The following is a 57671-nucleotide window of genomic DNA, read 5'->3' as shown; positions in this document are numbered from 1 at the left end:
TGGTGACCAATTTTTGGCTAAAAAAAATGAAGGATAAAATGAATAAAATCGCCACTTGGGTTTTGAGAATTTCTTTGATGAGATATTTAGTGATGACCACGCTTCTGCACCTGTGAAAATTTGTTTTTTACAAAGAAAGTCGTTAGTTTCTTTATAAATCTGCGTTTTTGTTTTAATTTACCCCCTATGGTAACGCTATTTAGAAACTAAAATGAGCTTTTTTTTCAAAAAAAGCACAGAAGCGAATGAATAAAATTTTAATCATTAAGGATAATATATGGAGTTCAAAGTCAACAGTGAATGTTCAGAAAAACAATCATCTGATTGTATCGTCATCGGCATTTTTGAATCCGGGGAGTTTTCTCCCTCTGCAGAAAAGGTGAATAAAATCAGCCATGGCTATCTTAAAGGTTTGCCACAAAATGCAGATTTACAGGGGAAAGCAGAACAAGCGTTATTATTGCATCATGTTCCTCATGTCGCAGCAGAGCGTGTTCTTTTAATCGGTTGTGGTAAAGAAGAAGAACTCGACGAACGCCGTTATAAAAAGTTGATAAAAAAAATGGTCAATACGTTAAAAGAGACAGGGGCTAAAAATGTGTTCTGTTATCTGCCAGAATTAAAAGTAAAAGGGAAAGACATTGATTGGAAAATTCGCTCTGCCATAGAAGTCATTCAAGATGCCCTTTACTGTTTCGATCATTATAAAAGTACAAAAACACTTCATGCGTTAAATCAAATCACATTCATTGTCACAGCCACTCAAACCAAAGCCGCTCAAACGGCCATTCAAGAAGGTATTGCGTTGGCCGTCGGTATCAACGAAGCCAAAAATCTGGCCAATACGCCGCCTAATATTTGCAATCCAGCCTATTTAAATGCTTCGGCGAGGAAATGGGCGGAAAAATTCAAAAACGTCCGTGTTTCTGTGGTGAATGAAGATGAAATGAAAAAGCTGGGGATGAATGCTTATCTTGCCGTGGGCCAAGGTTCAAAAAACGAGTCTTTGATGTCCATCATTGAATATAAAAGCGGCAAAATTCCTGCTGGCACGAAACCTATCGTGCTGGTGGGGAAAGGCATGACGTTTGATTCAGGCGGAATTTCAATCAAGCCCTCCCAGAACATGGATGAAATGAAATACGACATGTGTGGCGCAGCCACTGTGTTCGGGGTGATGAATGTCGTGGCTGAACTGAATTTGCCTCTTTATGTGATAGGTGTTTTGGCAGGGGCTGAAAACATGCCAGGGGGAAATGCCTATCGCCCAGGAGATATATTAACCACCCTGTCAGGCCAAACCGTTGAAGTGCTCAATACTGATGCAGAAGGCCGCCTGGTGTTGTGTGATGCCTTAACCTATGTGGAACGTTTTGATCCAGAACTGGTGATTGACATTGCGACCTTAACCGGAGCCTGTGTGGTGGCCTTAGGGCATCATATGAGCGGTTTGATGTCTAACCATGCGCCCTTGGCTGAGGATCTGCTGCACGCGTCTGAACAATCCGGCGATCTGGCGTGGCGCTTACCTTTAGGTGAAGAATATCAAGAGCAGCTCGATTCCAACTTTGCAGATATGGCTAATATCGGGGGTCGAACTGCCGGCGCCATTACTGCCGGTTGCTTCTTGTCTCGTTTTACTCATCAATACCATTGGGCCCATCTTGATATCGCAGGCACCGCCTGGCGTACAGGTAAAGAAAAGGGGGCAACGGGTCGCCCTGTGGCTTTATTGTCTCAATTTTTATTAAATAAAGCTTTGGCTCAAAAACAAGGAGCTTAAAACGGGCTTAAAGATGACGTCATTCACATGAAACGAGCCACTTTTTACCTGATGGAGCACGGTGATCCAATCCATGGATTGTCTCCAGAAGAAACCTTAACCTGTGAATTGTCTGCCCAACATTGGAGGGCAGGCAAAAAAATACAGATCCTCTGTGAAGAAAAAGCCCAAGCGGTACGATTAGATGACGCCTTGTGGCTTTATCCCCCTGATGCTTTTATTCCCCATCATCTTTCAGGAGAAGGCCCGAAGCAGGGCGCACCTGTGGAAATGATCTGGCCTGATTGCCTATCTCATCATTCCGCTGATCTGTTGATCAATCTGCTATCCGAATGTATCGATTTTGTGGGCCGCTTTACTGAAATCATTGATTTTGTACCCTATGAAACGACCTTAAAACAGTTGGCAAGAGCGCGATACGCTTATTATCGCCAACTCGGTTTTCATTTAATCACCACCAGCCCTCCATTGAGTAAATAAAAATATCATGAAAAATCGCACCCGCTCTCTTGATAAAACCTATGATCCTGAATCGATTGAACAGCCGCTTTACGAGTACTGGGAAAAACAAGGCTATTTTAAACCCAGCAATAGAACCGATCAGGAGCAATTCTGCATCATGATCCCCCCTCCCAATGTGACAGGCAGTCTGCATATGGGGCATGCTTTTCAACAAACCATCATGGATATTTTAATTCGTTATCAACGGATGCAGGGCAAAAATACCCTATGGCAGGTCGGCACAGATCACGCGGGCATCGCAACTCAAATGGTGGTGGAGCGTAAAATAGCCTCGGAAGAAGGGAAAACCCGTCACGATTATGGCAGAGAAGCTTTCATTCAAAAAATTTGGGATTGGAAAGCCGAATCAGGGGGCAAGATCACCCGTCAAATGCGCCGTTTAGGTAATTCTGTTGATTGGGAAAGAGAGCGTTTCACCATGGACGAAGATCTCTCGCTCGCAGTGAAAGAAGCCTTTGTACGTTTATATCAGGAAGATCTGATTTATCGGGGGAAACGCCTGGTGAATTGGGACCCAAAACTTCGCACGGCCATTTCTGATTTAGAGGTAGAAAACCGTGAATCTCAGGGATCTATGTGGTATTTGCGCTATCCCTTAGCGGATGGCATGACCACAAAAGAAGGGAAAAATTATCTGGTGGTGGCCACTACCCGTCCGGAAACCATGCTGGGGGATACAGGCGTTGCCGTTAACCCTGAAGATCCCCGTTACAAAGACCTGATTGGAAAAAAAGTGATGTTACCTCTAGTGGATCGCGCTGTTCCGATTGTCGGCGATGCCCATGCAGATCAAGAGAAAGGCACAGGCTGTGTCAAAATCACCCCGGCACATGATTTTAATGATTACAAGGTGGGTAAACGCCATGGATTACCCATGATCAACATTTTGACCTTTGAAGGCCATATTCGTCATCAACCTGACATTTTTGACAGTCAGGGGGAACCCATGGCTATGGATTCAGCCGTCATTCCTGAGTCTTTTCAAGGGCTAGAGCGTTTTGCCGCACGTAAAGCGGTGGTCGCTGATTTTAAAAAATCAGGGTTACTCGAAGACATCAAACCACATGATCTCACCGTGCCTTACGGAGATCGTAGTCAGGTGGTGATCGAGCCCATGCTGACCGATCAATGGTATGTGCGAGCGGCCCCTTTGGCCAGGAAGGCGATTGAAGCCGTCGAAAAAGGCGAGATTGAATTTGTACCAAAACAGTACGAAAACATGTATTACTCCTGGATGCGAGACATTCAGGATTGGTGTATTTCTCGTCAGCTTTGGTGGGGGCATCGTATCCCAGCCTGGTATGACGAACAGGGGCAACTGTACGTCGGGCGTGATGAAGCAGAAGTCAGGCGTGACTATCATTTGCCTGATGAGCTGCCGCTACGCCAGGATGAAGATGTGCTAGACACCTGGTTTTCTTCTGGATTATGGACTTTTTCAACCCTGGGTTGGCCAAACAATACGCAGGCACTTCACACTTTTCATCCAACCAGCGTCATCGTCAGTGGGTTTGATATTATTTTTTTCTGGATTGCGCGCATGATCATGCTGACGCTGCATTTTGTGAAAGATAAAAACCATCAGCCCCAAATGCCTTTCAAAACGGTTTATATGACGGGTCTCATCCGGGATGAAGAAGGGCAAAAAATGTCGAAGTCAAAAGGGAATGTGATCGATCCCTTGGATATGATCGACGGAATTTCTTTGACGGAACTGATAAAAAAACGAACAGATAACATGATGCAGCCCCAGCTTGCAGAAAAAATTCGTCAACGGACTGAAAAACAGTTTCCCAACGGGATCCCACCCCACGGAACAGATGCATTACGTTTTACCTTAACGGCTTTAGCCTCGACGGGTCGTGATATTAATTGGGATATGAAGCGTTTAACGGGTTATCGAAACTTTTGCAATAAACTCTGGAATGCCAGCCGTTTTGTCTTGATGAATACACAGGGTCAAGATAGTGGTCAAAATGGGGGCGCTCAGAGTCTGTCATTGCCTGACAGATGGATCCTGTCCACCTTTCAGAACAGCATTCAATCTTATCGTGATGCTTTAGATCAATATCGTTTTGATTTGGCCGCGCATATTTTGTATGAATTTACCTGGAACCAATTTTGCGATTGGTACCTGGAGCTCAGTAAACCGATTCTCAATCAAACGCCCGACAACCCAGAGAAAGAAGCGCAATCAAGGGGTACGCGCCACACTCTCATCACCGTGCTGGAAGCGTTGTTGCGCTTAGCGCATCCCATCATCCCCTATATCACTGAGACACTTTGGCAAGAAATTAAAATGGTTCAAACGCCATCTGAAGCGGATCAGGCTAAAACCATTATGCTTCAGCGCTTTCCGGAATATGACGACTCTCAAATCGATGAACACGCTTTCTCTGAGTTAGAGTGGATCAAAAAAATGACGATCGCAATCCGAAATGTGCGAGCAGAAATCAACCTGCCTTTGAATCAAAAAATCGATCTGGAGCTATTCACAACATCTGACACTGTTAGAAACACCCTGTTTGAAAACCTGGATCTGATTCAATCGATTGCTCGTCTTTCTTCAATCAGGGTTTTGGATAAATCAGAAAAAGCCCCTTCTTTTGTGATCACCAGGCTGATAGAAGACGCTGAGATCAGAATCACTCTTCCAGAATCGTTTGACAAAGCAGCAGAACAAATGCGTTTAAAAAATGACCTGATCAAAATTGAAAAACAAATTGATGCACTTCAAGAAAAACTGGCCAACGTTCATTTTACAGAGCGGGCGCCGCAATGGATTGTGAGTAAAGAAAGGGAAAAGTTGGCTCAATTAATGGCAGAAAGGCAAAAACTGTTGGAAAGGCCTCAGTTTGATGAGATTAAAACTGAGTCAAACTGACTTTTTAAGTATTTTTTAAACGATTAGAGTATATTCCTCCTACCAATTTATCTTTTATTTATCATCAGGAAATACCTATGTTGATTTTAATTCCCATTCTTATTGTTCTTGCGTTAGTGATTGTTTCCTCCTCGGTCAAAATTGTCCCCCAAGGCTTTCAATGGACGGTAGAACGTTTTGGGCGCTATACCCGCACGCTGATGCCTGGCTTGAATATCATCATTCCCTTTGTGGATCAAATAGGCCGAAAAATTAATATGATGGAGCAGGTGATTGATATCCCTTCGCAAGAAGTCATTTCAAGGGATAACGCGAATGTGGCGATCGATGCCGTGTGCTTTATTCAAGTGATGGATCCGGTCAAAGCCGCGTATGAAGTGAGCAACCTCGAACTGGCGATCGTGAATTTAACCATGACCAATTTTCGTACTGTCCTGGGCTCTATGGAGCTCGATGAAATTCTTTCTCAACGCGATAATATCAACAGCAGTTTATTGCACATCGTCGATGAGGCAACGAATCCTTGGGGTGTCAAGATCACGCGTATTGAAATTCGGGATGTGCGTCCTCCTGCTGAACTGGTCTCCGCGATGAATGCCCAGATGAAAGCAGAACGAACCAAGCGGGCGGATATTCTTGAAGCTGAAGGGGTAAGACAGGCCGCGATTTTACGTGCAGAGGGTGAAAAACAATCCCAAATTTTGAAAGCAGAAGGGGAGCGGCAATCGGCTTTTTTACAAGCAGAAGCGAGAGAAAGAGCGGCAGAAGCGGAAGCACAGGCCACTAAAATGGTGTCTGAAGCCATCGCTGCCGGAGACATCCAGGCGATTAATTATTTTGTCGCACAAAAGTATACGGATGCACTACAAAATATCGGCGCCGCCAATAACAGCAAGGTGATTATGATGCCTTTAGAAGCCAGTAATCTGATGGGCGCGATTGGGGGGATCAGCGAACTGATTGCCCAAAGCAAACAGGATAGGGAGAAAAAACCACAGTAATAGAAAAAATAGCAACGAATCCCCCCAAAGTTTTGGTGATCACTCGGTGGGCTTCTTTTAGTCGCCGAGAATAAAACGTGTTTTTTATCTCCCTTCTCTAAAATGAGCGTTTTTTGAAAGTTTTTTCTTTTTTAATTCTTTATATTCCTGCCATAACCTTTTAACTCATTATTGAATAAGTTTGATTGAAAGGTTGACAGTTGAGTTGTTTAAATCAAATTAAAGAAGAGAAGAGAAAAAATATCATGAGTATAATAAGCAATATACATAATAAATTTAAATCAGTCAGTACGACATATTTCCAAAAAAAAGCCGAAAAGTTTGAAAAAAAAATTGATGGGTTTTCAGCAAATCTAGACGAAAATAAAAAAAAACTAGTGGAGAGTTTTACAAATTTAAAAAATAATCATATAAAAAATCCAACAACAACAGACGTATTATATAAGTTAGCTGATTCACATAAACAATTGAAATTACAGTTTGAATCGGCATTAGCAGAAACATCTAAATTATCAACAGAACTAGAAAGTGAAACTTCTGCATTAAATGAAGCAAAAGATGATGTATCGCAGAAGAAGACTAAAATTAAAAAACGTACAGATGAAAAAGAATCACTCGATCTTAGAAAAGATGAAATAGAAAAGCAAATCTCTGAATTGGATCAGAAAATAAAAGACTTGGATTATTTTGATGCAGAAGATAATAACTTTGAAACTAACTCAGATACAATTCAAGATATAGAGGAAATGTTCAATTCTACAAGTTTATATGAACTAAAATCAGAAAAAAAATCATTGAAGAAATCTTTGAAAGAAATATCAAATTCTATACAAGAGATAGAAAAGGATATTAAATCTGAAAAATACGCTTTAGATGCAAAGCAAAAGTTCTTAAAGACAGCACAATCATCCTTCGATTCTGTAAATGAAAAACTCAATAGAGCAAAACAAAAGTCGTGTTCTTTAGAGCTTCAGCTTAAGGCAAAAGAAATTGAATTAAATACGACAAAAAAATTGAAAAATGAAAACGATTTAGGAATAGAGTTGCTTCACAAAGACATTGACACTGAACGTTGTAAAGCTCAAAAATCTTTTTTAAAGAAACAACTAAACAATGTAGAAACTGAAATTAAAAAGTTAAAAGATGTCATACGTAAATTAGAGTCTAAAGAAAAACGAATCTCTAAAAAAAGCGCTCACAAGTTAATCAAAAAATCAAAACAAAAAGAAGATGATGTAGTTAAACAAACGGATCTTAGTAAAAAGATTACAAAACGCGAAACAAACAAAAATTCTCTTAACACATTCAAAAAAGCTCTGGATAATTTCCAGAAATTTGAATCTTCTTTAAAAGAAGATTTGGTAAAAGTGCAAGATGCACTTGAACTAAATCAGAATTTTAAAAATTCAGATTCAGTTTCTAAAAACAATGATCAAGCAAATCCTGACATGAATCATGAAAAACCAGGCCGCAGACATAGTGTGCACTTCTAAGTCATCTGAAACACAGGATACGCCATCAAAGTTGCCAGAGCAATCTGGCTCCCGGTGGCTTATGGATCGGTTTTTAAAACAGGTTTAATGGGCTGATGGATAAGCCCTGCAAAATCAAACATCGCACTCAGACACACCCCATCATTCCTCCTGATGACTAAAATCATCGTCCACGAAAGTCAATCCACCTCAAAATAAATCTTAATGCCTTCTTCTTACCAGATGACAAACATACCGTTGAACACATGACCCGAAACACCATGAAACGAAGTCACTGAAATCGGGTTCATTGTAGTGAAAGGAAATAGACTTCATATCAAAACAGCGGCAAAAAAATCATCAAAAATGGCAGGATATCATTTTTTGACTATCATTATTTTTGATAAAACGCCGCCGTTACTTAAATTTTATTCATACATTTTTCAAAAAATCCGGCGAGAATCAAATAGCAGTCGCTGTTTATGTTTTTACATTTCACTATTCATTCATCACTAACGTATTGGGTATATTAATGAAAAAATTTAAAAAACTCTCTGAACTGCTTCTTGTTTCAACAAGCTCTTTTTTGTCTCAGACCGCATTTGCGGAGGGCATTTTTACCTCTATGGATGATCCTTCAACCGCAACAAAACCTTTTGAAGCGACCGCTTCAGCGGGTTTCCTGGCTCAAACGGGTAATTCCAAAAGTTCTTCTCTCTCAGTGGCAGCCAATATGACCTGGTTCAAACAGTCTATGGCATACAGCTTTTGGGGCAACGCGGCCAATAATTCTTCTCAGGATCAACGCTCCTCAGAAACTTATCTGCTGGGGGCACGTGCTCGTTACAATTTAACGCCTGAACATTATTTATTTAGTCAGGCGAGCTGGTTAAGTGATCGATTTAATGGGTATAAAGGTCGCTCAATTTTCACCTTGGGTTATGGTCATCAGATTTTGAGTGGCCCTATTCATACGTTGCGAGCAGAAGTCGGTCCTACGGTTCGTTATGATCAATATTCTGCAGGAGGGAATAAAAAGAATTTGATGCTCTATGGTGGTTTAGGCTATCAATGGCAAATGACACAAACGACTCAATTCATTCAAGCTCTGTCTATCCTGGCGGGTGAGAATACGACGATCACCTCCGAAACGGGTTTGCAATTGGCGATCAACGAACAATTATCATTAAAACTGGTTTACAACGTCAATTGGAATAAAACCCCCCCTGCCTCTGCTCCCAAAAAAATAGACACCAAAACCTCTATTTTGCTTTCGTATAGCCTATAGTCGCGCGCGGGGCTCCAGGGCGGTTAACTTCTCTTATCTGCTGGTTTAACTTTTATCGTGTCTACAGATGATGATCAAACGTAGTGTCATCGCAGCACTGTCTCTTCCCATTTTTTTAGAAGCCTGTGTATAATCATACTTTCACCTGTGAGGTTAAATAGACGAATTCTCACAGGTTTCATCAATATATTTTTTGCCCGGAGTGAGTACAAAAAGTGCTAGATTATGGCACCAGATTTTCAAATGTATGAAAAAAATGGCTTCTTTTTCTTTAACTACCCTTCTCAAAAATCTTGGAAAACACCATAAATTTTTAGTGGCTTTTAGTGGCGGACTCGATTCCACCGTCTTGTTGCATGGCCTGCTGAGTTTGCGTGATCAAAATCATCTTAAATTGAATATCAGAGCCATTCATACCCACGAAAAATTAATCCATCGCCCAGAAAACTGGTCTAAAGATGCCGATCAGCGATTAACTCATTGCCAGAGTCAATGCGAGCAATGGAAGGTGCCCCTGGAAGTAGTCAAAATGGAGGTGGAGCCGAGAGGAAAAGGGATTGAAGCCGCTGCCAGAACAGTACGTTATCAGATTTTTTCGAACGCATTAAAGAAAGATGAAGTCTTGTTGACCGGACATCATCAAAATGATCAGTGTGAGACTGTCCTGCTCGCCTTAAAACGAGGCAGCGGCCCCGCTGGTTTGTCTGGGATGCCCCTCGCCATGCCTTTGGGTCAAAGCCAGTTATTACGCCCCCAGCTTTCGTTTTCTCGACACAGTTTACAACTTTACGCCCTGGAAAAAGGCATTTTATGGATGGAAGACGAGGACAATCAAAATGATCGCTTTGATCGTAATTTTTTGCGTCGGCACATTTTGCCTTTATTAACCGCGCGTTGGCCTCATTTTCTTGAATCCACCTCCCGAAGCGCGGCCCTGTGTGCAGAGCAGGAAACATTACTCGACGAATTACTTTCTGAACAACTTTGCCAATTACAATCCCAGGAAGGAACGCTTTCCATCCAGGGATTAGCTGCCTGTTCTGAAGTGAAACGCAACGCTTTATTGCGCCGTTGGTTAGATAGTAAAAAGGTTCCTATGCCTTCACGAGATCAATTAGCGCGGCTCTGGAAAGAAGTGGCTTTGGCAAAATCGGATGCTCAGCCTTATTTGCAATGCGGGGAATATCAGATTCGACGATTCCGCGAGCATCTTTATCTATTCAAATCAAGCAAAAAATCTCAACCATGCCCCGCGCTTTTTTCGATAAAATGGCCTTTCACGCCTGAGAGCGAGAACAAACTCGTATTACCGGATCATTTAGGAGAACTAAAATGCACTCCTTACAGAAGCGAAGGTCAAGTGATACGAGCACCCCAAAAAAATGAAGTGATCAGCATTCGTTTTGGATTAACAGGAAACATCAAAATACTGGGTCGAGACAGATCACGACATAGCAAAAAATTATGGCAAGAACTTGGGATCCCACCATGGGAAAGAAAACGGATCCCTTTGCTGTACTTCAACGAAACACTGATCGCCGCCGCAGAAGTTTTTGTAACCCAAAAAGGAGAAGCAAAACAAGGAGAACCCCACTGTTATTTAGAATGGGTCAAATCATGAGGGCGCTTGACTATCTTTATTCTCATGCGCCCCGAATTTTATAAACCATGATCGTGCTATCCACTCAACACGAACGATTTTAAAGAGCCATCCAACTGATATGAGTAGATCACTTTCCATCGCTTTAGCACAACTGAATTTTTGCGTGGGCGACATCAAAGGCAACACGGAGCTCATATTAAATGTCTTGCAAGAACAAAAAAATCAAGCAGATTTAGTGCTATTTAGCGAGCTCGCCTTGTCAGGCTATCCCCCTGAAGATTGGTTATTCCGTGATGATTTTTACCATTCCTGTGAAACTCAATTATTACGTTTGCAAAAAGCATCACACGAGGTGTCATTTTTGTTAGGGCATCCTTTTCGAGAAAAAGATCGGCTGTATAATGCGTTGTCTGTTTTTTCCGAGGGGAAACTCCTGGCGCGCTATTATAAACAATGCCTTCCAAATCACGGTGTATTTGATGAAGCACGCTATTTCAGCTCAGGCAAAACCACTCAGATCCTGGCATTTAAAGGCTACCGTCTGGGCTTGCTGATTTGTGAAGATCTTTGGCATGAAGGCCCTGTGGATTCTGCTAAAGCGGCTGGGGCGGAAATATTGTTATCTATTAATGCCTCACCCTATGATCAAAAAAAATATCAAAGACGTCAAAATATGCTCTCACAACATTGTCTTCGCACTGATTTGCCATTGATCTATCTCAATCAGGTGGGGGGGCAAGACGAACTGATTTTTGATGGGCGTTCTCAAGTATTGAATAAAACAGGCGAAACAGTGCTTGAATTGCCCGCTTTTTCTGAAAAAACTCTTTTATGTGAATGGACAGAGACGCGGATCAAAACAAAATCGCTAAAGGTCAATCCGCCTGAGCCTTTTGCTGAAGAATATCAAGCATTGGTGATGGCGCTGCGCGATTATGTACAAAAAAATGGTTTTCAAGGTGTTTTGATGGGTTTATCTGGGGGCATAGACTCCGCACTGACATTGGCTATCGCTGTAGACGCCTTAGGGAAAAGCAAAGTACGGGCCTATATGATGCCGTCACGTTATACTCCAAGCGACAGCGTGATGTATGCCCAAACTCAAGCCAAACATTTAGGCGTCACATTTGAAATATTGTCTATCGAACCGATTTTTGAGGCGTTTTTATCAAGCCTCAAAGGACTCCTTAAAGAAGATCTCAAAGACATCACGAAAGAAAACTTACAGGCCCGTTGCAGGGGTATGTTGCTGATGGGTTTATCCAATCAGCTCGGCGACCTTGTGCTCACCACCAGCAATAAAAGTGAAACGGCAGTCGGTTATTCGACGCTTTATGGAGATATGGCAGGGGGCTTTAATGTGCTGAAAGACGTCCCGAAAACCTGGGTATTTTCTTTAGCAAAATACCGCAATACCCTGTCTGAGGTGATTCCGAAAAAAGTGATCTCAAGACCTCCTTCTGCGGAGCTTAAACCCAATCAGCTTGATACGGACAGCTTACCGCCTTATGCCATACTTGATGCGATTCTTGAAGGCTATGTTGAGCGCGATCGATCCGTCGTATCTCTGATAGAAGAAGGATTTGAAGAAGAGGTAGTTCGGCACGTGATTTCATTAGTGGATCGAAACGAATATAAAAGACGTCAATCTCCTGTGGGCCCACGAATCACCGCTCGAAATTTCTCCAAAGACAGGCGTTATCCTATTACCTCTGGTTTTTCACATAATAAATAAGCGCGTTCTTTAAAATCGACTCACTACTGGCTGTGAATACGAACACAGATCGTCACCTTCATGCTCATGCAGCACGAAGATGGCGAATATGCCGACTGGTAAAAACAGGCTTTTTAAAAAAACTTCATAGGCAAACAGGTTTCTCAACAGGTTTTATTGAGACACAAGAAGTCTTGTCATATTTGGTAAAACATTGATATTTGATTCAAGCCTTAATTCGCAGTCGATGCTTGCCAGCATTTCATTGAGGCGTTCATAAAAATCAATAAATGTAGTTTCAAGTTTTTGCTGAATATCAGCGGCCTTAATCTTTTTAACCATCCATTGTTCGTCTTGCGTATATAAACCAAATTGATAAGTATAAATAAAACATTTGTCTTCAGGACGAAGCTCCAACCACCATCCCCAAAATTGACGTTTTTCTGGGGCGAGTTTGATATCGACACAGATAGCGAGACAATCGAAAAAAAAATAATCTTTTTGACACTGACTCTCACGTAAATAAGGCCCTAAAGCCGCAAAACATTTCATTAATTTACATTTTGGATGAGCGTTAATTAAGGGCATTATTTAATCTCCTTATTGATTAAGCTCCCTTTTTAACAAATCATTATAATTTATCAACTCATTCATGAAATATATTTCATTGATGAAAGCTTTTTCAAAATACGATCTATTCACTGATAGGTGCTATCAAATTAAGTTTGATATCTATTAATGACAGCAATAATGCCTTTCCGTAATGCTTTAACTACTTTTAATCAAACATTTGGTTTTATAAAAAACAATACGTCGCCTTATGGAAGGCATACCTACGTATGTTGCTAGAGATTATCAAAAGGTGAAAACGCGATTCATTTTCTCAGTGATTTAAAAAACCATCTTGATGAAAAAAACTTTGACGTCATTCCAACTGTGATCAATAACGCTTACTGAAAATATTTTTAATACGCTTATCCGACGGTGTTTTTTTAAGTACCGTCGGATCTTTCAAAGATTCTCCTGTTTGAGTATGATCATCAAGATAGTGTCCCCCTCATTACAAGTTCTTTTCCAGAATTCAATACTGAAAATTATTTGGCCATACCCGACAAAAGCTCTGATGTAAAATGATCTTGGAAGTCCTGATGACGAGAGAAATTCATGCTTTACCCTATTAATGAAATATTTCAGACGTTACAAGGAGAAGGCCATTTTATGGGCACTCCCGCCATTTTTATTCGTTTGCAAGGTTGCCCTGTGGGTTGTAGCTGGTGCGACACTAAACACACTTGGGAGAAAAAAAACGAGCAGCAAGTGGATTTATTCTCCATATTACAAAAAAAAACAGCGAATGATTTTTGGAGTCATAGCGGCGAACAGAACCTATTGGCCGTCATTCGTGCACAAGGATATCAAGCTTCTCACGTTGTGATCACAGGGGGTGAACCCTGTCTCTATGATTTGACGCCTTTAACACAACTGTTAGAACAAGAAGGCTATTTTTGCCAAATTGAAACCAGTGGCACTCATCTCGTACACTGCACCCCTTCTTGCTGGGTGACGGTTTCCCCGAAAATCAATATGCGAGGAGGGTTCAAAATACAGCATCAGGCTTTGGAGAGAGCGGATGAATTAAAGCATGTGGTTGCTCGAAAGAGTGACATTGAGACGTTAGATGCTTTAATCGGCAATTTAAAAGATCGTAAAAAAAGAATCATCAGTTTACAGCCGGTCAGCCAAAAAAAATCAGCGACTCAACTTTGTATTGACACCTGTATTGAGCGTAATTGGCGCTTATCCGTACAAATGCATAAATATTTAGGTATTGAATAGACCTTTTCAATTTTATTGAGATCAAGTTGAGATGACCGATCCTCGTTTTATACATTTGAGTGTGCACAGCGATTACTCCATGATAGATGGATTAACCAAGATTAAGCCTTTGGTGCAAAAAGCAGCAGCGTTAGGTATGCCTGCACTCGCCCTCACCGATTTTAGTAATTTTTGTGGTTTGGTTAAATTTTATGGGGCTGCCCATAAAGTAGGCATTAAACCTATTATTGGTGCGGATTTTTATGTTCAAAACCCTGCCCTGGAGAATAATTTTGCTCGTCTCACCCTATTGGCTCGCAATCAAGAGGGTTATCACAATATCACGCTGTTAATATCTGCGGCCTATCAACGAGGATATGGCTCTCTCGGGCCGGTGATTGATCGCCATTGGCTTATCAAACACAAAGAAGGGCTCATTCTGCTTTCAGGAGCAAAAATGGGCGATCTCGGGCAATTCATTCTCAGAGAAAATCAAAGTCAGATAGATCAATGCCTCCATTTTTATCAAACACATTTCCCTGACAACTATTATATTGAGCTGACCCGTACCGGGCGCGCAGACGAAGAATCTTATCTTCATTCTGCGATCAACATTGCAGAAAAACATGGCATACCTGTTGTCGCTACGAATCATGTTCGTTTTATGGATCCCTCTGATTTCGATGCACATGAAATTCGAGTGGCTATTAATGCGGGTTTTACTTTAGCTGATCCCAAACGCCCGCAAAATTATAGCCCACAACAATTTATGCGTTCTGAACAAGACATGTGTGAACTGTTTTCAGATATCCCCGAAGCTTTAACAAACAGTGTTGAAATCGCAAAACGCTGTAATCTGAATCTTCGTTTAGGGGAATATTTTTTCCCAAAATACCCGACAGGAAAGATGAGCACAGAGGATTTTTTGATCGCGCGATCTCAAGAAGGGCTGGGAAAACGCCTGGAATTTCTTTTCTCTGATCCTGAAATACGCAAACAAAAACGCGAGGCCTACGATCAGCGTTTAGCGTTGGAACTTCAAGTGATCAATGAAATGGGCTTCCCTGGCTATTTTTTGATTGTGATGGAATTTATTCAATGGGCGAAAGACAATCACATTCCCGTTGGCCCAGGTCGAGGCTCTGGAGCTGGCTCTTTAGTGGCCTATGCGCTTCAAATCACAGATATTGATCCCCTTGAATTCGATTTGCTTTTTGAACGTTTTTTAAATCCTGAACGTATTTCTTTGCCTGATTTTGATGTGGATTTTTGCATGGAAAAACGGGATGCGGTGATAGAACATGTCGCGGACATGTACGGGCGAGAATCCGTTTCACAGATCATCACTTTCGGTACCATGGCTGCCAAAGCGGTAATACGTGATGTGGGGCGAGTGCTCGGCCATCCGTACAGTTTCGTTGACAGGATCGCAAAATTAATCCCCTTGGATCTCGGGATGACATTAGAAAAAGCGTTTGTGGCAGAGCCTGAATTAACGAAAGCCTATGAAGCCGATGAAGAAGTTCGAAGTTTGCTGGATATGGCGCGTAAGCTGGAAGGGGTCACTCGTAATGCGGGTAAACACGCAGGAGGCGTGGTGATCGCACCGACAAAAATGACTGATTTTGCCCCTTTATATTGCGATTCTCAAGGCCAAAACCCGGTGACGCAATTTGATAAAAATGACATCGAATATGTGGGATTGGTGAAGTTCGATTTTCTCGGTTTACGTACTTTGACCGTGATCCACAAAGCCGTTGAGATGATCAATCAACGCATCATCACTCAAGGCGCACAGCCTATTGATATCTCTTTGATTCCGCTCAACGATCCGAAAAGCTTTGAGGTGCTACAGCGATCTGAAACGACCGCCATCTTTCAGCTTGAATCCAAAGGCATGAAGGATTTAATCAAACGCTTAAAGCCTGACTGTTTTGAGGACATCATCGCGCTGGTCGCTTTATTTCGTCCGGGCCCATTACAATCGGGCATGGTGGATAATTTTATTGATCGCAAACAGGGGCGTGAAACCATTTCTTATCCTGATATTGAGTGGCAACATCCTTGCTTACAGCCCGTATTAGAACCCACGTACGGCATTATTTTATATCAAGAGCAAGTCATGCAAATTGCTCAGGTGCTTTCAGGTTATTCTCTAGGGGAAGCGGATATACTCAGGCGTGCCATGGGCAAAAAAGACCCTGTTGAGATGGCAAAACAGCGATCTATTTTTGAAAATGGGGCCAAAGAAAAAGGGATTGATGGTCAGTTGGCCATTAAAATTTTTGATTTGGTTGAAAAATTTGCCGGCTATGGGTTTAACAAATCACATTCTGCTGCTTATGCTTTATTGTCATATCAAACACTGTGGCTCAAAACACATTATCCGGCTGAATTTATGGCCGCCGTGATGACGGCAGATATGGATAACACCGATAAAATAGTAGGGCTGGTGGATGAATGCGCCCGCATGGGGCTTACAATGTTACCGCCAGACATCAACAGTGGATTTTATCACTTTCATGTGAACGCTCAGGGGAAAATTGTCTACGGGATGGGCGCCATTAAAGGGGTCGGAGAAGGGGCAATAGAAAGTATCTTAGAAGCACGTCGCCAAGGAGGGGAGTTTAAAGATTTGTTTGATTTCTGCGCGCGGACAGCCAAAAAAAAATTAAATCGCCGGATATTGGAAAAATTAATTTTCTCTGGGGCGCTGGATAGATTAGGCCCACATAGAGCGGCATTAATGCACGCCTTACAGAACGCAATCAAAGCCGCAGAACAACATGCTAAAGCCGAATTGACTGGGCAAGCAGACATGTTTGGTGTGCTTACCCAGGATCCAAAAAAAATAGAGCAATCCTACGCACAAGTGCCGCCATGGCAACAGCAAACGGTTCTGGATGGAGAACGTGAAACCTTAGGGCTCTACTTAACGGGGCATCCTATTACTCAGTATTTAAAAGAAATTCGTCACTATGTAGGGTCAAGCCGCTTACAGGATCTTTCCCCCACTCCAAGGGGTAAAAATGTCACTGTGGCAGGATTTGTGGTCTCAGCAAAGGTGATGACCACAAAACGAGGTGCGCGAATTGGTCTCTGTAAGCTTGATGATCGTTCTGCACATTTGGATATCATGTTGTTTAATGATGCATTCGAAAAATATCAGCATTTATTGCAAAAAGACCTTATTCTAATTGCCAGAGGCCAGATCAGTTTTGATGATTTTAACAATGGACTAAAAATGACCGCCCACGAACTGATGGACATCAGTGAAGCCCGTGAAAAACACGTCCGGGCGCTTGCGATTTCAGTCAGCCATACACAGGTAAATAAAGTATTTTTTGATAAACTTCGTGACATTTTAGAGCCCTGTCGTTCAGGAAGTGTCAAAATACATTTTTATTATCAAGGCAAAAATGCCTCTGCTAAATTACGTTTTGGTACTGATTGGCATATCACACCGACCAACCGCTTATTGATTGATTTACGTAATTTGATCGGTCATCAGCAGGTACAACTAGAATTTGACTAAAACGAGAACATAATGAGTTTGAATTTAAATTTTCTTGATTTTGAGCAGCCTATTGTAGAGCTGGAAGCAAAAATCGATTCTTTAACCGCCATTAACCGTCAAGACAACCCCCTCAATATTGATCTAGACGAAGAGATCCAAAAATTGCGTGATAAAAGTATTCAGCTCACGCATAAAATCTTTTCTCATCTTTCTGCCTGGCAAATTGCTCAACTGGCTCGCCATCCGAATCGCCCTTATACGCTTGATTATATTGAGCATATTTTCACGGATTTTGAAGAATTAGCGGGTGATCGTCATTATGGTGATGATAAGGCGATTGTTGGCGGCATTGCGCGCCTGAATCAAAAGCCCGTCATGGTGATAGGTCATCAGAAAGGGAGAGAAACCAAAGAAAAAATTCGACGTAATTTTGGGATGCCTTCTCCTGAAGGGTATCGAAAAGCGTTGCGTTTGATGGAAATGGCTGAGCGTTTTAGATTGCCCCTGTTGACTTTTATCGATACGCCTGGAGCCTACCCAGGTGTTGGCGCCGAAGAAAGGGGCCAGTCTGAAGCCATCGCGCGAAATTTACGTGAAATGTCACGTTTGAAAACGCCTATCATTTGCACGGTTATTGGTGAAGGAGGATCTGGCGGTGCTTTGGCGATTGCTGTGGGTGATGTGGTGAATATGTTGCAATACAGTACTTATTCTGTGATTTCGCCTGAAGGCTGTGCGTCTATTTTATGGAAAAGCGCCGATAAAGCCTCAGTTGCAGCAGAAACGATGGGGATCACCGCGCATCGCCTGAAAGAATTAAAAATGATTGATACCGTACTCCCTGAACCTTTGGGAAGTGCACACCGTGATCCCAAAGCAATGGCGGAGTCACTCAAAGAGCGATTGATCAAAGATCTGGAATATTTGAAGCAGTTTGATTCTTTGAAATTGCTTGATAGAAGGTATGAAAAATTAATGAGTTACGGGTATTGCTAAAAACCTGTCTCTCAGCGACAAACAAACTCCGTTAGCTAGCTGCCCTCGTGCGTAGGCACCTGCCTTTTTTGATCACTGTTGTTGCAATCATTTATGATGATAGATAGTATGCCCCTGAAATTTAGGCAGCTGATTCATATCATGAGGAAAATGGGTGGTAAAAAGTAAACTTGGCGTACTTTTAGTGAATCTAGGCACTCCAGATGCCCCTACTGTTCCTGCTATTAAACGCTATCTTAAACAATTTCTCAGTGATCGAAGGGTAATAGACACTCCCCCTATTTTATGGTGGCCACTTTTGCGGGGCATCGTTTTACCCTTTCGTTCTAGACGAGTGGCTAAACTATATCAATCTATATGGATGCCTGAAGGTTCCCCTCTATTGGTTTATAGCGATCGCCAGCAAAAAGCATTGGCAGCACGCTTACCAGATGCCTCCGTAGAATTGGCGATGAGCTATGGCTCTCCTTCTTTAGGTGACGCGATTAACCGATTAATCACTCAAGGGATCATAAAACTGGTGATATTGCCGCTTTATCCACAATATTCTGCGACCACCTGCGGTTCTGTTTGGGATGCGGTGTCTGGCATTTTAAAAAAATATCGTTCTTTACCCTCAATTTACTTTATTCGTGATTATGCTCAGCACCCTTCCTATATCAATGCACTAAAACAAAGTGTCGCACGTTATTTTGAAAAACATGGCCAACCCGATAAATTATTGCTTTCCTTTCATGGTATTCCTCAACGTTACGTGCGTTTGGGGGATGATTACCCAAAGCGCTGTGAAGACACATATCGTGCACTCAGCACGGCTTTAGGGTTACACAACAATAAAATCATGATGACCTATCAGTCCCGCTTTGGCTGGGAGCCCTGGTTAACGCCATACACCGATAAAACATTAAAAAGCTTGCCAGCTAAGGGCATCAAACATATTCAAGTACTCTGCCCTGGGTTTTCCGCTGATTGCTTAGAAACATTAGAAGAAATCAAAGAACAAAACAAAGAGATATTTTTGAAGGCCGGGGGCAAAAAATTCGAATACATTCCGGCGCTGAACGATTCTCCAGAGCAGATTGACTTATTAGAGCAGTTGGTAAGTTTGGGTTAACGGCCATTTTTCAATCAATCTATTGTTACTTTTTGATAATAAATTTGCACAATAACATTGTTACAGTCACACCCCCGCTACATTGGTCGCTCACCGCCAAGGGCGGTAGCGTCTTTAAAGAATGTAAAAAAGCGATAAATTTTTCATGGCATCCTCCTTATCACTTAATTTTAAATAAACTGAAAATTCAATGAATGAAACAAGAGTCTTTTCACAAATCCATTAACGCCTCCATTTTCTGGAGAGGGCTGGCAAGATTATCGGGCTTAACAAAACACATCATCATAGCGGCCATGATCGGTTTAAATGCACAACTGGATGTTTTTTTTATGGCGACGGTATTGTTGGGCATTCTGGTGTTTTCATGGGGCGAGATCGCAGATGTTATGTCGGTCCCCCATATGGTGAAAACCTGGAAAAATGGACAAAAAGAAGAATTTAAAAAAATCGCTTCTGGTTACATGTCGTTTATTTTTCTCGGATCTTTACTGTTAGCCTTCATGGTTTATCTGTTCAGTCATCAATTATCCTTATTACCCATAGGATTTAATCCGGAGAGAAAAAAACTCCTGGCTCAGTCTCTGCCTTGGTTATTACCGGCCATTATCTTATATGTGCCCTTTCGACATATGGGGGCTGTTTTGCGCTCTGTGCGACAATTTTCGCCCTTGTATCAAGGGGAATTTTTATTATCGCTGATAACGATGCTTTGTATTGTCTGCTTTTATCACTATCCTAACGTTTTATTCTGGTCTTATAGTATGGGAGTCACAGGAGCATTTTTATACCTTTTATGCAGAACATGGCGTTTTGTCCTCCCGCTCAGTAATCCTTTCTCGTTTATTGTTCGTCAATCACTCGTACTAGCACCGGGCCTGATGATTTTACAAGGCACGCAATATTTTTATACCTTCACAGATCAGCTATTTGTTTCATTTTTAACGGTCGGCATGGTCTCTGCGTTATTTTATGCGGTGAGCATCACCTATGTACTCCCTGGTCTGATGGGATTAGAGAATACTTTTATCACTGTGATAGCCGAGCAATCAGACAAAAAAGAACGAGTAAAAAAAATGGATGATCTGTTAGCGCTGGTCATTTACGTTGGTTTTGGGGCAACCCTATTGATGATAGTGGCAGGCAAAGCCATAGTGGCATTACTATTAGAGCGGGGATTATTTACGGTCGCAGACACTGAAAGTGTTTCGATTGCCTTAATGGCTTATAGTGGTGTGATCTTACCTTTCTTTCTGAACAAGCCCTTTGATCAAATTTTTCAAGTGGAGCGTAAAATTCGCTTAATGGTATGGCGCACCCTACTGGGCCTCATTGCCAATGTCATCCTCAACAGTGTTTTTCTTTTCATCTTTCATTGGGGAATATTCGGCGTCGCGCTCGCTACCTCGATCAGCTACTGGGTTATGATGCTTGCGAGCTTACAGGGATTAAGAAAAATAGGTTATGAATTTGACCTCTTGCGCGCTCTCAAGTGGTCAAGCTGGCTCCTATTATTCTTGGTGTTCGCTTATTTTGGGTGTCAATCGATACCTCAATATTTTACTCACCCTATTTTTGTATTAATCAGCTGTGCTTTATTGATTGGCCTCACGTTACTTCTAGCGGGTTTGATTTATCAGGGGAAGGAAAGGGTATTAATAATAGCTGTGATAAGGCGTTATAAAAAATTTGAATTTATATAAAATGTTTTCGTGTTACTCCGAAAGTGATTATTGGAGGCATTTTTAATGCGGGCTGTCATTCTTGCTGCAGGTCAAGGTCTACGTCTACAGCAACCTAAACAGGAACAAATACCAAAATGCCTGTTACAATTTGATGGTAAAACTTTACTTGAACGTCACCTGATACTTTTAAAAAGTGTGGGGGTCTATGATGTCACTCTTGCACTTGGTTTTCGTCATGAATTAATTGAGGCTGAAATTAAACGCCTAAATTGGCAGCCATCCCCCGAAACTTTTGTGAATTCATCTTTTGATCTCGGGAGCGTGCTAACTGTTCATACTGTGACAGATGCAGTAACTCGAGGAGGTGATGTGCTGTTGATGGATGCCGATGTGTTGTGCGACATAGATATTTTAAGTGCCTTGGTAGCCAATAATCAATCAATAAACCGTTTGTTGATTGATTATAATTTTGAAGAGGGTGAGGAGCCCGTTAAGCTCTGTATACGTGATGGGATTCCTGTTGAATTAAGAAAGAAACTATCAGTTGACCTAAAATACGACACTGTTGGCGAATCAGTTGGTTTCTTTCGTTTTGATGAATCGGCAGCACAACGCTTTGCTACTATTGTGCGAGAGTATATCGATAGTAACCGTGCGCATATGCCTCATGAAGAAGCCGTGCGTGATTTATTACAAGAATACAATCATATATTTGAAGTTCGTGATATCACAGGGGCTCCATGGATGGAAATTGATTTTCCTAAGGATATCATACGCGCAAAAAATGAAATTTTGCCTCAGCTAAAACCATTATTAGGAGTTGTTTAGTGAGTACTCTTTCCCCTTCTTATACCATCGATTCTACTAATAAAATTCCGTTAACTCATAGTGCGCAATTACGACAAATGTTGTTAAGTGATGAACTTGAATTTCTTATGGAAGCCCACAACGGTTTGTCTGCTCGCATTGTACGTGAAGCCGGTTTTCGTGGGATCTGGGCATCGGGTCTGTCGATTTCAGCACAATTTGGTGTTCGTGATAACAATGAAGTGAGTTGGACCCAAGTAGTTGACATGCTTGAATTTATGGTAGATGCAAGCAATCTACCTATTTTACTGGATGGTGACACAGGTTATGGCAACTTTAATAACATGCGTCGTTTGGTACGAAAGCTTGAGCAACGTGGTGTTGCTGGAGTTTGTATAGAAGATAAGCAATTTCCAAAAACAAATAGTTTCATTAACGGAGAGCGCCAACCTTTGGCCGACATTGAAGAATTTGTTGGAAAAATTAAAGCAGGCAAAGACACTCAAACCGATTCAAATTTTTCTATCGTTGCCCGTGTTGAAGCTTTAATTGCCGGTTGGGGGATGGATGAAGCATTACGCCGTGCGGAAGCTTATCGGCTCGCTGGCGCTGATGCGATATTGATCCACAGTAAACTCTCAAAATCAGATGAGATCGTGGCTTTTGCCCGTGAATGGGCCGATCGCGGCACTCCACTGGTCATTGTTCCAACACGCTACTACAGCACAGCGACCGATGTATTTCGTCAAGCCGGTATTAGTACGGTGATCTGGGCAAACCATTCGGTACGTTCAGCAGTTTCTGCGATGCAAAGCGTAGTTAAAGAAATTTACGAAACTCAAACGTTGATCAATGTAGAAGATCGCATTGCTTCTGTTAACGAAATTTTTCGTTTGCAAAATGCTGCTGAATATACTGCTGCCGAAAAAATTTATTTATCGGCTTCCAGTAGCCCACGTGTGGGGCTTGTGCTGGCTGCTAGTCGTGGGGCGCGTGAACTGGAGCCTATTACTCATGACCGTCCAAAAGTCATGTTACCGATTGCCGGTAAATCATTATTACGTTGGTTGGTCGATGGCTTCAAAAAAGAGGGGATTAATGACATCACGGTAGTCGGTGGTTATCGTGCGGAAAACATCGATAATGCCGGGATTAGATTGGTTGTCAATCAAAATTACGCAACAACCGGTGAATTGGTATCACTAACCTGTGCCATCGATAAAATTAACAGCGAAGTTACTATCTGCTATGGTGATTTATTATTTCGTCATTATGTATTGCGTGATTTGCTTGAAAATACTGCTGAATTTTGTGTCGTCGTTGATTCATCACAAACAAGTGCTGACAATCGTACTGTACGTAACTTCGTTTATTGTACTGAAAAAGATAATCGAGGAATGCTTGGTCAAAAAGTACTACTCAAACATGTCACCAACGATTTAAACGCTGTGCCTTATGAAGATCCTTTGGTACAAGGACGCTGGATTGGTCTACTAAATGTGTCTGGTAAAGGGTTAAACAGATTGAAAATTGTGTTAACGAATCTACGTATGCAACCTGAATTTAATACCTTTGGTATGCCAGAACTACTAAATGCGTTGATTGCAGATGGTGCCGCCATAGAAGTGCTTTATATTCATGGTCATTGGCGTAGTGTGAATGATCTCAATGATTTCACCAATGCACAGACACCGCTAAAAAATACAGAGAATTTGTCATACAAACCGGAGATTGATCAATGATTGAAGCGCATCAATTTGTTGAAGCAGCGCGCGAAAGGGGCTTTGACTGGTATGCTGGTGTGCCCTGCTCCTATCTAACCCCTTTTATCAATTATGTATTGCAGGAACCATCTCTACGTTATGTATCTGTGGCTAATGAAGGTGATGCTGTTGCGTTGATTGCTGGCGTTGCACTCTCCGGAGCAACTGGGCTATCTCACCGACGTGGTATTGCGATGATGCAAAATTCAGGACTGGGTAACGCAGTCAGTCCTTTAACTTCGTTGACTTGGACATTTCGTTTGCCACAGTTACTGATCGTTACCTGGCGTGGTCAACCCGGTGTTGCTGACGAGCCACAGCATGCATTGATGGGGCCGATTACACCCGCAATACTGGAAAAGATGGAGATCCCTTGGGAATTATTTCCCACCGAGCCTGATGCCATAGTCCCAGCCTTAGATAGATCGATAGCTCATATGGACAAAACGGGACGACCCTATGCGTTAGTCATGCAAAAGGGAAGTGTAGCCTCTTATCCGCTTAAATCCAGTATGGCTGTAGTGTCGACTAATAAAACAACTTCCTGTGTATTTTCGAAATGGCGAGGCCTTGAGCCTATATTTAGGCCATCACAATATCAAGCCTTACAAAAAGTAATTGAAAAAACACCAACCACTTCGACAGTGGTTTTTGCATCAACGGGATTTTGTGGGCGGGTATTGTATGCCATCGACGATCGACCTAACCAGTTATATATGGTCGGATCAATGGGTTGTGTGGTACCGTTAGCACTCGGATTTGCTTTGGCACGCCCGGATTTAAGAGTGGTGATACTTGATGGTGATGGTGCAGCATTAATGCGGATGGGAGCATTCGCCACTGTGGGTGCTTATGGTTTATCGAACATACAGCATCTATTACTTGACAATGGTGTCCATAACTCAACCGGAGGGCAAGCAACAGTGTCACCTCATCTTTCATTTGCGGGTGTTGCTACGGCCTGTGGGTATGCGTCATCACTTGAAACGGATGATATTGAAGAAATCGATACTTGGCTAAGTTCAGTACCCTCAGCTGGTCCCCGTTTTGCCTGCCTCTTGACAAGGATAGCCATGCCTAAAAATTTACCCCGTCCCTCTATGACTCCTGTTGATGTAAAAACACGGTTGATGCGACATATTGCGGTTACTGGAGCTAACTAATGCTATTACTAAACCCTGGCCCTGTAACATTAACGGAATATGTACGTAACAGTTTGTTGCAGCCTGATTTGTGTCATCGTGAAAGCGAATTTTTTGATTTGCAAGATGAGATAAAAAAACGGATTTTAGCAATTTATGAGTTAGATCCGGCTCAATGGGCAGCGATATTAATAACAGGTTCAGGTACTGCGGCTGTTGAAAGCATGTTGGCGGGGTTAGTTCCTGAAACAGGTCGCTTGCTCATTGTCGAAAATGGTGTCTATGGTGAGCGTATTGCACAAATCTCTGCTCAATACGGTATTATGTATAAAAGGATCGTCGGAGATTGGATGCAGGGGCTTAACCTCGATGTGATTACCTCGGAGCTTGATTCTACACTTAAAGATCAACGTTTCAGTCACTTAGCGGTAGTACATCACGAGACTACTACAGGGCGGCTTAATGATTTGCCATCGCTAAGCAAATTATGTTGTGAACGGGGCGTTAAGTTACTTGTCGACGCGGTCAGCAGTTTCGGTGCGGAGCAATTAAATTTCTCCGACGAAAGCCTAATCGGTATCGCGGCAACGGCTAACAAATGTCTACATGCTGTGCCAGGGGTTTCATTCGTGGTAGTACGTCGTACTGCTATCTGTCAGGCAACCAGTCGTACTTATTATCTTGACCTTAAGCGATTGATTCATTTGCAAGATCAACGCGATACACCGTTCACACCTGCTATACATGCCTATTATTCGCTAGCGGCAGCGCTGTGTGAACTCGAGGAACAGGGAGGCCGAAGAACTCGTTACCAAAATTATTCAGCACTGTCCGAACAGGTACTGATAGGGATGAAGGCTCTCGGAATTGAGCCAGTCGTACCCATTTCTCAGTCATCAGTAGTGTTACGTGCCTACCATTTACCAACAGGGCTGACGTATGCCAAGTTACATGATGCATTGAAAGCAGAAGGTTTTGTGATTTATGCAGGACAAAGGGATTTATCAAAAACACTATTTCGAATTTCTACGATGGGTGATCTGAATTCAGCTGATATCGATCGGCTGTTGAAAGGCGTAGCTAAAGTAATAAATGAACTAAAAATATATTAATCAAGAGATAATACATTAATGAAATATACAACATGTAATGATGAAGATGTAAGTAAATTAGAGGTTAAGCCTTTTTATGATGATTCCTCAGTAAATTCATTAAATATACATTTTAATAATACCGAAATTGAAGAAAGAGAAAATAATGAATTTGCAATTTTAAAGAAAATTTTCAATTCATATGATATTAAAGCATCTAGGATTATTAATCCGGGATGCGGAACCGGCTATGCTTGCAGTTTAGCGATACGCTTAAATTTAAACTATGTAGGGATCGATTTTAGTAGTCAACAAATAGCGTTAGCTAATTCACTAGTTAATAAAAATGAAAGAATAAAATTTATTAACGACAATTTTTTAAATATTAGTAATTATTTAAAAAATGGGGATTTTGTATTAATTCAATTTTTATTACAGTTTTTTTTAGATAAAGAATTAGATTTAATCTTTAAAAAAATCAGTAAAAATTATAAAGGCTATCTTTTTATAGAGGAAGGTGTGTCTACTTTAAAGAATAGAATCATTATAAAAGATCATGATATGAAGATAGGTCATTTTTATAATACCCAATATAGAACAATTCATGATTTTCTTGAAATTTTTTCAAAATATTTTTTTGTCCTTGAGTATGATTTCATATTACAAAATATAAAAACGGAGAGGATAGATACTAAATATATGTATTTTGTTTTAAAAAATATGTTTATTTTATCCATTTTATTATTATTGATTAAAGAATCAGAAAAATATGAAATTACTTTCAAATAAAGATATAATTTCAATAAATATTCAGTCGCAGCAAATTTTTTCTTGGATTTCTGAGTCAATAAAAATCAATCAATATTACCGCCAAAAACAAGTTTGAAGCCTAATCAAGATTCCTTTTATAATTTTATACCATGCCTGCTACCACATGTCGATTTTGGGGGCATAAAAGTAGTTAATCGTTTCCAGATAGAATACCATTAATAAATAGCCAAATAATGCTCTATAATATTAATACTGGTGATATTAAGGCTATTATGGACGCAAATTTCATTACTACGATGAGAACTGCTAAAGTAGCAACACATTCGATAAAGCTTTTTGCAAAAAAATAGTTGAATCTCATATAGTCACCTTTCAAATTTGTGAAACATACTTTGACTGTATTTTAAATAGCGACATTATTATATCATCAGTTACTTTTTTTGATGGCAACATTGCTCCAGATAATGCTTTTAAAGAAGGTTGTCTTTTGGTTCCAATTCATACTCGAGGTTTTATGAATTGTGATTTATTTTTTAATAAAGTTTTTTTTGATAATTTTTCTCATGTAAGTGGATTTAAATATTATTATAATTTTAAAAATAAAGCTCATGAAGTTAGTGATGTAGTGAATGGTATCAGCTTTTGGAAAGAGAAAAATATCATGAAAGAATTATATGTTAAAACGTCGGTACTACAGTTCACGATATATATTTAGTTAAAATATATTTACTTGAAAATCAATTAGATATTGGAAATATTTTTAATATTAATGATTCTAACTAAAAACTCCATATTAACATATTTTCTTGCAGAAAATAGGAAATAAAGCTGTAAATAAAAAACCTGAAATATTATATATTCATTTTCTATTATGAAAATGTAGTAATAAACATAATATAAATTTGGAATAAAAATTTATGACAATAGAAAAATCAGTACTACGACAAGCACAATTACTTTTATTGGAAGGTTTAAAAGAAATAGATCGGATTTGTAATAAACACAATATTAATTGTTGGATTGATAGCGGAACATTATTAGGAGCCAAAAGACATGGCGGATTTATACCATGGGATGATGATATTGATATATTAACCTTACTGTTCGAGTAAACTGATGGCTATTACTTAATTTAGATTAAGCCACGTTCACATAATCTATAGAATAATGAAATATCTATTTAATTATATTTTTTGCTTTTTTTTACCTTTATTATATCGCCCCAAAAAAAAATTGGTAATTTTTACATTTGATAAAAACAATATTAAATTCAACTCTAAAGCATTGTTTGAATATTCACTCAAAAAGAACATCTTTGATGTCAGATATATTATAAATGACGATAAATTAAGAAAAAAACTTATTTTAAAATATGGTGATAAATTTTTAACAACTAAAAAGATAAAAGATATAATAATAATATCAAATGCAAAAGTTTGGGTTACAGATGGTAGTTTCCCTCTTAAAACACCATTTGGGCATAAGATTAGAATTTTAATTAATTTATGGCATGGTATTCCTCTGAAAAAAGTAGGTATTATGGGGTACTCAGGTTTACAAAAATTAAGAATCTTTTTAACCCTAAAAATGTTTGCAAAACATTATAATTTATTTTCTACAACGAGCTCAAATTTATCATCAATTTATTCAAAAAGTTTCTTAATTAATGATAAAAAAATAAAGCCATTCGGGCAACCAAGAAATGATAGCTTATTTGTAAGCCATTATTCTATCAATGATTATATTTCTGATTTACCCAAATACGAAAGAATTATCTTATATGCTCCGACATGGAGAGTGGGACTCTACGGTAATGACTGGGTTGGTGAAGATACTAAGTTTTTTCCATTTTCAGACTTTAATCAAGATATTCTTGAAGAGTACTTAAAAAAGAACAATATTTTACTTTGCTTAAGACCACATCATTTACAAAAAATAGAGATAAAAAATTCAGAATGGATTAAAAATTTTTCATCAGATGTTTGTAACGAGGTGATGGATGTCATAGCGAAATTTGATCTATTAGTAACGGATTATTCAAGCATTTATTTTGATTTTTTAATATTAAATAAACCTGTCTTATTCTTACCGTACGATTTAAAATTGTACGAAAATAACGTGGGTTTAAACTTTGATTATCAAAATGTTACACCTGGTCCAAAACCCACAAGTCAGAGTGAATTTATCTATGAAATATCTAAACTATTAGATGATGAATCCTATTATAAAACTGAAAGACATAAAACTAATAATTTTTTTAATGAGATAAAATATGGAAGTTGTCAAAAAATACACAAATTTATTATTGAAAATTTGGATTAAGTGATGAAAAACAGGATTAAAAAATTAGTATTTTTAACTGAAAGTATGGTTAGTGCTGGCGGTGTAGTTCGAGTAATCAGTTTATGGGCTAACTATTTTTCACAAATGGGCTTTAATTGTAAAATACTATCAGTTATTCCTGGTAAAGCATATTTTGGCTTAGAGAAAAATATAAATTTCAAAATTAAAAAATATATTTTCAAGAACAAAATATTAGCTTTACCCATAAATTTGCTCTTAATTCTTCCTATTTTAAAAGAAGCAAAAAGCTCATACCTAATTGTAAATAAATCAGCTTATATAGAACCTATTTATTTTTGGAGAAAATTGGGTTTTTTTAAAAATATTAAGCTTGTTTATTTCTCTCATGGTGGAAATAATGAATTCGAAACATTTTATATGTCTCGCCGTACCACTAAGCATCGAGTTCGCATGATTTTTGATGTATTTGATGATGTAGTCTGTTTATTCAAAAATACCGACACTACACCAGATGTTGTAAAAGATGAAAAAATAAAATTTATTTTTAATCCATGCCCAATCCCAACTTACATAAGAGCAGCGAACGAGTATGATAAAGTTGTAATCTTTGTTGGACGGGTAACCAAGAAGAAAGGCGTTGACGATTTAATAAAAGCTTGGAAAATAATTGAGCCCAAACATAAAAATTGGAAATTACAGATTGTAGGTGATGGATCTGATAAAGAAGAATGCATATCACTAGCTCAAAATTTAGAATTAAAAAATATATCATTTTATGAGTCAACAAATGATATAGTGAAATATCTTAGAAGATCAACAATAAGTATATTACCTTCTTTATTTGAAGGAATGGGATTGAGTATACTTGAAGCAAAATCTCAAGGATGTGCTGTTATTTCAACAAAAACAAGTGGCGGAAAAAAATTAATTAATGATATGATAAATGGTATATTAGTTGATATCTCAAATGTACAAGAATTAGCGAATAAGATTGATCTTTTAATTAATGATGAAAATTTAAGAAATAGAATTATAAGGCAAGCTTATTCAGAAATGAATGTCTTTGATATATCATCCATAGCTAAGAGTTGGTCGCAGGTTTTTAAAGATGATATCTGAATATAGTCCAACTTTTTTATTAAATTTATCGTTAATTTATTTATTAATAGCTGTTTTTTGTGCAATAATTAAAAACAATTCTTTTTCTATATTTGTTTCCTTATTATTAATAATAATATATGTGACATTATTTGGGCTGCGTGATTACTCAATTGGTTCAGATACCAGAGATTATGTAGAAAATTTTCTTTACAATAACAATAATTTTGAACCCTTATTTGTAGTTATAACTTCGTTAATTCAATTAATTACTAGTAATCCAACTGCATACTTACTGATTTTATCATTAATTTATGGGGTAAATATATTTTTTGCGTATATCATATTTGGTAAAAATGTAAAATCTCATATAACCATATTTATATGGTTTCTTTTATTTAGTCTAGCACCGCTTCTTGGAATAATTAATTATTTTAGACAACCTATCAGTATTTCATTTTTTTTTTTAGGGTTGGCTGTTTATTTAAATAAAAAAAAAATAAATTTCCTTTCGGGTTTTCTATTTATATTTTCTACACTTATCCATTATTCAAACATTATTTTTTTACTGTTATTAGTATTCTCTAGATTTATAAATCTTAAAGCAATATTTTTTATTTTTATTATTGCATTGTTATTGTTCTTAGATGATTTTGGACTGTTTATAATAAATAAATATGGAGATTACCATATAGTACAAAAAACATTGGCCAAACATATACATTTTAATGCGAAACGTTCAATATCGACCATACATATGTATATTTTTTTATATTTTTCCCATCTGTTAATTTTCTTGTATTTTTACAAATATAGAATAAATAATAAAATATATACAGATTTATTAAAGTTATATGTGTTAATATTATCAGTATCTGTTTTTCTATCATTTAATAGAGAGATGGCTATCAGAATCTATGTTCCGTTGCAGTATATACTCCCGATACTTTATATGCATATATATACACATATAAAACAAAAATTAACATTCAGCCTATTATTTATAAGCTATGGGTTATTCTATTTTTGTTATATTTTAAACCGTCCTTGGTTCACAGATCAATTTTCAGGCAATATCAATTGATAAAAAAAGTTATAACATACGGAACATTTGATCTTTTCCATGTAGGGCACATTCGTCTTTTGAAGCGACTAAAAGCACTTGGTGACTATCTGATTGTTGTAATCTCCACTGACGGTTTCAATCAACTTAAAGACAAGAAATCATTTTTTTGCTATGAAGAACGAAAAGAAATAGTTGAATCTTGCAAATATGTTGATTTGGTTCTTCCCGAAAATACATGGGAACAAAAAAGATCAGATATCATTAATAATAAAGTCAACATCCTAGGAATAGGAGATGACTGGACAGGTCATTTTGATGATTTAAATGATATATGTGAAGTTATTTATCTAAAACGAACTGAAAACGTTTCTACAACTGACATAAAAAATAAATTATCTGTCATTACACTTCAAAAACTGCGAGAGCTTGAAGAATCAGTCCACAATATTTTTGATATTATAAAAGCAATATCTGGAGCTAATAAGTAAATGTTAGGACCAAAGGTAATCACATGTACTGGTTATGGTGGTACGGGTTCAAGTGTTGTTTCCGATTTACTAAAAGAATTTTCTAATGTTTGTTCATTTGGAAATTTCGAGTTTAGGTTTTTGCACGATCCTCATGGACTTAGAGATTTAGACTATGGGATTGTCCAAAATAATAATCGATTAACTACAAGTTACCATATCAATAACTATATAAAGTATATAAATTTTCTTAGCAAAAGTAATGTTTATCCATATGAGAATTTTTTTAATAAGAAATTTAAAAAAATTACAAACGAATATTTAAGAAATATTATTAATATAGAGTGGAACGGTTTTTTTCATCAAGATGTTATTAGTGATACGTCTATTAAAAAATTTATATATTACCTTGAGAGATTTTATCAGAAAAAAATTCTAGGTATGAAAGAAGGTGGGGCAAAAATTTATGGAAAGATTTTTAATAAAAAAATGTATTATTCTTACCCAAGAGAGAAATTTTATATAGAAACTCGTAAGTATTTGCGAAATTTAATCAATGCATCTAATTACGATTTAAAAGAGTATGTAATATTTGATCAACTTGTTCCACCTAATAATACTCATCATTATTTGAAGTATTTTGACGATTTAAAAATTATTGTTATTGATCGTGATCCTCGTGATTTATATCTTTTAAATAAATGTCTTTGGAATGAGAAGTGGATTCCTACTGAAAATATTCATGACTATATTAACTGGTTTAAAATCCTTAGAGAACATCAAAAATTTGATCAAGAAGATAAAAAAAGCGTTCTACGATTGCCTTTTGAAGACTTCATCTATAAATATGATCAAACAGTACAAAAAGTATGTGACTTTTGTTGTCTTAAAAGCATTAAACATACTAACAAATATAAATATTTTGATCCAAAAATATCAAAAGACAATACAAACTTAAAAAGTAAATATTCTAAATATAATATTGAAATCGCTTCTATCGAAACGGAGCTTGTTGAGTTTTGTTATAATTTTTTATACAAATAATAAAAGAATTAATTATGAAGAATGTTATCTGTTATACTTTTGATGTTTTTGGTTTATACACTTCAGTTATATTAAACTTTTCAAGTTCGCTAAAGTTCATTTCATAAAAGAAAACCATATACCAAAACTGTGATCAAACCACTGATGTGAAAAAATATGGGATCAAAAATGGAGGCATCTATGTTTGGCCCGCAAACGCATATTTCAACTAATATACCTGAGTATCATAGCATCGCCAGTTTCCAAAGATAAAACAGGCAAAATAAAGAATTTATTAAATATAACAATCATCTAACACAATTATATTTTTTATCTTAATAGGCTAAAATTCTAAAAATTTACTAGAGGCTGTCATATATCATGTTCACATCAGAATATCAAAGATGATAGTTTGCACATTTTAGAATGTCATTATCATGATAATATCAGGCTATTATACAACGACTTAATTAAAAAATCAGAGTATGATATATTAAAATGTTATCAAGTAGATACGCAACTTCCTAATCTCCAAAAATTTTACACGTTACAAATAAATTTAAATGAAAATTTGAATGATATTTTTAAAAAATTTGCAAAAAATACCCGTAATGAAATTAATAAATGTTATCGAGATGATAAATTATTGTTTCTAATAAATGAAAAAATTAATCAGAAAGATATTGTCGAATTTATCATTTTATTTAATAAGTTTAATAAATTTAAAAACCTTGGTACCAACGTTAATGAACTGGAAAAAAGTCTTGTTAGAAAAAAAGAAAATATTGCATTCTTTAAAGCAGTAAAAGATAACAGAATTGTAGTATTTAATGTTTATTTCGTAGACAATAATAGAGCTAGGCTAAAATGTTCTGTTTCTCTTCGTGGAGAAGATGGCAAGGAAAGAAATTTAATTGGCAGAGCCAATCGCACATTACATTTTGAAGCAATTTCATTTTTTAAAGAAAAGGGATACAAGCTTTATGATATGGGTGGCGTTTCACTTACTGAGGATAAAATGGGTATAGATTCATTTAAATCTAAATTTGGCGGAATTTTATTTACAGAATGGTAAGGTAATTGTCCTATCAGTATGAAAGGTAAATTATTCATTGAATTATATAAAATAATAAATAAGCTAAAATAATTAAATTTAATATTAATAAAAAACCTTCAACGTGAAATATAACTTTTATCCAAAAGTTTTAATTTAATACAAATGGAGCTAAATATTGATTTCTATAAAGATTGGTAGTGGTAAATCCATCGATGCTGAAGTAGTAAATTCATGTTTATTTTATGATAAATTAACATTAGAATTTTCATTCCCTGATGGTAGTGTTATAAAATCATCCTTACTACCGAATAGAGTTTCGTTTACAAAAAACAAAAAGCTCATTAATGAAAAAATTACTTTATTTGAAAAAAGATTTAATCAAAAAATTAAAATTATCAACCCTAAACGCATATTATTTATAGAATATTTTTTGTACTATTTTTGCTTAATTTTAAAAAATATCTTTGTTAAATTTTTTATGCCAAATCAATGGGTTATAGCATATCGTAAAATTGGCAATAAAGATTGGAAAATCATTGAATTTAAAAAAAATGAATTAATGGCAGATCCCTTTATTTATTATTGTGATAATAAATACTATTTATTTTATGAGGGATTAAATTATGATGTAGACCGAGGATACATTTGCGCTGGTGAGTTAGATACAGAAAAAAATAAAATAATAAATATTAAAAAGATTATTAATGAGAGCTATCATCTTTCTTTCCCTTATATATTTGAGATTAACTCTGAATTGTACATGGTTCCTGAATCATCAAATAATCACACAGTAGATCTTTATAAGTGTAATGAATTTCCATATAAGTGGGATAAAGTAAAAACACTTATTGGTAATATAGAAGCCGTTGATACAGTCTTGATTAAAAATGAAAATATGTGGTATTTGCTCACTAGTGAAAAAGTTTACGGTGCTTCTTATGGGGATGAATTAACAATATTTATAAGTGAAGATCCATTAAAGAAACCCTTTAGGCGTATTTCTGATATGCCTGCTGTTCATGATATTGCTTTAGCACGTAATGCCGGTTCTATTTATGTGAGTAAAGCAGGTAACTTATATCGCGTATCACAAGACTGTTCTCGTCGATATGGTTTTAAAGTCAATATAATGAAGATCACCCAATTATCTGAAAAATATAAGTACCGTGAAGAACTTATCTCTAAGTTTGACTTACCAAAAAATGCAATTGCAATGCATACGTATAATTTTGCCCATGAAATAGAAATTACTGATTTAAAAATCATTAATAAAGATATTGCTTCATTACTAAGAAATGCCCGTCGTATTTTTAAAAAAATATGGGCATCTATTCGGTCCCGGATCATTTCATAGATCCTCGTCATTCACTCGGTTCATGGCCAAAATAGCTACTGAGGCACATAATCGAAAGCAGATTAGCTTGATTGATTAGGCTCCTGCCAGGCAACTCCAACTAGAACCGTAATTCAGGCAAGCAAAGAGCATTCACATTGGCTAAACGTTATGGTGTCACTGAAATGACCGCTTAATAAATGGTAAAAACGTGATGATGTTTGTTTAGTAACACAACCATTATTGTTCATCGTTTGCAAACGATGCTGTGCCTGTTCAGGAAGCCATGATTGTTTCCCTAACGAGTTTCACACAAAGTTAACTTGAGTGAAATTCGTAAAAAAATTCATGAAAACGACGAATTTTAAAGATAATACGAAAACAGAACTCGTTAGGATAGATATCTGGGTTGTCGTAGGGCACGATGAGGTTCTAACGAGGGGGTGACTACCAACCGAAAGGCAAGCGCCGCTCTACTCACTTATGTCTAGTAAGTACTAATTTCACAGAGGTGAAAATGAATAATGTAAAAGTATTGGTCACGGGTGGCCTCGGCTATATTGGTAGCCACACATGTGTACAGATGATTGAGCAAGGTGTCCAACCTGTTATTTTAGATAATTTATGTAATGCCAACCCTGAGGTATTAAACCGTATTGAAACGATTACGGGAACAAGACCGACTTTCTATGAAGGTGATGTGCGTGATAAATCGATCATTGATGCGATTTTTACTCAGCACAACATAACTTCCGTGCTCCATTTTGCAGGGCTTAAAGCGGTTGGTGAATCAGTACAAAAACCAATTGAGTACTATGACAATAATGTTTATGGGACATTGGTGTTGGTTCAATGTATGCAAAAAGCTGGCGTAAAAAGCCTTATTTTTAGCTCTTCTGCGACAGTGTATGGTGACCCAGAAAAAGTTCCGCTTACTGAACAATCTAAAGTAGGTGCAACCACGAACCCATATGGCACCAGTAAATATATGGTAGAGCGTGTTTTAACCGATTTACATATTACTCACGACGAATGTTCAATTACACTACTGCGCTATTTTAACCCTGTTGGTGCTCATCAATCAGGGTTAATCGGTGAAGATTTTCAAGGTATCCCTAACAATCTCATGCCATATATTGCACAGGTTGCCGTTGGTCGATACAAAGAAGTCATGGTGTTTGGTGTCGATTACCCAACGCTTGATGGTACTGGTGTGCGTGACTATATTCATGTGATGGATTTAGCAGATGCTCATATCACGGCACTGAACCATGTAAGCCAAAAACCAGGCTTACATATTTATAACTTAGGCACTGGTAAAGGCACTAGCGTGTTAGAAATGATTGCTGCTTTTGAACAAGTGGTAGGTAAAACTATCCAATACAAAATTGTTGGACGCCGCTCTGGTGATATTGCGGAATGTTGGTCTAGCCCTGCAAAAGCTTTTCAGGATTTAGGCTGGAAAGCAAAGTATTCTCTACAAGAGATGGTTGATGATAGCTGGCGTTGGCAATCACAGAATCCTAACGGTTATAGTACTGTTGAAAACATTAACTTACTTTAAATTTAATCATTTAAAAAAATTTGCCCTTGCTTCAGAATAATAATGAAAAAAATAATATTCTTTTTTATCAAAAAGATAGATAAAAAAACCTTAGGTCTTTCTACATAGAGCCTCTTCCATTTTATTTTTTTGAATAAAATTTTTGATTAATTTTCATTAGGCCCTAATTAAATGCACAATAAAAAAAATATTCCTATATCCCTAGTCGCAGGAGCTGCAGGTTTTATTGGCTCTCATTTATGTGAGTGCCTGCTTAATGAAGGAAAAAGGGTCGTTGCGGTTGATAATTTTTCCAGAGGACAGAAGCGTTATCTAGAAAGGCATGTCAATAATCCTGATTTTAAGTTGCTATCTGCCGATTTATCTCAGCGTGATGACACATCATATACCTTCGAAGAAGCCGCTAAGCAAGGCACTATATCAGAGGTTTGGCATCTTGCTGCCAATTCTGATATTTCTGCTGGCGTTGCTGATGGAGACATTGATCTTAAAGATACCTTCCTAACGACGGTGGAAATATTAAAAGCGATGAAATTACATTGCGTAAGAGAGCTTTACTTTGCTTCGAGTTCCGCTATATACGGGGATCTGGGTGATCAACAGTTGCATGAAAATATCGGGCCCTTGATGCCTATCTCGAATTATGGTGCGATGAAATTAGCCTCAGAGGCATTGATCAGTGCCTCTTGTGAAGCTGAACTTGATAAAGCTTGTGTTTTTAGATTCCCCAATGTGGTTGGGGCTCCCGCTACACATGGAGTGATCTATGATTTTATTCATAAACTTATCGCGAATCCTGAGTGTTTAGAAGTGCTTGGAAATGGTACGCAGCAAAAAGCTTACCTCCATGTTTCAGATCTGATCTCTGCAATGATCGCCTTCAGAGCAAGAACAGATACCTCAAAACGTGAGGTGATTAATATTGGGCCGATTGATACAGGGGTGACCGTAAAATGGATCGCAGAACAGGTGGTTTCCCGTATTAATCCGCTAGCTCAAATTAAATATGGTAAAGGCAATAAAGGCTGGATTGGAGATGTACCTAAATTTCATTATTCAACAGAAAAACTGCAAAGCTACGGTTGGCAGCCAAAGTTAGGATCTGCTGAAGCCGTTCGATCTGCTATCAATGAAATAGCAGATCAGCTTGGTCAATAAATATTCATTATTAACAACAGTAGAAAATTTATGCAACCTCTTGTCTCAATCATTGTTCCAACCTTCAATGAATCAATTAACGTATTAGAAGCCAGTTTGAAAAGTCTCTTTAAACAAACTTTTAGAAATTTTGAATGCATTGTGGTTGATGACAGCACAGATCTAGCGCTCGCAGATTTTTGTAAACAACTTTGTTTACAAGATAGCCGCTTTATTTATGTTAAGCAGCCAAACAGGCTGGGATTGGCGGCCAGTCTAAATTTAGCGCTTCAAAAGGCTCGCGGCGATTGGGTTGCAAGGTTTGATGCCGATGATATCTGTATGCCAGATAGACTTGCTCAACAGATTGAATTTTTATCTAAGAATAAAGACATCGACGTATTGGGTGGTGCTGTTGAAATTGTTGATGACTCTTTAAATAGATTGGGGTTTAAATTTTATCCCAAGGCTCACAATGACATCATCAAAAAAAGTCATTTTATCAATCCTCTTGCACATCCTACTGTGATGTTCAAGCGTGATCTGGTATTGAACTTAGGTGGCTACGATACAACCTTTAAATATGCTGAGGATTTAGAATTATGGCTTCGACTGATTAACAAAGGTATAAAATTCGCTAATCTTGACAAAATCCTCATCCAATATAGGCAGTCAACCTTAAATCGAGCCCATGTTAATTGGCGTTTTAATCTCAAGGCAAGGATTAAAAATTTTAAATTAAATTATTTCATTCGCCGTGTTTCAGGCATCGTTATGATTGGATGCTGGGCTTTTTTACCAAAAAAAATATATGAATTTATTTACAAGGCACTGATGCTTCGCCCTCAATAAATTCTATTCAATCACGTTTTTGAGGAATATCATGGATTGTCAGGTCGCTATATTGGCGGGAGGGTTAGGTACCAGATTAAAGTCGATGATGGGCTCTTTACCCAAACCTATGGTGCCAATATTAGATAAACCCGTTCTTGAGCACCAAATTGAATTATGTAAACAGCACGGTTTTGAGCGAATTGCATTATTAGTCCACTATCAAGCAGCAGTAATACGCTCCTACTTTGGTGATGGCTCAAGGTGGGGCGTTGAAATTGCTTATATTGAAGAGGCCGATGCGAGGGGCACAGCAGGTGCACTGAGAGATGCTCTTCATGTATTGAAAGATAAATTTTTAGTGCTTTATGCCGATACTTATGCTGATATCGATTTGAAACGTTTATGGCAGGCGGGAATTGAAACCGATGCTGTAGGAACGCTTGTAGCGCATCCTTGCGATTATTCTCATCATTCAGATTTATTGCAACTTGACGAAGCCAACTATATTAAGGCCATAAGACCTTATCCTCACCCAACAGACGTGTGTTATGAAAATGTTTCAAATGCAGCACTTTTCGTACTACAAAAAAAGTATTTGATAGACTTCATTCCAGCTCAGGGTCAATATGACCTCGTTAAAGATATCATTCAATCAATGATAACAGAAGGGTATAAATTTAAGGCTTACATTACCCTCGAATACATCAAAGATACAGGTACACCAGAGCGCTTAAAGAAAGTAGAGCAAGATCTGATGTCGGGTTTGCCAGAGCGATTATCTTTTCGTCAGCAACGTGTTTCGGTTTTTCTCGACAGAGATGGTACGCTCAATAAAGAAGTGAATTATTTGTCTTCTGCAAAACAGCTTGAGCTTTTGCCAGGGGCGGGTCAAGCGGTTCATCGGCTTAACCGTGCCGGATATCTGGCTATTTGTGTGACAAATCAATCTGTACTTGCCAGAGGAACGGCCACTTGGGAAGACATGCGTCAGATTCACGCTCACCTGGATCACTTGCTTGGGCAAGACCAAGCTTATCTTGATCGCCTTTACCTTTGTCCCCATCATCCAGACTCAGGCTTTTCAGGAGAAATCCCTGAGCTTAAAAAAGTATGCAATTGCCGAAAACCTAACTCAGGACTTCTTGATCAAGCCATCAAGGAATTGAATATTGATCGTCGGCCTTCCTGGATCATAGGGGATACCACCAGCGATATATTGGCGGGTCAGCGCGCGGGCGTACGTACCATATTGTTGCGCACGGGCCATGCTGGGCTAGACAACAAATATCCAGTAATTCCTGATTATATCTGTGATGACATTCTGTCTGCGGTAGACTGGATTTTATCCGGTCATGCCTATGTCGTAAAAAGATTGATGCCGGTTGCCATCGAGTTACAAGAGTCTCGTATGATGCTGATGGGCGGGCCTTCGCGCTCGGGTAAAACCATGGCATCTCAAGTGCTGAAAGAATTAATGGAAGCGATGGGGCGCACCGTTCACGTTCTTCCATTAGATGCCTGGCTTAAAGCAAAAGAGCAGCGCAGAGAGGGCGGAGGGGTCTTATCACGTTACGATCTTGATCGTTTGATTTCTTTTTTAAAAACATTACTGAGCACAGATAAACGCGTTAACTTAGAACTTCCGCTGTGGGATCGAAAAAAAAGAGAGCGAGTTTCGACTCGCTCTCTTTCGATTGGGCCTGATGATCTTCTGATATTAGAAGGGGTTCCCGCTTTGCTGCATCCCGCCTTAAGAGAAATGACCCCGCATAGACTACACCTAGATGTTTCCCAAAAAATTCGACACCAACGAATGCATTTTGAATATCAGTGGCGAGGTTATGATGCCTCTGAGATTGATCAATGTATCGCCTCTCGGGAAGAGGATGAAGTACCGGATGTATTGGCCGCTGCACAGTATTCTCGTTATAGCATCACTTTTTCGGATTAATAAAAAATGATAGTCAGTAAAACTCCCTTGCGAATGAGCTTTGTCGGTGGGGGAAGTGATTTACCGGCCTTTTATCGAGAAGAGCTGGGAGCCGTTCTCTCCACTTCAATCGACAAATATATGTACATTTGTGTGAATAAAAAATTTGACGCAGGGATCAGGATTAATTATTCGAAAACAGAAGAAGTAGACTTCCCCTGACAAATTCAACATCCGCTCGTACGTGCAGCACTGACGCTCACAGGCATATCAGGTGGCCTTGAAATCAGCTCGATAGCCGATATTCCTTCAAAAGGATCGGGGTTAGGCTCTTCCAGCACCTACACAGTGGGTCTATTAAATGCGTTGTATGCGTTCAAAAACTCTTTTGTCTCCAAGGAGACCTTAGCAAGACAGGCTTGTCAAATAGAGATCGTAAAATGTGGTGAACCCATAGGTAAGCAAGATCAATATGTGGCGGCTTATGGCGGACTTAATCTGATATGATTCCACGCTGATGAATCAGTATCGGTGGACCCAGTTATTTGCAAACCTGAATTATTAAGGGAGTTAGAATCATCTATTCTGGTTTTCTATACCGAGTAGAACACGCAGTGCATCCGCCATTCTTGCACAACAATCGAAAGCAATCGCTTGTTCTGATTGTAAACCATTAATGCGGCGTATGGTTGAACTGGCTTTTGAGATTAAGAAAGAACTCGAGTCTCATTCTTTAAAAAATTTTGGCGCTATGCTAGACGAGAATTGGCGTCTTAAATCTCAGTTGGCTAATGGCATTACGGATCCTCAAATTGATGATTGGTATCAAAAAGGCATGACTCATGGCGCCGCTTTAGGTGGAAAAATTTTGGGGGCAGATAATGGGAGATGTATCCTGTTCTTTGCCCCACCAGAAACGCATGACAGGATCAAAAAAGCCATGAACGATTTACAATCTATCAAATTTCGATTTGATCGAAATGGTGCTCAAATTCGTTTTTTATCAACCTTCCGAAGGACAGATATTGTGACTGATAAAAAAAATTTTAATATCTCTGATTATTTAATTTCTCACGCCAATCTGGGAAAAGAACTTAATCTGAATGCTTTTGAAGCAGGGATTCAGCTTATTAAAGAAAAATTTTTTGCCAACAAAAAAATCATCACCTGCGGGAATGGAGGGAGTGCATCTACCGCATCACACTATATTACCGATTGGAACAAGATGGTGAATCTTGCGACTGGCAAGAAATTTCGGGGGCTCTCTCTTTGTGACAACATGGGGCTCATCACCGCTTTTGGAAACGATCTTTCTTATGAAGATATATTTTCAGGACAATTGGCAGCAATAGCGGATGAAGGAGATCTCCTTGTTGCGATCAGTGGGAGTGGAAATTCTTCTAATATTTTACGCGCTGTTGAATACGCGAATGCAAATAATATTGACACCTTAGGGGTGGTCGGATATGACGGAGGGAAATTAATACATCAAGCAAAATATTCTGTTTTAGTTCCTACATTTGATATGCAGCTTTGCGAAGATGTCCACTTGATGTTCGGTCATATGGTAATGAAAGCTTTGAGCATATTGTAAGGGACTCATTATTATGAGTCTCCACATTATCATAGCCGGAGGCTCGAGCAGTCGCTTGTGGCCTCTCTCCCGTGAGCTTTATCCTAAGCAATTTTTAACACTCACTTCTGAATTAACCTTATTACAACAAACTTTGTCACACAGTGGAATTATATTAGAACCAGTAGGGCGGAATACTGCCCCTGCGATTACCTTGGCCGCGCTATATGCAAGCAACAAGGGGGAAGATTCGTTACTTTTTGGTGTTGGCTGCGGATTCACCGCATTCAAGATGATTCCGCTTTTATTCGTGCGATTCAAATTGCACAACCTCTGGCTTCAGAAGGTAAATTAGTGACTTTTGGTGTTGTGCCAAATTCTCCAGAAACAGGATACGGTTATATCCAGAGAAGCGAAAATGTGGGTGATCATGCCTATAAAGTTTTAAGGTTTGTTGAAAAACCCGATTTGGCAACAGCAAAACAGTATTTAGAGGCCGGTGGTTATGATTGGAACTCGGGCCTCTTTCTTTTTAAAGCTTCCCGTTATCTGGAAGAGCTAAACCAGCATAGGCCTGATATTCTCATAGCTTGCCAAAAGGCGTTACTGCGCGCATCATGATCTATCTCGATTTTATTCGTTTAGATGAAACGGCTTTTCAAGTTTGCCCTGATGATTCAGTAGATTATGCCGTGATGGAAAAAACTTCTGATGCGGTCGTGGTGCCTTTGAAAGCAGGTTGGAGCGATATAGGAAGTTGGTCGGCGCTATGGGAAGTAAATGATAAAGATGCGCAAGGGAATAACGTGCAGGGCGATGTGTTAACCGATACAACTTATAACAGTTATATTTATTCTCAAAGTAAGCTGGTTACCACGGTGGGTGTTAACAATTTAGTCGTGATCGAAACGAAAGATGCGGTACTGGTAGCACATAAAGATCAGGTGCAAAGGGTCAGGCAAATAGTCGATCAGCTTAAAAACAAAGGCCGGAGTGAATATTTAAAACATAAAAAAGTCTATCGCCCTTGGGGATCTCATGAGGTGATAGCCGAAGGGGCACATTATCGTGTCAAAAAAGTGATCGTGAAACCTAAAGAGCGCACCGCCACGCAGATTCATTATCATCGACCGGAACATTGGGTTGTTGTTTCAGGTACTGCCAGAGTGTACCATGATGACAGAACCTATTTGTTAAAAGAAAACGAATCAACTTACATTCCTGCAGGGGTAGCTCATGCGATTGAAAACGCCTGTAAAATAAACCCGCTTGAAATTATTGAAGTTCATACAGGGGCTATCCTTGATGAACGAGATATAAAACGGATTAATTCTATTAACGATAAAAAATAATAATGAAAATAACGATTATTACGGCCACCTATAATAGTGAACTGACGATTCTGGATACGCTGACATCCATCAATCAGCAGACCTATCGTGATATTGAACACATTATTGTAGATGGCACCTCAACCGATAACACCTTGGCATTGATAAAAAACAATATGGGCAACGTGTCTCTCGAGTCATATCAGAAAAAGATAAAGACACTTACGATGCGCTCAATAAAGGTATTTCATTAGCGACAGGAGATATTATTGGCCTACTCCATGCCGATGATTGCTTTGCTTATGATAAGGCATTAGCGGATATTGCCCATACTTTTAAAACGCATGATCCTGATGCCATTTATGGTGATTTAGCCTATATCCCGCGCTTTGGAAAAAGGCGATTAGTCCGAACCTGGATCAGTGGAGAATATACTGATAAAAAGTTTTACCAAGGTTGGATGCTCCCTCATCCCACCTTTTATATGAAAAGGTCATGTTACCAATCATTAGGTGGCTATGATCTCAGCTTAAAAATTGCCGCAGATTATGATGCCATGGTGCGTTATATGCTGATAAAAAAAATAACGGTGGTTTATATTCCCAAAATATTGGTTTATATGAAAATGGGGGGCATTAGCACACGTCTCTCAGATAAATATGCCTCGTTTAAAGAGGAGATGATAGTCATACAGCGTTATCAGTTAGGCGGATTTATCACGTTTATAAAGAAAAAATTATATAAATTGCCTCAATTTTTTTAATGATAAAAATTTTTTATTTCAGGATTACAGGAGTAAAAATGAAAATCTCTTTGATTGTTCCTGTTTTTAATGAAGAAGATGCCATTCCCATTTTTTATCAAACTGTTCGCCAGTTTAAGCCCTTTTCTCAGTATGTAGTTGAAATCATATTCATCAATGATGGTAGTCGAGATAAAACCTCTGATATTGCTGGCGCGTTATCACTGGCCGATCCTCTTGTTACTTTGATTAATTTTTCAAGAAATTTTGGCAAAGAATCGGCTCTTTTTGCAGGGTTGGTTCATGCTACTGGTGAGTTGGTGATCCCGATAGATGTTGATTTGCAGGATCCGATTGATGTGATCCCTCTGATGATTGAAAAATGGCAAAAAGGCGCTGATGTGGTCTTGGCCAAAAGGTCAAAACGCCCTGCAGATAGCTATTTGAAGCGTATGAGTGCTTCGATGTTTTATAAAGTACATAACAAAATATCTTCGCAAAAAATAGAAGAGAACGTAGGGGATTTCCGCTTGCTTTCTCGTCAAGTTGTCGACGAGATTAAAGCCCTGCCAGAACGAAATTTATTTATGAAAGGCATACTCAGTTGGGTAGGCTTTAGAACAGACATTGTCGAATATACTCGAGCAGAACGTATTGCCGGTGTCAGTCAATTTAATGGTTGGAAATTATGGAATCTTGCTTTGTAAGGGATCACTTCATTTTCGACTGTTCCCTTACGTATTTGGTCATATCTCGGGCTTGTCGTTTCTGGTGTTGCTTTTATCTATGCGGCATGGATGATTTTTAATAAGTTGATATGGGGTAATCCTGTTCCTGGATACCCCTCTTTGATGACAGCCATTCTTTTCCTTGGAGGCGTTCAGCTCATTGGTATCGGTGTGTTGGGTGAGTATATAGGCAGGATTTATATGGAAAGTAAAAAGAGGCCACGATATATCATAGAAAGTATTACAAGGAGTAAATAGTAAATTATGAAAGATAATAAAAATATGATTTTTTATCTAGTACTGACACTGATATATATATTTCCATTAATCCTGGCAAATGTGTATTACATCGATGATATGGGTAGGGCCATGTCTGGGTATGGTTGGAACCATAGCTATGATGGAAGAATTCTATCAACTTTATTGATGCAAATGCTTTCTTTAAACACAACTATAGGCGATTTATTTCCTTATACCACTATTCTATCGGCATTGATATTCACCACCTCAGGGTATTTTACTTGCAAGATATCAGGAATAGAAGATCAAAAAAAAATAAAAATATGTTCTTTCATCCCTTTAGTGAGCCCCTTTATTTTACAAAATCTTTCCTATCGTTATGATTGTTTACCTATGTCAATATCAGTCATAGCTTGTATTATTCCTTTTTTATTTTTTAGTAATCAATATATATTTATAATATTATCAATAATAGGGCTTTTAGTTTCAGCTTTCACTTATCAGTCTTCTATTAGCATATATCCTATGCTATGTATCATAAAATCGATTAGAGATTTGATTGACAACAAACACCAGGAAGTAATTAAAAATATTTTTTTATCAATAGTGAGTTTTTTTATCTTTCTGCTGATGTTTAAAATAATTCAAATATTATTTTCAATACAAATTGATGAATATAGATCTGATTTGGTTTTTTCTACATCAAACCCATTTGAATTAATAAAAAATAACATAAGACTCGTAAAAAATACTGTATCCATACTAAATTATGGCATAACAAAATTTAATGTATATGGATTATCTACATTAACATTTTTATCTGTCATTCTTTTTTTATTTTCACCTGTAAAAATCATCAATAAATTAATATTAATATTTTTATTATTTGGATTACCAGTTATAAGTATATTAATTCCCTTACTTCTTAAAAATACAAATGTTTCACCAAGAGTTCTTATTGGTATATCTTTTATTCCATATGGATGTTTAATTTTTATTTCAAGACTGTCAAATAAAATGTGTACCTATATCGGTACATTTATTTTTCTCACAGCATTACCCATTATGTCTAATTACTCAAATGCTTTATTATCTCAAAACAAATATGAATTAGAAATGGCCCGTAGAATTTTTAATAAAATTGACATTAAAGACCAGAAGATAGTTGTTGATGGTATTCTTACTGAGTCGTCTGAGGTAAAAATTGCTAAAAAGAATTTTCCTTTCCTTAACTCAATAATACCTCATCACTTTTCTGAATCTTGGATTGGTCTTTTATTAAACTTAAACGGTATAATTAATAATGGAAGACATCTACCAACCCCTGAAGAATCAAAATCAGCTCGTAATAAAAAATGTTTGATCCCTATTACCGATACTCATCACCATTACATTATTAGAAGTGATTTAAAAAATATTGTCATAGATTTTAACAAGGAAAAATGTGATTAAATAAGCTTAATGTTATAAAAATATTAATAATTAAAGGTAAAAAATGAACTATTCAAAAACGAAATAATTAAAACTTAAAAAGTTGTTTACTTTAATTATTTTTTTATAATTATATTGATTCCATCATTGCATATACCCATGCATTCTGATGATTATGCATATTATTTGATGGGTTTTTCTCCATCCGCTCACTTGGGACATTATTTAGGATGGAGTGGAGGATTCGTTACAGACTATATTAGTAGCATTTTACTGAGTTTTAATAATACAGTTTACTCGACAATAAATATCTTAGCTTTTTTTCTCCTGATATATTTTATCTCTTTAATTCCTGTAAAAATCTTTAATAATAAAAATACGTTTTCAGTAATGTCATTTTTGCTTATTTTCATACTTTATTGGATCGCAAATCCAAATCCTGGATAAACATCTTTCTGGATTGTCGGATGAGCAAATTATATGTGGAAGAACATGTTTATTGCTGCTTTTTATGATATTAATACAGGAATAAGAACTGTTGATAAAACAATTTTTATTAATTGATATAATTTTTTAAAAAAAGAACTGATTTCAATCTAATCTCTGCTGGAGCAATCTTATAAAATAAGTTCATTTTACTGATTTAATTTTTTAAGAGATTTAATAAATAAAGGTAAAAAATTGAAAACATCAAAAAAAATCGCCATTTTAGGTGGCTCCGGTTTTATTGGCACTCGTTTATGCCAGCGTTTAGTCGAGGCGAATAATGATTTTGTTATTTTAGATAAAAATAAAAGCGCCGCCTTTCCTGAAAAATGGCAATTTGCTGATGTGACTCAACCATCCAGCTTAGATAAAACTTTGTTAGGCATCGATATGATTATAAATCTTTCTGCTGAGCATCAAGATAACGTGGAACCTAAGAGCCTGTACTACGATGTCAATGTTCAAGGGGCAAAGAATCTGTGTGATGCCGCAGAGCGTTTAAATATTCAGCATATGGTTTTTACTTCTTCCGTGGCTGTGTATGGTTTTGTTGAAAACGAAACGGGCGAAGACGGGGCTTATCATCCCTTTAATGATTATGGAAAATCAAAATTAGCCGCAGAGCAAGTTTATGATGAATGGGTGGCCAAAGATCTCAATCGAACCTTGGTTACGGTCAGGCCGACCGTGGTGTTTGGCGAAAATAACCGGGGGAATGTTTATAATCTGTTTAAACAGATTGCCTCAGGGCGATTTGTGATGGTCGGGAAGGGAGAGAATCAAAAATCGATGGCGTATGTCGAGAACGTAGCAGCATTTTTACAGTATGTGCTCACTTTGCCTCTCAAGCAGCGCTACGTCTTTAATTATGTCGATAAACCTGATTTTACGATGAATGAATTAACAGATATTATCTGCGATACATTAAATAAAAAGAAAAATCATTTTCGGTTGCCTTATAGCCTGGGTTTATTGGCGGGTTCCTGCTTCGATTTATTGGCTAAAATAACAGGAGAAAAATATCCCATCAGCCGTATTCGAATTGAGAAATTCTGTGCTCGAACCCAATTTAAATCAGATGAGATCAAACAATATGATTTTAAACCCCCCGTATCTCTAAAAGAAGGGATTATCAGAACAGTGCGTGAAGAATTTTGAATGAATCGGATTGATGCCGATGATCAATGTAGAATGAGTCAACATGACGTTAATGCTCATAAAAAATGGAGGAAGTAATGACCACACTTTATGATGATGATTTTTATGGATGGAGCCAAGAACAGGCAAATTTGCTCCGTACAAAACGTTTTAATGAGTTAGATGCCGAAAATTTGTTGGAGGAAATAGAGGCAATGGGTCGAAGTGAACGCAGGGAGCTGGAATCTAGACTTGAAAAGCTACTGTCTCATCTCCTTAAATGGCAATATCAACCCAGCCGAAGAGGAAAAAGCTGGCTGCTGACGATTAAAGAACAACGTAGAAAATTTGTCGATTGCTTGAATGAAAATCCTAGTCTGAGAAATAAAAAAGAAAAGCGTCTTATAATCGTATACCAGTACGCAAGGCTTTCTGCTGAAAAAGAAACAAACCTCTCAGAAAGTGTTTTTCCTGATCAATGCCCTTGGACGTTTGATCAAATTATGGATAATGAATTTTTCCCAGAATAATGGTTTCGATTGTTTGAAGACATGAAAAATCTTCATAAAATAAAAAATTTTAATGACAGATAAAAACATGAAAAGTGCCTCCTGTATTCCAGCATTCTTTTTTATTTTCTTTTGAAGATGTATTCATAAACTCCTTTTTGGGCATGGTTTTGAGATCATCTTTTTGAAACAGAGAAAACTCATTGAGTAAACATCTTGGTATCTGCTCTGCCTGTGCGTTAAAGTGAACAATCAATAATAGAATAAAAGTCAACAAATGAGTTTTGATCATAACTATTCTTTAGCCTCCATAATGATGAAAAATATTTTGTGGGATTGATATGATTCACTTTGGGTGAAAAAATCAATTTTTTCAAATCTTGATCAAATATGTTTGATATTACCCATGGCGACGACAATACGGGACTCAACCGATACTGTTCTCCGATGAATCATTCATTTTATAACTTTAAAAGCGCAATTATGCCTAAATTATCCTGTTTTAAAGCTTATGATATCCGTGGGCGCTTAGGTGAAGAACTCAATGAAGAAATCGCCTATCGCGTTGGTCGAGCTTATGCGGAATTGACTAAAGCCAAAACCGTCGTCGTGGGTGGTGATGTGCGTTTAAGCAGCGAAAGCCTCAAGTGCGCCCTCTCTCGCGGTTTACAAGCAGGCGGTGTAGATGTGTTGGATATCGGTGTCTCAGGTACAGAAGAAATCTATTTTGCTACCTTTCATCTTGGTTTGGACGGGGGTATTGAAGTCACTGCCAGCCACAATCCCATCGATTATAATGGGATGAAACTCGTGCAAAAAGGGGCTCGTCCTATCAGTGGCGATACAGGGCTCAAAGAGATCCAAAAACTAGCTGAATTAAATGCATTCTCCCCTCTAGAACACCGTTCGACAGGCTGTTATAAAAAAATCTCGACCATGACAGCCTATATCGATCATTTGATGAGTTATATCACGCCTGCCCATTTCACTATGCCTTTAAAGTTAGTGGTGAACAGTGGCAATGGCGCCGCAGGCCCTGTGATTGATATGCTAGAAAATCGATTCAATACGCTCAAAATGTCTTTGACACTGGTCAAAATGCATCATCAGTCGGATGGCACTTTTCCTAACGGGATCCCAAACCCGCTTTTGCCAGAACGCCGCCAGGCGACTTCCGATGCGGTGTTGGCAGAAGGTGCTGATATGGGCATCGCCTTTGATGGTGATTTCGATCGCTGTTTTTTCTTTGATCATCGAGGCCAATTTATTGAAGGCTATTATATGGTCGGCTTGTTGGCAGAAGCTTTTTTACAAAAAGAACAGGGCGCCCGGATTATTCATGATCCCCGTTTAAGCTGGAACACCATCGATACAGTGAAGGCGTATGGGGGTAAAGCGGTTATGTCGAGAACAGGCCATGCGTTTCTTAAAGAGCGTATGCGTTCAGAAGATGCCATTTATGGCGGTGAGATGAGTGCCCATCATTATTTTCGCGATTTTGCTTACTCTGACTCTGGGATGATCCCTTGGCTGTTGATTGCCGAGCTCCTGTGTGTCAAAGGCCAAAAACTACAACAATTGGTGGAAGAACGCATGGCGGCTTATCCTGTGTCTGGTGAAATTAATTGCCAGTTGGCGAATCCGACTCAGGCGATTGAGCGTGTTCGGGCCGCATATCAACCAAATGCGTTGTCTGTAGATGAAACGGATGGTATCAGTATGGAATTTAAAGATTGGCGTTTTAATCTTCGCTCTTCGAATACGGAACCTGTGGTTCGGCTTAATGTAGAATCACGTGCCAATAAAGCGCTGTTAGACGAAAAAACCGCTGAAATATTAACGTTATTAAATGCTCGATAATGATATGGCACTTTTAACAAAGTTGAGTCATTGAATCGTAATGTTTTTATAAAAACTACCCAGTTCTTTACGGTGAATATGAAATAAAAATAATCTTCTTTCTGGATGAAAAATAATATCAAGCACTACAATGGGTGGGAAACACAGATTATCTCATTTTTAGCCATTCTGGACCTCATGCCGCCTACCCGTTCAAAAACCATGTCCTCACCCTGGAGAAAGCGAAAGAGATTTCAATGCTGGAGCGGTCCGACTATTTCATCCATTGAGAGTCGTCACTAGCCCCAAAGTTATACTCCCTTGTCACTGGTTTAACTGAGAGGTTTGAGTTAGCCTTATTTCCTGTTATCCATTGTTCAGTTTTATCCGAAAATTTGTACTCTCTATTGCTGGTTTTAAAAAAAAGGCTGGAGAAAAATTCTCTTAGAGTTATATAGACATTATTTACCCCAGTTATAAACCCTGCCATTGAATTTTTTGTCGAGTTATTAGAGCACCCCAATGTTGAACTATTAACTGTTGTTATTTCTGAAATTTTGCACATAATACACTCTCATTTTAGTAAATTTAAATTAAAAATTTTTAATCTTTTTTTAAAAAGGTTCATTTTTATTTAACTAAAATAAAGGCTATAAAACCATCAGGTAAAAAACTGATTAAATGAAATAAAGTGCGCGTTTTTTATATTTTTTGATGGCGCTTCAATAAACTTGATTTCAGCTTCTTTTTTGTCATTTCTTTTCTTAACGTTTTTAAATTACTCTGTTATGGCACTGTTAACAAAAAAGTAACTTATAATTTTTTAAAAGTGATGTCCGTGTGCTCATTTATTTTATAAGGCACCGCCTGTGCTGCCAGTATCACCAGCGTGACTCCGTTCAAAAGTACTAAGAATACACTATCCTCTTCTCACCTCTAACATTGAAACTTTTACCCATCTATCACCCTACCTTCAATGTGATTGATAGCTTGATTGCACTGAAAATCATATCAAACACCATTGCAAAGCAAAAAAACTTATGTTAGTGGTTATGATCAAAAATTGAGTTTTAGCGGGCATGCAACAGTGTATTTACCTTTTTTAAGCAAACTCTACTGATAACAACGACAGGCAATCCCCTGGATTCCTAAATTGCCATAAAATTCGTGAGGAGAATGAGGAGAATACGGATGACATCGAGCCTCTTTAAACTATAAAGGCTGTAATAACGCTCAATATGGAGCTGCAATCTAAAAAACGGGGTGCATTGATGTGAACAGTCTAAAAAAAATCACGAATTCTCTTCCTGATACGACTCAAGTTTCTGATGTTTTGCCGCCACAGTTCGTGATGTTATGGGAAACTTCACAGGAGCCTTGGGGAGTCAAGGATGTTGATTCAAAATATATTTACGCTAATCGCGCATATTACCGTCTTCTTAATATTAATCCCGCAACGTTCTGTATTGTCGGTCACCTTGATGATCAATTACCCTCACCCATAGCAGATTTCGCCCCTCACTTTCAACAGCATGATCGCCAGACAATGCAACGACAGGATCGTCTTTGCTCGATTGAAATCCACCCATACGAACCTGATCAATTGATGCGCCCTTATTATTTTGACAAGTACCCACTCTATGAAGCGCATAGCCGACTGTGTATTGGTACCATTTTTCACGCCAGAAAAGTTGAGGAAATTTTACTCAAAAAACGATTATTACAGGATGCTAAACCCGGTTATTTTTTATTTTATCCGCCGGAAAACATATTTACCGAAAAGGAACTCGAGGTTATTTTTTGTGTGTTGCAAAATATGAGTAGCAAGCTCATTGCTCTTCATCTGGGGTTATCTCACCGTACGGTGGAAAATAAACTACAGGTAATTTACGAAAAAGCAGGGACTCACTCTTTGTCTCAATTCAACGATTACTGCAGGGATAAAGGTTATCATCATTACTTTCCACAGAAACTTCTGAGCCCTGCCAGTAAGCTACTGGATATGAGTCTGTAGGGCCACTATGATCTCCATTCAACGATTCCTGACAAAAAACAGGGATCGTTAGTCCTGAGCTGGCGAGAGACAAGTACTGAGTGTGCCCGCCGCTTTGGCCCTTATTCTCACTGTATTGCCCGGCATATAGCCAAGTGGCAGAGATTCCAGCTCGATAATTCTGACCGTATCAGGTATCGCTCCGGCTTCCACTGCCGCTTTTCGTGCCTGTTTTTCCGCCTGTAACAAACAAGCTTCCAGCGTCTCAGTACCGGTAGAAACAATAGTGTCAACACTACCACTGACCTTAGCAATCGCAACACCAGTGGCATTCGCTACTGAGGCATGCGCAGGCCTTATCACCTTTGAAGCTCCTCGCAATCCGATGGGTAACAAGCAAGCTCCACCGCCCACCAAAATGACCGGCATATCACTAAGTGAGGTATTCATTCGTTCCAGGGTTCTCTCCACCATTGCCACATAGTGGGAGGCGACCCGTTGCACCTGTTTGGAACAAAGGTGAGCCAGTTTGCCCGGATCGCCTATATTAGCCCAACCATTCGCTACCGCGATATCGGTCACGGTCAAGGTGTCACCACCAAACACGAGCGAATGCTGAGTCAACTGGTAACCTACACTTTTCGGTCCCACATGAATCGTACCATCAGAGTCGAAAGTCACTAGAGAGCCACCCCCTAGACCGATCGAGGTAATATCCGGCATACGAAAACTGGTACGTACTCCACCAATTTCTGCTGCTAGCGAAGATTGACGAGGGAACCCGTTTTTTAATACACCCACATCAGTAGTGGTGCCACCAATATCTACCACCAGTGCATCCTCAAGATCCGTTAACATGGCAGCACCACAGATGCTATTGGTTGAACCAGAAGCAATCGTCAGAATGGGGAGGCGTCGTGCCTGTTTGACTGGCATTAAGGTGCCATCGTTTTGACCAAAATAAAGCGGAGCACTGATGTTGTGCTGCAACAGCGTTTCCTTAAATCCGTTGGTCAAACTTTGAGCCACACCGCAGAGAGCTGCATTCAATATCGCTGCATTTTCTCTCTCGAGTAAACCGATACAGCCGATTTCTGATGATAAAGAGATCGCAATATCAGGCCCCAAGATCTCCTGAGCTATTTCTCCCACTAGACGTTCTTGAGTATCCATCACCGGGGAGAATACACCACAAACCGAAACTGCGCTGACCAGACCTTTTACCGAATAAAGCTGGCGTCGGATCATTTCTTCATCGAGTGCTGCCAGTAGCTGACCATCATAGTGATATCCACCTGAAACGGTAAACAGATGTACCGATAACTTTTCACGAAAATTTGCCGGTATATTAACCAAAGGAAGCACTGCCAGAGTTGCGGGGGCACCTAGACGAAAGTGTGCTACAGGTTCAAGATTTTTGCGTTCGACTATAGCGTTGGTACAGTGGGTTGTACCCAACATCGCCCGATCAATTTGGGCGGGATTGATTGACGACTGGGCAAGGATGACTTCAACTGCGCGCCCAATGCCTTGCATCACATCAGCAGTGATGGGCTGTTTAGTAAAGGCCACTATTTCCTGCTGAGAGTTTAGTAGTACCGCATCAGTATGAGTGCCCCCCACATCAATACCCATCGAATAATTCATTAGATCGCTCCTTTAGGTGCCATCGCTAGCATCTCAACGGGTTTATAATCATCAGGGTAGTTAAAATAACCTGGCCCACATACTTCGATACCTCGCGAAGTGCGCCATTTATCGTCAGCAGGGGCCCCAATCACCACCACACGCATACCATAACTCAGCCTTTCAGCAAGAACCGGCAAGCCCGTGTCCTCGTCAAGCAGGATAATTAAATCAGGGGTGATACATAGTGGTATTTCTTCCTGTTTTGCCAGAAGGTATTCATTTTGAAACAGCACTTCAAAGCGACCGCCGACATTCTCGTCTACACCTGTAAAAATCGCTATCCCACGAGTAAACCCATCTTCGCTGTGCTGATTTACCCGTATTGCCTTGCCACGAAACAAAACATGGCCTCTGAGTAAACCGACCAAGGTATCCACTAAATTCTCTCTGGCTGCGCGAGCCTGCTCCATCCTTTTACCGATATGCCGCATAAAACTGATTGTGCCTTTTATACCTGAGTTTCTTGCCTGTGTGGGTGAAATAGGCGAAGCGGCAAAAATCGCGGCACCTCCCATTTTCACCGTCACTGCACGGGCAAATTTTTCAGCCTGATGGCTGTCGATAGCGTCGACCAACACGGTGTTCAATTTTTCATCTGCTATGATAAAGGTTGAGACGTTAATCCCATCGAGATAAAAGGTGGTCATCTGAAATTCTGGAAACGCACGGCCCATGCCATCAACGTCGACCACAGGTAATCCCAAACGACAGGCGGTTGCCAGTGGAAGCAGCGAGTTAATACCACCTGCTTCAATAGGATAAATGCCAGCAATGGTACGGCCCAAGTGCTTTTCCATACACTGGCAAGCGACAATAGATTCTTCCCCGTTTGGGATTTTTTCTACCATAACAGTCGGTGAGCCTATCATGCCAGTGGATAAAAGCAGCTCGTGCGGTTGGAATGCCTCGGAGTCAAGCAACCGAATCGGCCCATGCTGTTGAATTGCCTGCTGTGCCATAATTTTACCAATATAGGGATCTCCGCCGCCGCCACTGGCGAGAACAGAGGCACCATAGCTAATATGTTCTATCGCTTCCAAGTCTAGCCAGGTCATTTGACAGCCTTTTTAAAGGGATAACCGTTAAGCAGCGCGTAAACCGTTATCGACACCAAAAGTGAATTCAAAGAGGGAATACCCATCTTAATCATCAGCCCGGTTAAGATCCCAGCCAAACAAGCAATGACTCCGTTCCAACCCACGGCTGGAAGGATTTTTGGGTCAGGCAGCTGTTGCTGACGAAGACTTTCATCAAGTTCCACCCGATGAGTTTTCAATAGCCAATAATCGCACAACATCACACCAGCGACAGGAGGAAACATGACCCCCAGCAGCAGTAAAAAACCGGTAAATTTTTCAAGAATACCTGCCACCGTCAGCAATGTGCCAGCTGTACCGAGCACGAGTGTTAATCCGACATAGGATAACCTGCGACCACTGATGACTTCTACCGCACTGAGCAGAGCCAGAGAAGAGGAATAAAGATTGGAATCATTGATTTTTAGCGCCGACAGTATGACGGCCAACAGACCAATCCAGCCAGCTGTCTGTGTCATAATAGTCACTACGTCGGAGGTATTAAGAGCGTGGGCGATAAGTATCGCGATACTGTTTACCACGAATTCGCCGACGATGATAGACAAAGTAATCATCCAGAAAACATGACGACCATTTTGACAATAGCGCCCAATATCAGCTGTGGCGACAGCGGCGACGATATAGCCTCCTCCAACGGCAGTCGCTGCCATGCCTAATGTCATCGGCTCTCCTGTAGGCAGGGTGGTCATCAACTCAATTAAATGATATCCCGCCAGCAGTTCACAGACAATCCAGCCTACGACCAGCATAAACAAGGGCACTGTAACTATAGCTATCCACCCCAGGGCTCGAAATCCGAATGTCATTAATGCGGTTAATCCCAGTCCTGACAGTAGGGCACAGATGACAAATCCAGGCTTATTATTCAGGGCATAGTTCAGACCATTCGCTAAAATAGCATTCTGTACACCAAACCAGCCTATCAAACTGAAAGCGATGAGTATGCTGACCAGAGATGATCCATAAAAGCCGAATCCGCACCATCGTGCTAATTGACTGGTAGAAAACCCCTCACGTGCCCCGGCAATACCAAGTCCTAAACTCACGAATTCCAACAGCATACTGCCAAGAAAAGTCGCCATCAAAGCATCATAAAAAGACATAGTATGGCCCAGCATGGCACCCAGCATAAATTGTCCAAGGGCCGTCATAATGCCAATACGCACCATGACCATGGTAAAAAGACTGGAGCGGCAATCCGCTGGTACGCGCATAAAACAAAAATCATGGGTATTAGGTAATTTGTTTTTCATAATTTCCACCAATGGTTAGGTATTGTTTAGATAAATCACATTCGTTTAATTCGAGGAGGTAGCTGGGACATATCCTATGAAAAATAAAAAATTCTTTTCAAACGTTTATGTCAAAAAAATTTTTCATGCTGATACCCTGAAAATACCAATACCCTTTATTGATAAGCAAGGTTAACTGTGTCATAAAATCGTTATCATCTATGAATTTTCTAAGCATATATCCATTAATCGTCGTGTTATGCGCCATGATATTCCATGCGTCAGCATAATTCGATGCAAGTGATTCACCGTTGAGAAAATAACGATCGCCGATGTGTAACATGCGTAGACCCATTAAGCGGCATAATGAAATATCCTGCTGCAATATTGATTGAACTTGTGATGGTTGATAAACCTGAGCCGCGGGAGCCATAGGTAAATCGTAAGATGATTGAGACATCTGCTGACCAAACCAGGTTTCGAGATCATCTCGCTGCTGTAGTAAAAATTGGTTCATTATGTTTTGAATGGCGGTAATATCTTGAGGCAGAATTTCTGTAGGGTCGTCACGCATAAGCAAATCAGGAGAGGGGGAATACTCAATGCCTCTATGATTTTTGTCTGAAAGAGACTCAGTCCAGTTCCTTATCATACGAAGGCTGTTGTCTGTCCACAAATTAATGCAGTAGCTCAAGGCAGTTTCTGACGAAATTGCTTCATGGGGAAAGCCCTTGGGGATATACAAAGCGTCACCAGAGACCAGCTCTTCGTTAATAATCGATGGGAAAAAATTCTTTTGATCGTAGTGGACAACCGATGATAATGGATTCCATATACGCCATCGGCTGCGCCCTATACCTTGAATA

46 protein-coding genes and 4 pseudogenes (2 of these 50 running past the window's edge) are annotated in these 57671 nt (G+C 38.8%); 43 read left to right on the top strand and 7 right to left on the bottom strand.

Annotated elements, in window-relative coordinates:
* Positions 1–100 carry the 5' portion of an LPS export ABC transporter permease LptF gene (gene lptF, locus HDEF_RS01195; RefSeq protein WP_012737955.1) on the bottom strand. Its footprint begins 995 nt before the window's first position, so only the first 100 of its 1095 coding nucleotides appear in the window; the start codon lies at positions 98–100; its stop codon lies off the left edge, out of view.
* 177 nt (positions 101–277) lie between these two features.
* Here lptF and pepA point away from each other — a divergent pair, with 177 nt between their 5' ends.
* From pepA to HDEF_RS01150, 8 genes are all read left to right on the top strand, one after another.
* Complete coding sequence (pepA, locus tag HDEF_RS01190) at positions 278–1783, top strand: leucyl aminopeptidase (protein ID WP_012737954.1); 1506 nt, start codon at positions 278–280, stop codon at positions 1781–1783.
* Between the two features lie 27 nt (positions 1784–1810).
* Positions 1811–2263, top strand: a complete 453-nt coding sequence (locus HDEF_RS01185; RefSeq protein ID WP_012737953.1) for a DNA polymerase III subunit chi — start codon at positions 1811–1813, stop codon at positions 2261–2263.
* 7 nt (positions 2264–2270) lie between these two features.
* Positions 2271–5189, top strand: coding sequence for a valine--tRNA ligase (locus HDEF_RS01180; protein WP_012737952.1), 2919 nt, complete (start codon positions 2271–2273; stop codon positions 5187–5189).
* A 77-nt stretch (positions 5190–5266) separates the two neighbouring features.
* On the top strand, positions 5267–6190 hold the full coding sequence (locus HDEF_RS01175; protein ID WP_012737951.1) for an SPFH domain-containing protein: 924 nt from the start codon (positions 5267–5269) through the stop codon (positions 6188–6190).
* 245 nt (positions 6191–6435) lie between these two features.
* Positions 6436–7683: a coiled-coil domain-containing protein gene (locus HDEF_RS01170; protein ID WP_044612230.1), complete on the top strand. Its 1248-nt coding sequence runs from the start codon at positions 6436–6438 to the stop codon at positions 7681–7683.
* 511 nt (positions 7684–8194) lie between these two features.
* Entirely contained in the window at positions 8195–8950 is a 756-nt protein-coding gene (locus HDEF_RS01160; protein WP_012737947.1) for a DUF481 domain-containing protein, read from the top strand.
* Positions 8951–9197: 247 nt separating this feature from the next.
* Positions 9198–10571 carry a tRNA lysidine(34) synthetase TilS gene (gene tilS / locus HDEF_RS01155; protein ID WP_012737946.1) on the top strand — a complete coding sequence of 458 codons (1374 nt, stop codon included), beginning with the start codon at positions 9198–9200 and terminating at the stop codon, positions 10569–10571.
* 100 nt (positions 10572–10671) lie between these two features.
* On the top strand, positions 10672–12288 hold the full coding sequence (locus tag HDEF_RS01150; protein WP_012737945.1) for an NAD+ synthase: 1617 nt from the start codon (positions 10672–10674) through the stop codon (positions 12286–12288).
* 153 nt (positions 12289–12441) lie between these two features.
* Here the strand turns inward: HDEF_RS01150 and crl are convergent, their stop codons facing one another.
* Positions 12442–12855 (bottom strand): sigma factor-binding protein Crl, encoded by a 414-nt coding sequence (gene crl / locus HDEF_RS01145; RefSeq protein WP_012737944.1) that lies wholly within the window; start codon positions 12853–12855, stop codon positions 12442–12444.
* A 576-nt stretch (positions 12856–13431) separates the two neighbouring features.
* Here crl and queE point away from each other — a divergent pair.
* The 32 genes and pseudogenes from queE to HDEF_RS00990 all read left to right on the top strand — a co-directional run bounded on the left by queE (position 13432) and on the right by HDEF_RS00990 (position 48976).
* Positions 13432–14103 (top strand): 7-carboxy-7-deazaguanine synthase QueE, encoded by a 672-nt coding sequence (gene queE / locus HDEF_RS01140; protein WP_012737943.1) that lies wholly within the window; start codon positions 13432–13434, stop codon positions 14101–14103.
* Positions 14104–14134: 31 nt separating this feature from the next.
* On the top strand, positions 14135–17617 hold the full coding sequence (dnaE, locus tag HDEF_RS01135; protein WP_012737942.1) for a DNA polymerase III subunit alpha: 3483 nt from the start codon (positions 14135–14137) through the stop codon (positions 17615–17617).
* Between the two features lie 18 nt (positions 17618–17635).
* Complete coding sequence (gene accA, locus HDEF_RS01130; protein WP_044612432.1) at positions 17636–18595, top strand: acetyl-CoA carboxylase carboxyl transferase subunit alpha; 960 nt, start codon at positions 17636–17638, stop codon at positions 18593–18595.
* A gap of 154 nt (positions 18596–18749) precedes the next feature.
* Positions 18750–19709, top strand: a complete 960-nt coding sequence (gene hemH / locus HDEF_RS01125; protein WP_012737940.1) for a ferrochelatase — start codon at positions 18750–18752, stop codon at positions 19707–19709.
* A 194-nt stretch (positions 19710–19903) separates the two neighbouring features.
* Positions 19904–21409 (top strand): murein biosynthesis integral membrane protein MurJ, encoded by a 1506-nt coding sequence (murJ, locus tag HDEF_RS01120; RefSeq protein ID WP_012737938.1) that lies wholly within the window; start codon positions 19904–19906, stop codon positions 21407–21409.
* A 45-nt stretch (positions 21410–21454) separates the two neighbouring features.
* The gene (locus HDEF_RS01115) at positions 21455–22219 is read left to right on the top strand and encodes a phosphocholine cytidylyltransferase family protein (protein ID WP_012737937.1); all 765 of its coding nucleotides are present in this window, start codon (positions 21455–21457) and stop codon (positions 22217–22219) included.
* Positions 22219–23940 (top strand): phosphoenolpyruvate mutase, encoded by a 1722-nt coding sequence (gene aepX / locus HDEF_RS01110; RefSeq protein WP_012737936.1) that lies wholly within the window; start codon positions 22219–22221, stop codon positions 23938–23940. Before HDEF_RS01115 ends, aepX begins: the two co-directional genes overlap by 1 nt.
* Entirely contained in the window at positions 23937–25124 is a 1188-nt protein-coding gene (gene aepY, locus HDEF_RS01105) for a phosphonopyruvate decarboxylase (protein ID WP_012737935.1), read from the top strand. Before aepX ends, aepY begins: the two co-directional genes overlap by 4 nt.
* A complete protein-coding gene (locus HDEF_RS01100; RefSeq protein ID WP_012737934.1) occupies positions 25124–26215 on the top strand; it encodes an aminotransferase class V-fold PLP-dependent enzyme in 1092 nt (363 codons plus the stop codon). The genes aepY and HDEF_RS01100 overlap by 1 nt, the downstream gene beginning before the upstream one ends.
* 18 nt (positions 26216–26233) lie before the next feature.
* On the top strand, positions 26234–26983 hold the full coding sequence (locus HDEF_RS01095) for a class I SAM-dependent methyltransferase (protein WP_012737933.1): 750 nt from the start codon (positions 26234–26236) through the stop codon (positions 26981–26983).
* A gap of 899 nt (positions 26984–27882) precedes the next feature.
* Complete coding sequence (locus tag HDEF_RS01085; RefSeq protein ID WP_012737932.1) at positions 27883–28077, top strand: LicD family protein; 195 nt, start codon at positions 27883–27885, stop codon at positions 28075–28077.
* 55 nt (positions 28078–28132) lie between these two features.
* Complete coding sequence (locus HDEF_RS01080; RefSeq protein WP_012737931.1) at positions 28133–29287, top strand: CDP-glycerol--poly(glycerophosphate) glycerophosphotransferase; 1155 nt, start codon at positions 28133–28135, stop codon at positions 29285–29287.
* Between the two features lie 3 nt (positions 29288–29290).
* Entirely contained in the window at positions 29291–30388 is a 1098-nt protein-coding gene (locus HDEF_RS01075) for a glycosyltransferase (protein ID WP_012737930.1), read from the top strand.
* Positions 30378–31451, top strand: coding sequence for an EpsG family protein (locus HDEF_RS13675; protein WP_012737929.1), 1074 nt, complete (start codon positions 30378–30380; stop codon positions 31449–31451). Before HDEF_RS01075 ends, HDEF_RS13675 begins: the two co-directional genes overlap by 11 nt.
* A complete protein-coding gene (gene tagD / locus HDEF_RS01065; RefSeq protein ID WP_012737928.1) occupies positions 31448–31921 on the top strand; it encodes a glycerol-3-phosphate cytidylyltransferase in 474 nt (157 codons plus the stop codon). Before HDEF_RS13675 ends, tagD begins: the two co-directional genes overlap by 4 nt.
* A complete protein-coding gene (locus HDEF_RS01060) occupies positions 31922–32944 on the top strand; it encodes a sulfotransferase family protein (protein ID WP_012737927.1) in 1023 nt (340 codons plus the stop codon).
* A gap of 391 nt (positions 32945–33335) precedes the next feature.
* On the top strand, positions 33336–33998 hold the full coding sequence (locus HDEF_RS01055; RefSeq protein WP_012737926.1) for a peptidoglycan bridge formation glycyltransferase FemA/FemB family protein: 663 nt from the start codon (positions 33336–33338) through the stop codon (positions 33996–33998).
* A 157-nt stretch (positions 33999–34155) separates the two neighbouring features.
* Positions 34156–35334 (top strand): glucosamine inositolphosphorylceramide transferase family protein, encoded by a 1179-nt coding sequence (locus tag HDEF_RS01050; RefSeq protein WP_012737925.1) that lies wholly within the window; start codon positions 34156–34158, stop codon positions 35332–35334.
* 496 nt (positions 35335–35830) lie between these two features.
* Positions 35831–36877, top strand: coding sequence for a UDP-glucose 4-epimerase GalE (gene galE, locus HDEF_RS01045; protein ID WP_012737924.1), 1047 nt, complete (start codon positions 35831–35833; stop codon positions 36875–36877).
* Between the two features lie 171 nt (positions 36878–37048).
* A complete protein-coding gene (locus HDEF_RS01040; protein WP_012737923.1) occupies positions 37049–38035 on the top strand; it encodes an SDR family NAD(P)-dependent oxidoreductase in 987 nt (328 codons plus the stop codon).
* 30 nt (positions 38036–38065) lie between these two features.
* On the top strand, positions 38066–38866 hold the full coding sequence (locus HDEF_RS01035; protein ID WP_012737922.1) for a glycosyltransferase: 801 nt from the start codon (positions 38066–38068) through the stop codon (positions 38864–38866).
* Between the two features lie 19 nt (positions 38867–38885).
* Positions 38886–40799: an HAD-IIIA family hydrolase gene (locus tag HDEF_RS01030; protein WP_425475042.1), complete on the top strand. Its 1914-nt coding sequence runs from the start codon at positions 38886–38888 to the stop codon at positions 40797–40799.
* A gap of 6 nt (positions 40800–40805) precedes the next feature.
* On the top strand, positions 40806–41000 hold the full coding sequence (locus tag HDEF_RS12375) for a hypothetical protein (protein WP_171770458.1): 195 nt from the start codon (positions 40806–40808) through the stop codon (positions 40998–41000).
* Between the two features lie 3 nt (positions 41001–41003).
* Positions 41004–41285 (top strand): GHMP family kinase ATP-binding protein, encoded by a 282-nt coding sequence (locus HDEF_RS13670; RefSeq protein WP_200488464.1) that lies wholly within the window; start codon positions 41004–41006, stop codon positions 41283–41285.
* 169 nt (positions 41286–41454) lie between these two features.
* Complete coding sequence (locus HDEF_RS12365; RefSeq protein ID WP_012737920.1) at positions 41455–42372, top strand: SIS domain-containing protein; 918 nt, start codon at positions 41455–41457, stop codon at positions 42370–42372.
* Between the two features lie 13 nt (positions 42373–42385).
* Positions 42386–43703: pseudogene (locus HDEF_RS01015) on the top strand (mannose-1-phosphate guanylyltransferase/mannose-6-phosphate isomerase).
* A gap of 2 nt (positions 43704–43705) precedes the next feature.
* Positions 43706–44445 (top strand): annotated as a pseudogene (locus HDEF_RS13595) (glycosyltransferase family 2 protein).
* A gap of 38 nt (positions 44446–44483) precedes the next feature.
* A pseudogene (locus HDEF_RS01005) lies at positions 44484–45410 on the top strand (glycosyltransferase family 2 protein).
* A gap of 6 nt (positions 45411–45416) precedes the next feature.
* Positions 45417–46844 carry a glucosyltransferase domain-containing protein gene (locus HDEF_RS01000; protein ID WP_012737919.1) on the top strand — a complete coding sequence of 476 codons (1428 nt, stop codon included), beginning with the start codon at positions 45417–45419 and terminating at the stop codon, positions 46842–46844.
* Between the two features lie 96 nt (positions 46845–46940).
* A pseudogene (locus HDEF_RS13665) lies at positions 46941–47270 on the top strand (DUF6056 family protein); the annotation flags it as partial.
* Positions 47271–47504: 234 nt separating this feature from the next.
* On the top strand, positions 47505–48467 hold the full coding sequence (locus HDEF_RS00995) for an NAD-dependent epimerase/dehydratase family protein (RefSeq protein ID WP_012737917.1): 963 nt from the start codon (positions 47505–47507) through the stop codon (positions 48465–48467).
* Between the two features lie 77 nt (positions 48468–48544).
* Complete coding sequence (locus HDEF_RS00990) at positions 48545–48976, top strand: DUF29 domain-containing protein (RefSeq protein WP_012737916.1); 432 nt, start codon at positions 48545–48547, stop codon at positions 48974–48976.
* A gap of 49 nt (positions 48977–49025) precedes the next feature.
* On the opposite strand, the gene HDEF_RS00985 is transcribed toward HDEF_RS00990, so the two are convergent.
* Positions 49026–49247: a hypothetical protein gene (locus HDEF_RS00985; protein ID WP_012737915.1), complete on the bottom strand. Its 222-nt coding sequence runs from the start codon at positions 49245–49247 to the stop codon at positions 49026–49028.
* 191 nt (positions 49248–49438) lie between these two features.
* Between HDEF_RS00985 and HDEF_RS00980 the strand changes: the two genes are divergently transcribed.
* The 3 genes from HDEF_RS00980 (at position 49439) to HDEF_RS00970 (ending at position 52808) form a co-directional block, all read left to right on the top strand.
* Positions 49439–50815 carry a phosphohexomutase domain-containing protein gene (locus tag HDEF_RS00980; protein WP_012737914.1) on the top strand — a complete coding sequence of 459 codons (1377 nt, stop codon included), beginning with the start codon at positions 49439–49441 and terminating at the stop codon, positions 50813–50815.
* A gap of 134 nt (positions 50816–50949) precedes the next feature.
* Entirely contained in the window at positions 50950–51084 is a 135-nt protein-coding gene (locus tag HDEF_RS13660) for an antA/AntB antirepressor family protein (protein WP_012737912.1), read from the top strand.
* A gap of 983 nt (positions 51085–52067) precedes the next feature.
* The gene (locus HDEF_RS00970; RefSeq protein ID WP_044612225.1) at positions 52068–52808 is read left to right on the top strand and encodes a helix-turn-helix transcriptional regulator; all 741 of its coding nucleotides are present in this window, start codon (positions 52068–52070) and stop codon (positions 52806–52808) included.
* A gap of 48 nt (positions 52809–52856) precedes the next feature.
* On the opposite strand, the gene HDEF_RS00965 is transcribed toward HDEF_RS00970, so the two are convergent.
* From HDEF_RS00965 to HDEF_RS00950, 4 genes are all read right to left on the bottom strand, one after another.
* Complete coding sequence (locus tag HDEF_RS00965; protein ID WP_238526172.1) at positions 52857–54422, bottom strand: hydantoinase/oxoprolinase family protein; 1566 nt, start codon at positions 54420–54422, stop codon at positions 52857–52859.
* Positions 54423–54433: 11 nt separating this feature from the next.
* Complete coding sequence (locus tag HDEF_RS00960; RefSeq protein WP_044612224.1) at positions 54434–55531, bottom strand: S-methyl thiohydantoin desulfurase family protein; 1098 nt, start codon at positions 55529–55531, stop codon at positions 54434–54436.
* Positions 55528–56826, bottom strand: coding sequence for a cytosine permease (locus tag HDEF_RS00955; RefSeq protein ID WP_407078890.1), 1299 nt, complete (start codon positions 56824–56826; stop codon positions 55528–55530). Before HDEF_RS00955 ends, HDEF_RS00960 begins: the two co-directional genes overlap by 4 nt.
* A 97-nt stretch (positions 56827–56923) precedes the next feature.
* Positions 56924–57671, bottom strand: partial view of a JmjC domain-containing protein gene (locus tag HDEF_RS00950; RefSeq protein ID WP_012737907.1) — the 3' portion only. It continues 392 nt past the right edge of the window; 748 of the gene's 1140 nt are visible here — the last part of the coding sequence; the start codon falls outside the window, past its right edge — the gene reads right to left on this strand; the stop codon is at positions 56924–56926.

The organism is Candidatus Hamiltonella defensa 5AT (Acyrthosiphon pisum) (assembly GCF_000021705.1).
Taxonomy (GTDB): Bacteria; Pseudomonadota; Gammaproteobacteria; order Enterobacterales; family Enterobacteriaceae; genus Hamiltonella; species Hamiltonella defendens.
The sequence above is the reverse complement of the archived record's forward strand: the minus strand, read 5'-3'. Positions and strand labels throughout refer to the sequence as shown.

Coding starts and splice junctions, on each gene's coding strand:
- pepA (WP_012737954.1), top strand. CDS start 278: ATGGAGTTCAAAGTCAACAGTGAATGTTCAGAAAAACAATCATCTGAT.
- HDEF_RS01185 (WP_012737953.1), top strand. CDS start 1,811: ATGAAACGAGCCACTTTTTACCTGATGGAGCACGGTGATCCAATCCAT.
- HDEF_RS01180 (WP_012737952.1), top strand. CDS start 2,271: ATGAAAAATCGCACCCGCTCTCTTGATAAAACCTATGATCCTGAATCG.
- HDEF_RS01175 (WP_012737951.1), top strand. CDS start 5,267: ATGTTGATTTTAATTCCCATTCTTATTGTTCTTGCGTTAGTGATTGTT.
- HDEF_RS01170 (WP_044612230.1), top strand. CDS start 6,436: ATGAGTATAATAAGCAATATACATAATAAATTTAAATCAGTCAGTACG.
- HDEF_RS01160 (WP_012737947.1), top strand. CDS start 8,195: ATGAAAAAATTTAAAAAACTCTCTGAACTGCTTCTTGTTTCAACAAGC.
- tilS (WP_012737946.1), top strand. CDS start 9,198: ATGAAAAAAATGGCTTCTTTTTCTTTAACTACCCTTCTCAAAAATCTT.
- HDEF_RS01150 (WP_012737945.1), top strand. CDS start 10,672: ATGAGTAGATCACTTTCCATCGCTTTAGCACAACTGAATTTTTGCGTG.
- crl (WP_012737944.1), bottom strand. CDS start 12,855: ATGCCCTTAATTAACGCTCATCCAAAATGTAAATTAATGAAATGTTTT.
- queE (WP_012737943.1), top strand. CDS start 13,432: ATGCTTTACCCTATTAATGAAATATTTCAGACGTTACAAGGAGAAGGC.
- dnaE (WP_012737942.1), top strand. CDS start 14,135: ATGACCGATCCTCGTTTTATACATTTGAGTGTGCACAGCGATTACTCC.
- murJ (WP_012737938.1), top strand. CDS start 19,904: ATGAAACAAGAGTCTTTTCACAAATCCATTAACGCCTCCATTTTCTGG.
- HDEF_RS01115 (WP_012737937.1), top strand. CDS start 21,455: ATGCGGGCTGTCATTCTTGCTGCAGGTCAAGGTCTACGTCTACAGCAA.
- aepY (WP_012737935.1), top strand. CDS start 23,937: ATGATTGAAGCGCATCAATTTGTTGAAGCAGCGCGCGAAAGGGGCTTT.
- HDEF_RS01100 (WP_012737934.1), top strand. CDS start 25,124: ATGCTATTACTAAACCCTGGCCCTGTAACATTAACGGAATATGTACGT.
- HDEF_RS01095 (WP_012737933.1), top strand. CDS start 26,234: ATGAAATATACAACATGTAATGATGAAGATGTAAGTAAATTAGAGGTT.
- HDEF_RS01085 (WP_012737932.1), top strand. CDS start 27,883: ATGACAATAGAAAAATCAGTACTACGACAAGCACAATTACTTTTATTG.
- HDEF_RS01080 (WP_012737931.1), top strand. CDS start 28,133: ATGAAATATCTATTTAATTATATTTTTTGCTTTTTTTTACCTTTATTA.
- HDEF_RS01075 (WP_012737930.1), top strand. CDS start 29,291: ATGAAAAACAGGATTAAAAAATTAGTATTTTTAACTGAAAGTATGGTT.
- HDEF_RS13675 (WP_012737929.1), top strand. CDS start 30,378: ATGATATCTGAATATAGTCCAACTTTTTTATTAAATTTATCGTTAATT.
- HDEF_RS01060 (WP_012737927.1), top strand. CDS start 31,922: ATGTTAGGACCAAAGGTAATCACATGTACTGGTTATGGTGGTACGGGT.
- galE (WP_012737924.1), top strand. CDS start 35,831: ATGAATAATGTAAAAGTATTGGTCACGGGTGGCCTCGGCTATATTGGT.
- HDEF_RS01040 (WP_012737923.1), top strand. CDS start 37,049: ATGCACAATAAAAAAAATATTCCTATATCCCTAGTCGCAGGAGCTGCA.
- HDEF_RS01035 (WP_012737922.1), top strand. CDS start 38,066: ATGCAACCTCTTGTCTCAATCATTGTTCCAACCTTCAATGAATCAATT.
- HDEF_RS12375 (WP_171770458.1), top strand. CDS start 40,806: ATGATAGTCAGTAAAACTCCCTTGCGAATGAGCTTTGTCGGTGGGGGA.
- HDEF_RS12365 (WP_012737920.1), top strand. CDS start 41,455: ATGCGGCGTATGGTTGAACTGGCTTTTGAGATTAAGAAAGAACTCGAG.
- HDEF_RS01000 (WP_012737919.1), top strand. CDS start 45,417: ATGAAAGATAATAAAAATATGATTTTTTATCTAGTACTGACACTGATA.
- HDEF_RS00990 (WP_012737916.1), top strand. CDS start 48,545: ATGACCACACTTTATGATGATGATTTTTATGGATGGAGCCAAGAACAG.
- HDEF_RS00985 (WP_012737915.1), bottom strand. CDS start 49,247: ATGATCAAAACTCATTTGTTGACTTTTATTCTATTATTGATTGTTCAC.
- HDEF_RS00980 (WP_012737914.1), top strand. CDS start 49,439: ATGCCTAAATTATCCTGTTTTAAAGCTTATGATATCCGTGGGCGCTTA.
- HDEF_RS00965 (WP_238526172.1), bottom strand. CDS start 54,422: ATGGGTATTGATGTGGGGGGCACTCATACTGATGCGGTACTACTAAAC.
- HDEF_RS00960 (WP_044612224.1), bottom strand. CDS start 55,531: ATGACCTGGCTAGACTTGGAAGCGATAGAACATATTAGCTATGGTGCC.
- HDEF_RS00955 (WP_407078890.1), bottom strand. CDS start 56,826: ATGAAAAACAAATTACCTAATACCCATGATTTTTGTTTTATGCGCGTA.